This window comes from Acinetobacter sp. 1294596 (assembly GCF_000582925.1).
In the GTDB taxonomy this organism is placed as follows: Bacteria; Pseudomonadota; Gammaproteobacteria; order Pseudomonadales; family Moraxellaceae; genus Acinetobacter; species Acinetobacter radioresistens.
The window spans coordinates 1-41492 of record NZ_JFCC01000026.1; the positions used below are offsets into that span (position 1 = coordinate 1).

The window sequence follows — 41492 nt, forward strand, 5'->3', positions numbered from 1 at the left end:
TTGTATTTTGATACATATTTTTATTATTTAAGTTAAAGCAAAACAGCCACTTATGCTAAGCTAAATATAAATAATAGATGAGGATAACTATATGAAAAATATACCAAATGGAACCCAAGTCATTCATCATCTAAATTATGAAGAACAAGTATTTTATAAAGAAGAGAATGGAAACTTACTATTTTGGAATGAGAGTAAATGGGAAAAAGCCCTGATAGAAAGTATTGAGATGATGATCATTAAAGATTTTGAATTAACTGATCTAAGAAACTAAAAGACTATCCTGAAGGGGACGTTTTAAGATAGATCAATTTATAGCTGTAGCCCTGCCAATACAGGTGATTGAGCAGGGTTTATCATTTCTAATGTACTGAATTTATTTAATTTATCTGAAACTCAAGTTAAGTTAACCTATATTCTAGCTCAGGTAGACTTTTATAAAAGATATTAGTTAAGCTTTTGATTATATACCGATATTCTTCAAGATAAATGCGATAGTTGAATTTTAAAAACTCAACAAATTAAAAAATGGATATTCTTTCTGTAAATAATTAAACTAGTTGGTCCGCTATTTGATCTGTTCTAATTTGGGCTTTAGCTTAAAATATCTCTGACTACTTTTTCTCTCCTGTACTGTAATTTTATTAAGCCTAGCTTGTTCAAGGTATAAGTTGGGGGAGCTAAGCAGGCCATTAATTAAGTGTTATCAGGTTTTAAAGTAGATCTAAAGATGAATAGCTTAGTAAATAAGTTGAAAGTGAGGTTGGAAATTTGAGTCAAAATACCGTAATCAGAGAGCTATTTGATCGGCCAATCGAACAAAAAATTTGGGTCGCGCCAATGGCAGGGGGGACAGATCGACCATTTAGAACCTTATGTAAATACTTTGGTGCAGGCCATGCTGTTAGCGAAATGATGACAGCTGATAAGACACTGAGGATGAGTAAAAAGAGTTTATATCGGGCTAATTTTGATGGTGAATTAGCTCCAATTTCTGCCCAGATAGCAGGATCTGATCCAGAACAACTGGCTGAAGCAGCACGTTATCAGATTGCTAATGGTGCTCAGATTATTGATATTAATATGGGATGTCCGGCAAAAAAAGTTTGTAATAAACTTGCAGGCTCTGCTTTATTACAGGATGAAGAACTGGTTGCGCGTATTTTAGATACCGTAGTTGCCGCAGTTGATGTGCCAGTTACCCTTAAAACTCGTTTGGGGTATTTAAATGGTCAAGAAAATATTCTGCGTGTGGCGAAGCGGGCAGAAGAGGCTGGTATTGCGGCACTGGCTTTACACGGTCGGACTCGTGAAGACATGTATTTAAATCATGCACGTTATGATTTGATTCGTGAAGTTAAAAAAATTATTCATATCCCAGTAATTGCTAATGGCGATATCGATAGTCCTGAAAAAGCCAAATTTGTATTGGAACATACAGGCGCCGATGCGATCATGATTGGGCGTGCAGCACAGGGGCGTCCATGGATATTTCGGGAAATTGCCCATTATTTAAATACTGGAGAATACCTAAAAGCCCCTGATATTGAAGAGGTAAAACATGTATTGCTTGGGCATTTAAATGAGCTCTATGAATTTTATGGTGAGTATTCTGGCTGCCGTATCGCCCGTAAACATATAGCTTGGTATACCAAGGGTTTATATGCCAGCAATGAGTTTCGTCAGAAAATGTATCAAGTAGAAAGTACGTTAGAGCAGGCAAAAGTAGTAGAAGCTTATTTTAACCAGTTATTGGCCCAAGGACGTTTAATGAGTGATGTACAGCAGGAAACTGTTAACCTGCTTGATCCTTAAGCCAAAAAGAAGCTAGGCATGAATATTGTCTTGCTCTAGCGTCCGGTTAAAAACTGTTAATCTGAATTTGAATGAGTGGCCTGATTAATTTCAAGATTTAGCAGGTTAATCAGGTCAACAGCATTTAGCTGTCGAATCTGGGCAGCATTACTGCCGGCCCAGAATGCCCCATACTCATAGTGGCCCTGTTTGGATGCAATTTGATGTAGCTGTTTTGCAATATCATAAACATATGGATAGGCGGGGAGACTTGGCCGCTGAACCAGATCAACTTCGGTATGCCATGCATTAATCAGGCCGCGTGCCGGGCGTCCTGAAATAGTTGAGGTAATTTGAGTAAGAGGCCGGTTAAATAAAGCTTCGCGATAGGCTGCATTGGCATTTGAGCTTGGACATTGCACGAAGGCAGTTCCTAACTGTACAGCTTGAGCACCAAGTGCAAGACATTGCTGTGCCTGGCGGCCGTTCATGATTCCGCCCGCTGCTACGACTGGTAAATCAAGATATTGTAAAATTAAGCGTACCAAGTCAGTCGTTTTAATGGCGCTGTCACGATGCGGGTTAAAACAGCCACGATGTCCACCGGCCTCTACCCCTTGAGCAATAATGACATCAATCCCTGCTTCTGCAATTGCTTTTGCTTCCGCCAGATTGGTTGCAGAAACCATGGTTAAAATCTTTGCTTTTTTAAGTGCTTCAATTTGATGTGGGTGTGGAATACCAAAATGAAAACTGACGGCTGCTGGGCAAGTCTCTAAAACAAGATTGAGATAATCATCTGAGTCCTTAAAGCTTGGATAGATATTTTTTAACTCGTTAGGTGCAGAGGCATCAAATTTTCTAAAGTGCGGTTCTAGATATTCAATCCATTCTTGTGCAGTATCCTGATCCAGTATTTTAGAGCGATGACAAAAAAAATTAAGCTGAAAGGGCTGTCGGGTTAGCTGTTGTGTTTTTAAAATCTGTTCACGTGCCTGTGCAACTGTATTGGCTCCTAGGCCTAATGAGCCCAAAGCTCCGGCATTAGAGACTTCAGCCGCCAGCTCGGGTGTACTTACCCCTGCCATAGGCGCCAAGAAAATAGAGTGTTTCAAGCCAAGTCTTTCGATCAGATTCATATTCTTATTACCTAAATTTTATTTTAAGATTTACGTCAAACGCTCGAGAGATGCAACCAATATCCAATATTTTGTTAATAAATAGCGTAATTTCAGGCATGGCTGATTTCCTGATGCCTTTTTTATATGAAGGCAGAGCAAGCCATAAACTTGAGTTTCTCTATCATTACCAGATCGATTATATTCAAACTGAAATAGCCTAAGTTAAATTGATTTAACGACATGCCTTGTCGCAAAGAAATAAATGCAGGCTTTGCAGACGCAACAGACTAGTATAATTAATGATTATCTCTCTACATGGATGATCAGGTCTATGTCTGAACGTATTCGCGAGAAACTGCAAATTTTGGCTGATGCCGCCAAATATGATGTATCCTGCTCATCAAGTGGCAGTAATCGAAAAAATAAGGATAAAGGACTCGGAAATACCGGTTCCGGGATCTGTCATAGCTATACTGAAGACGGTCGTTGTGTCTCTCTGCTTAAAGTCTTATTTTCAAATATCTGTATTTACGACTGTGCTTACTGTGTTTCAAGGCGTTCAAATGATGTGAAACGTGCTGCCTTTACTGTGCAGGAAGTCGTAGATCTTACTATTAATTTTTATCGTCGTAACTATATTGAAGGCCTGTTTCTAAGTTCAGGGATTTTTAAATCGGCTGACCATACTATGGAACGCATGTTGCAGGTGGTTAAAAAGCTTCGGTTAGAAGAAAATTTTAATGGATATATACACTTAAAGACTATTCCAGGAGCTTCACCTGAACTGATTACAGAAGCTGGACTATATGCTGACCGGATGAGTATTAATCTGGAAATGCCAACAGCAGATGGACTACAAAAGTTTGCACCTGAGAAAAGTCACAGTGAGGTGCAGAAAGATCTGGGAATTGTCCGTGACCGGCTTATCCAGTTTAAGGATGAGCGTAAAATTATTAAAACAGTACCCAAATTTGTTCCGGCAGGTCAAACCACACAAATGGTTGTCGGGGCGCATCATGAAACTGATCAGGACGTGATTTTAATGGCAGACCGCCATTATAAAGAGTTTAAACTGAAGCGTGTCTATTATTCTGGTTATATTCCAATTAACTCTGAAGATCAGGCTTTACCTGCCATTGGATCAGCACCACCATTATTACGTGAAAACCGGTTATACCAGACTGACTGGCTCATGCGCTTTTATGAGTTCGATGCTCATGAACTGGTTGATGACGAACATCCGAACCTTGAACTGGATGTAGACCCAAAATTGGCTTGGGCACTACGTCATCCGGAACAGTTTCCGGTAGATATTAATACGGCTGAATATAGAATGATCTTGCGCGTGCCGGGTATTGGCGTACGTTCTGCAAGAAAGGTCATTCAGGCACGGCGCTTTGGCAGTATTCATATTGATCAGCTTAAACGCATGGGGATTGCTTATAATCGGGCCCAGCACTTTATTCGCTGTGCAGATACACCCAAATTTATCAAAGAAATGTTGCCGAGCCAGATCAGGCAGCAGATTCTGCTGGCCGGCCAGTCCAAATATAATGCACAGCTCTCTCCACAATTAGGACTAGGCTTTTAAGTGGCCCAGTATGTTTTTGATGGCAGTATGACCGGACTGCTAAGCTGTGTTTTCCGGGCTTTTCAATTTAAAGAGTTTGCAGTAAAAATTAGTATACAAGGGCGCTTCCAGTCGGGACTGTTTGATGAGGTGATTCATGTAAGTGCAAATGATGAACATGCACAACGTGTATGGAATGCTTTAAAAATTAAAGTTGAACATACGAGCCTGAAAAATTTTTATTACACTTTTTTATCTGAACAGGAACAGGCATTTCAGCAGCTCTTTGAATTTTGTATATATGTATTTCAGTCTGCTTTACCCGTAGACTACAACTATGGTCATGCTGCGGTATTGGGTCTTTCCCAATGGACCAAGCAGGTAGGGCGTGAGAAGCACCGCATGGAAGCTTTTGTCCGCTTCAAAAAAGCCAAGAATGGTCTTTTCATTGCGCTGGTACGGCCAGACTTTAATGTATTGCCTCTAATTGAACGGCATTTTAAGGACCGTTATCAGGACCAGTCTTGGCTGATTTATGATGAGAAAAGGAATTATGGAATTTATTATGATTTAAAACAGGTCCATCAGGTGCATATGCAGGTAGAACAAGTGGACCAGACATCACATACTGGGTTTAGTCAGAAATTTACAGTGGAACTGGATGATGATGAATTGCTTTATGACCAGCTCTGGAAAGACTATTTTTGTGCTATTAATATTGAAGCTCGACGTAATATAAAACTGCATATACAGTATGTTCCTAAACGTTATTGGCGTTATATGAATGAGAAAATATTGTTCGAAGACTCATTTTTGCAAAAGAGATGAGAAAAATTGCATAATCGAATAAAGTAACGCACAGTATTAAGCTTAGAGTTAATGATGAAATTCTTCCATGTTGTTTTAATTTCTTTATCTCTTGTTTTGCTGGGAGCATGCGCAGAAAAACGGCCTGATGATTTCCATAGTACGCCAGCTGATTATCGGGTAAATAGTGCAGTAGAACTGCAAACCCAAATAGATCATCTTAACCAGGAACTGCAGCAGCAATTCTTAACTTTCAAATCTCAATATTCTGATGCGTTTTCTGATCCCAAGGCTGAGCTGGATGTTCATAATTTGCATACATTAAACGAGCATCTGGTGAGCCGGTTTGCGTTGAAGAATGCAAAAAATGGTTACTGCAACATGATGAACAGCTATTTCGTGAAGATGTTTCAAATTGGACACCAGAATCTCAATCTGGTTGAACATCTTAAACTTGAACATCTACCTGCTCATGAAAATCTGAAAGAAATTTTTGCTCAACCCGAAAATTTCTATCAGTTTATTATTAATCGTTATACCAGCTATCGACAAGTGCAAGAGACCATGAATTATGGCTGTAACCTAAAAGGTGCTCTCGAGCCGTAAATAAAAAACCCATCATATCGATGGGTTTTTTATTTAGCAGCTGGTCAATTTTTCTGGTTGGGGTGCTTCGTCTGGAAAGAAGACAGGACGTAGTTTTACACCAATAGTATTACCTAAGAAGGCAAAGCCCAGCCATAACCATCCATGTAAACTACCTGAAGCAATCCCACTGAAATAAGCACCAATGTTGCAGCCATATGCCAAGCGGGCACCATAGCCCAGTAAGATACCGCCCAGAACTGCAGCCAGCAGTGAACGACGCGGTATGTTGAAGTTAGGAGCAAACTTACCGGCCAGACTCGCAGCCAGCAATGCACCCAGCATGATACCGAAGTTCATCATGGAAGTTACATCAAACCAGAGTGGTTCAGTAAGGGCTTTAGCATTGGCAGGTTGTTGCCAATATGCCCATGAGGCGACATCTATACCACCCAGACTAGCTATTTTGGCAGCCCATACAGCTAAAGCCGAGGTTACTCCCCAAGGCCTGCCAGCCAAGGCCAATGTGGCAAAGTTCAGTAAGGTCAATAAAATCCCGCCCCAAACCAGTGGCCAGGGACCACGTAAAAAGCGTTTCCAGCCAAGCTCGGATGAGGTAGAGCCGATTTCTAATGCACCATGGCGCTTTTTCTCAAAATAAACAGTTGCCAGCGCGATGACTGCAAAGAGAGCAAAGTTTAAAAGTAAAGCAGGTATTACCCCCAAACTTTTAACAACAGAGACAGGCGCCAAGTGCGGCAGGTTAAACCACCAGTCCAGATGCAAGGTTGCCAACAGGGAACCCAGACAGAAAAATATCAGGGTAACCACCATGCGGGCACTACCGCCACCGACCGTATAAAGCGTTCCAGATGCGCAACCACCACCTAGTTGCATGCCTATGCCGAAAATAAAAGCACCAATCACAACCGAAGTGGAAAGTGGAGACACAAAACCGGTTACCGGCTGACCAAACAGCTGGCCAGCTCCTAAAGCAGGAAAAAACAGTAATACAGCCAGTGCCAGCATGATCATTTGCGCACGCAAACCACGACCTCGACGCTCCTTGATAAAAACGCGCCAGCTGGAAGTGAAGCCAAAGGATGCATGGTAGAGTGTCATCCCTAATGCTCCACCAATGAGAAGCAGCAGGGCTTGATTCAAGCCAACAATCTGGTATGCACTCATTGCGCCAATTAACAGCAGCAGCAAAGCGACCCAGACCGTAACTTGAGAACGATTGGATTTTTCAGCAACAAGATTCATGGGAGAAAAATAATACGAAGAGAATGAGTCTATTTTAACTTATTTTGATGCCTTAATTATTATGTAAATCTATAAAATATATAATATATAACTGAGAATAAGTGATAAGTTATAGTAGTTAAACTGATACAAAAGTCTGAACTAAAAACAGAAATTTTAATTATTTCTCTCTGTATGCAAACCTGATGAAATAAATAAACAATACACAAAGTTTAAGTATCAGATCAATGTCAGAAAAGATAAAATATATTAAAGATAAAAAAATGCACTATAGATGTATTAAATAATGAAGGAAAAGAAAATGGATATTATTCCAGCCGAGCACGCAAAACTATGGACTTTAGAAGCGGGTCTGACTATAACGGTAGTACGAGACAAGCTTAATGATCTGATTGAACAGGCAGCCAGACAGGGGAATACTGTTATATTCATGATTTTACCTAAATACATTGCACTTGAAGACATACATGCCCTCTCAGCAGAGCTGCATGAAATAGGTTATCAGGTCAGGTTTGGACTCGAAGAGAGCTATTATTATTTCAATATCCATTGGCATTAAAACTAAAACAGGCTCCTGAAGAGCCTGCCTTTTAAAACAAAGATTTTTAGACCGATGTCATGCCACCTTCATGCTTGACTTCAAGATGTTCAGGCAGATGTGGATTGGTTAATGCAAAGGCTTCTTTTAACTGCATATCAAAGTTATCTGTAAGCATACTGTCAAAACGCTTGGCATTATAACGGATAAGCTGTTCAGCTTCTTCATCAGTAATAAAGCCCTTGCTGACCGCATCTTCTACATGCTCTTCAAAAGTTAAACCGACAAACTGTCCCTTGGATTCAGCTTTTTTAAATCTGTCCCAAAGCGGTTCAATCTGTAGCAGCATTTTAAAGGTAGATTCCAGTCGGCCATTTACATCATCTTCTCGGATATTATAGTAAACATGAGCTTTTAGTTGTTCGCGGAAGGGATTTTCCATCATAATCCACTGAGCCACCTGTTGTTTGAGCTTATCATTTGGTTTGGCTACAGGACGACCAAAGGGAAAGCAGACCATTTTAACCAGCCCGGCTGCTGCAGGCACTGGGAAATTGGCAAATAGTCCATCAAAAGCCTCTTGTATCTGATAAAACGCTTTTTCCAGAGCCAGTTGTGCATGATCCTGTTCAGCTTCAGTCCTATTGCCACGTTCATAATATTTTAAAATAGAAGTCGCAATGAATAGATAGGAGTGGATATCAGCCAGACGGCCAGACAGCATTTCTTTGCGTTTGATATCACCAGCAAGTAAACCCAAAGACATATCGGCAGTTAAGGCAAAGCAGGCACTAAAACGGTTAACCAGCTTATAGTACGGTAGAGTAAAATCATCGGCTGTAAAAGCTGCACGTGAAGAACCCCCTGTAAATGCGTAGGCCAATGCCCGTGCACCCCGGTTTAAGGTATAGCCTAAGTGATGATAAAGCATTTCATTAAACTTGTTTAAGGCACCAGTCTTATCTGGAGATTGCAACAGCTGTAATTCTTCAAACAGATAAGGATGGCAACGCATTGAGCCCTGTCCAAAAATCATTAGGGAGCGGGTTAGAATATTTGCCCCCTCTACAGTAATGGATACAGGAACTGCCTGATACTGTAGAGCCAAAAAGTTGCGGGGTCCAAGTTGAATTGCACGACCACCGACTACGTCCATGCCATGATTGACTACTTTACGCATGGTTTCTGTTGCATAATGTTTTGCCATTGCCGTCATGACAGCTGGCGTGCCACCCTGGTTCAAACCACAGGTGACCATATAACGGAAAGCTTCCAGCATATAGGCATCACTGGCAATATCACTCGTCGCTTCCTGTACACCTTCAAACTTCCCGACTGAAAGTTTAAACTGCTGACGAATACGGGCAAAAGCACCGACAGTCAGGTAACACATTTCGCCTGCTGCGGTAGAGAGGGCAGGCAGAGAAATACCACGGCCAACTCCCAAGCATTCCATCAGCATGCGCCAGCCTTTACCTGCATTTTTGGGTCCGCCGATAATCCAGTCAATTGGGATGAATACATCCTTACCATCGACTGTACCATTCATAAAAGGTGAGCCCGGATAATGGCGCGGTCCAATTTCTATACCGGGATGGCTGGCTGGAATCAGGGCACAGGTAATTCCATATTCATTTTTGTTTTTATCACCAAGCAATCCGTCTGGATCAAACAGCTTAAAAGCCAGACCGACCACAGTTGCAATGGGTGCTAGAGTAATCCAGCGTTTGGAAAAATTCATTTTTAAGCCGAGTACCTGCTCACCGTCATACTCGCCATAGCAAACTACACCGGTATCAGGGATAGCACCGGCATCAGAACCTGCTTCCGGGCTGGTCAGACCAAAACATGGAATTTCAGTACCATTAGCTAACCCTGGTAAATAACGTTCCTTCTGCTCTTCAGTGCCGTAGTGCATTAACAGTTCACCTGGCCCAAGTGAGTTAGGTACCATACAGCTTACTGCCGCCGTCATGGAGCGTGAAGCAATTTTGCTCATAATCCGGCTTTGTGCAAAAGCCGTAAATTCCAGACCACCATAAATTTTAGGTATAATTAGACCTAAAAAGCCTTTCTCTTTAATAAACTGCCAAACGTGTTCTGGCAGGTCTTTATCATGATGATGAATTTGCCATTCATCTAGCATGTCACAAAGTTGTTCGACTTCATGGTCAAGGAAAGATTGTTCTTCTTCAGATAGATGCGGATAAGGATAACGGTCAAACTGATCCCAGTCTGGCGCGCCCATAAACAGTTCTTTTTCCCACCAGCTGGTACCGGCCTCTAATGCTTCGCGTTCGGTTGTGCTAATACTCGGCATTGCATTACTTAACCGGTCAAAAGCCGGACGTGTGATGAGGTTCATACGTAATGAATCAACAAGTAACACTAGGCTAAGTAGAATTAGCGGTATCCCCAAAATTAAAGACCAAGGACTGATCAAAGCTGTAATAATGACAGCTCCGATCATCGTTATGGCACCCGTAACTCTGGATAACCCATAAAAAAATATGGCCCATATGGTAAACAGCTGTAGCAAAATACTCAGAATAAATAACATAAAATCACTCCTCTAAATCATTACATCTGATGTGTAAAAACGACCAGCAGGAATCAACAGTTACGAAGTCATCATTTTTCTGTTTATATCACTTGAGGTTTTTTCAGTGAGTCAGTGCAATTATTTTTAATTAGATTAAAATATTTAACCTGCTGTATTAATCCTTTTAAAGCCATATAAACTCAACCATAAATAGTTAAATTTTTGTCACCAAAAGTATAAAAATACTTCTAAATAAAAGACTATATAATTGATAGAAATGTATTTATTTGATGGTTTGGTACCTATAAAACCTGAAGATATATTTGAAATGAGGTTACATAAAATATGTTAGAGCCATACAGAGACTGACACTTTATGTAATGAATAATTTTTGAACATATTATAGAAATAAATATAGATCAAAAAATAGGAGAACTATTATGTCACGTGGAGATAAGTCAGCTTATACAGAAAAACAGAAACGGCAGGCTCAGCATATTGAAGAAAGTGAAAAAGAGCGCGGGCATTCAGAGGATGAGGCAGAACGGATTGCTTGGGCTACTGTAAATAAACAGGACGGTGGTGGCAAAAAGAAATCGGATTAACAGCCAACAGATTATAAAATTAGTAAAAAGGCCCTCACTAGAGGGCCTTTTTAGAGCTTAAAACAATTAGGCTTCAATCGTTTGAACTGCAATTTTTTTTGCTGGATCTGTTTTACGACGCACTTCAGGAACCGGTTCACCATAATACTGACGATCTGCAAAATAGCTTGAACGTACCATAGGTGCTGACCAGATATTTCTAAAGCCAAGCTTACGGCCATGTTCAGCATAACGCTCAAATTCTTCTGGCGTGACGAATCGGTCAATCGGTGCATGCTGTTTGGAAGGCTGTAGATACTGACCAATAGTGACATAATCTACATCATGCGCACGAAGGTCATCTAGAAGAGCAATTACTTCCTCTTCTTTTTCACCAATACCCACCATTAGCCCACATTTAGTTGGAATATCAGGGCAGTATTCTTTAAACATTTTTAACAGGTTTAAAGAGTGCTGATAATCTGAACCCGGGCGCATTGCCTTATATAAACGTGGCACAGTTTCAATATTATGGTTAAACACATCCGGCGGGCATTCAGTCATAATACGTAGTGCAATATCCAGACGGCCACGAAAATCTGGAACCAGAATTTCAAGTAACGTATTTGGACTAAGCTGACGTGCTTCTTTAATACAGTCAACAAAATGCTGTGCGCCGCCGTCAAGTAAGTCATCACGGTCAACTGAAGTGATAACTGCATATTTTAGACCCAAATTTGCAATTGTTTCTGCCATATGGCGTGGCTCATCTGCATCTAATGCATTTGGACGGCCGTGAGCAACATCACAAAATGGACAGCGTCGGGTACAGATGTCACCCATAATCATAAAGGTTGCTGTACCGCCACCAAAGCATTCTGGCAGGTTCGGGCAGGCAGCCTCTTCACATACAGTATGCAGTTTTTGTGAACGTAAAGTTGTTTTGATACGTTGAACTTCTTCTGGTGCAGTCATCTTCACCCGGATCCAGTCCGGTTTACGAGGCACTTCAACCGTAGGTACAACTTTTACAGGTATTCTAGCGACCTTTTCTGCGCCACGAAGTTTAATACCCTGTTCTGGTTTACGGTTTTCAGACATATTCAACTTTTCCACTGTTTGAGGAGAGATCAGATTGACAGGCTTCTTATTATAACGGACTTAACTTTAAATAGGAAAAAAACGCTATTCATTTAAAAAATGTAGCCATCACATAATATAGGTGGGGGAAATACAGCAAATTCATCAGGATTACGTCATAATATAGGCAAGATAAGAGATAACGTTTTCATGTAAGGAGCTTTGAATGCCACGTAAGAAAGAGGTCGTTAGTGGGAATTTCGTTAAATATGATGCGGTAGTTCTCGGTTCTGGACCTGCGGGTGAAGGCGCGGCAATGAAGCTGGCGAAAGCAGGTAAGCGTGTAGCTATTGTTGATATGCGTGAGCAGCTCGGTGGTAACTGTACGCATGTCGGTACTATTCCAAGCAAAGCTTTACGTCAAACTGTATCGAGTATTATCCGTTATCAGCGTGATCCGATGTTTAAAAAAGTGGGAGACTGGAAACAGTTCACCATGAAACAAGTGCTACGCAATGCACATAAAGTGATTCAGCAACAGGTCGATACCCATTCACGCTTTTATGACCGTAATAAAATTGATATTTATCATGGGCGTGCCTATATACAGGACAAAAATACCGTTTTAATCTTCAGCGATGATGGTATTAAGGAAACGCTGGTATTCAAACAACTGGTGATCGCAACAGGTAGCCGCCCGTATCATCCGGCTGGACTCGATTTTAATCATCCACGTGTATTTGATTCAGATAAAATTCTGGATCTTGATTTTGCTATTCAAAAAATCATTATTTATGGTGCTGGTGTAATTGGTTGTGAATATGCCTCTATTTTTATTGGACTGGATCATAAAGTTGACCTGATCAATACACAGCATAAACTGCTCAGTTATCTGGATGATGAAATTGCCGATGCATTATCTTACCATTTGCGTGAACAAGGCGTACTGATCCGTCATAATGAACAGATTGATTATCTGGAAACTTATGATGATCACGTGGTATTGCACCTGCAGAGTGGCAAGAAAATCAAGGCAGATGCTATTTTATGGTGTAATGGCCGTTCCGGTAACACAGATGGACTTGGTCTGGAAAATGTTGGCCTTACACCAAATAGCCGCGGACAGCTTGCGGTCAATGATCAGTACCAGACTGAAGTTGAAAATATTTATGCTGCGGGCGATGTGGTAGGCTGGCCATCACTGGCTTCAGCAGCATACGACCAAGGGCGTTGTGCTGGTGCCAATATGAGTGGCGAGCTCAATGTAAAACCGGTAAAAGATATTCCAACCGGTATTTATACCATTCCAGAAATTTCTTTCTTCGGCAAAACCGAGCAGGAACTCACCGAAGAGAAAATTCCTTATGAAGTAGGGCAGGCTTCTTTTCGTCATCTGGCACGTGCACAGATTACTGGTGACACTGTCGGTGAACTAAAACTTCTATTTCATCGTGACACTCTGGAACTTTTGGGAGTCCACTGTTTCGGTAATAATGCTTCTGAAATTATTCACATTGGTCAGGCAGTCATGCAAAGTCCAAACAACACTTTAAAGTATTTTATAGAAACAACGTTTAACTACCCGACTATGGCGGAAGCTTATCGTGTAGCTGCATTAAATGGTCTTAACCGTTTATTCTAAAATGTTGTATATAAAAACGCCCATCAACTGATGGGCGTTTTTATAGATTTTTTCATAGATTAGGCCATCTTTAAATGACAGTTCTATGAAAGGTTTATGATGATTTAATAACATTCAATCTTGAAAACTTTTAAGTAAATGCTTGCTGTGAGTCAATGTGCACAGAAAGCCTGATTAAAATATTCAAAAAGCTGTGGTGTATTGCTCCACAAATAAAAAGCCAGAACAAATAGAAGTACAATACTAATAGCAATCATAATATTCAGGCTGTCAAACGATTTAGTCATGAACTACGGCCTCTTCATTAACAAAAAAATGTACAAATACTCCGAGCACACTTAAGACAATTGCGGTTAGCCATACTGCATTGTAATTGCCTGCAATATCATGATTGACGCCACCCAGCCAACCACCGAAAAAAGAACCAATCTGATGGGTGAAAAACACGATACCACTTAGCATGCTCAAGTATTTTACTCCGAACATGTTTGCAACAATACCATTAGTCAGTGGGACTGTAGATAACCACAAGATTCCCATTACCATACCAAAAATATAGACACTAATCGTGGTTAAGGGAAGAGCCAGAAATGCAATAATGGCAATACCGCGAATACCGTATAGCAGCATTAAAAGCTTAGGTTTAGAATAACGATCACCTAACCAGCCGGCACCGTAGGTTCCAATAATATTAAATAATCCAACTAAGGCTAAAAAGATAGTGCCGGTCGTGGCGTCAAAGCCATGATCGATCAAATAACCTGGCAGATGTACGCCCAGAAAGACTACCTGAAAACCACAGACCAGAAAACCAAGAGCCAGCCACCAGAAGGGTCGATGTTTTCTAACAATGTGTAAGACCTGCTTAAAAGTAAGAGCGGGCTTTAAAGCCTCACTGATTACTTTGGGTGACTGGTAATGGGGAGCCTTAAGCATCCATGCCAGCGGAATAATGAAAGCCACTAGAACAGCACAGACCATAAGTGCAGCAGACCAGCCTATACTTTTAAGCAGCAGCAAAGTAGCAGGCAACATAATGAATTGGCCAAATGACCCCGCCGCACTGGCAATTCCCATGGCCATACTGCGTTTTTCTGGAGGAGCGGCCCGACCAACGGCTGAAAGGAGTACAGAAAACGAAGTAGCTGACAAGGCAAAACCTAAAATCAAGCCTACACTTAAATTAAGAAGTAAGCCTGTTGAGCTGAAAGCCATAAGAACTAGGCCAGCGGTGTATAATGCACCTCCAAGGGCCACAACAATTTTACTTCCATATTTATCTGCAAGGGCACCTGTAAAAGGTTGAACTGCTCCCCAGATCAAGTTTTGCATGGCAATCGCTAGACTAAAAACATGATGTCCCCATCCAAACTCATGGCTCATTGGTACAAGATATAAACCAAATGAATGCCGCATCCCTAGTGATAAAGCCAGAATGAAAGCACTGGCAATGAGCATATATATAAGCGGTTTGGAGAATTGTGTGGTTAACATATAACGTCCATGGAATGATCGCACGAGACTATAATATTCGATTCGGACAAGAGAAAGAGTAAAATAAAAAATTGGTATGAATAAATTAAAGTTATAAATATTTTAAAAATAAAATTTTTATAGGAAATAGTCAGGCGCTCAAAATAAAAAGCAGGAAAAATTCCTGCTTTTATCGATATAAATTAATTTAGAAACGGTAGCCTACACCTGCATATGCCAAGATCGGATTTACCTCAATATCGGCTTTAGATTTAATCAGTTCACCCAGTTGAGCATCTCTCACCGTGATGGTTGTATCATTTTTTAAGTGAGCATATGAAACTGAACCTACTGCAAACCACTTATCATTAAAGTCATAAGTAAAGCCTAATGTTGCGACAGGGGCAAAAGCATCACTGGCTTCTACCTCTACTTCTGGGTTAGCACTACTAGGGGTGCCATCTAATGCAGCTCCAGCTTTATCTTGTTTAATATTTGCGATCATGTGTCCGGCAGCAATTAAGTCCTGTTCAGTACGTGGATTAATTTCTAGTTCATTAAAGTAAGCATACATAAGACCTACACCTACATAAGGACGGAACTTATTTACACCTGTTTTGCCAAAATGATACTGAAATTCAAAAGCTGGAGTCCATGCCCGTGCCGATGCAGCTGGTCCATAAGCTCCTAAGTCCGTAATCTCAATATTATTTTTGAGTTGAATACCAGGAAAATCAATACCACCAGGAATTTCTTTAATCAAATCAAGGCTTGGAGTTGCTAATGCTGAGAATGGCGCGTAAATTTTTCCCTTCCCTTGTAAGTCAACTTTGGGTGGTATGCCAGCTTTAATTTCTAAAGAAACATTATCTGTAAAGAAATAATTAGACATAATTCCCAAAGTAGTAACATCATCTGCTTCTAAACCGGTATTGGCATTATTCCATTCTGAAAGTCCATAAATTTCTGCGCTTCCACTCAAAGATGATGACAAATTATCTACGTTTAGCCTATCCAAGATTTTAATAAATGCAGTAGTGAGATTTGGTTCCATTGCTGGGTCAAGATTTCTTGTTACAGAATCTATTGAAATATCACCAACAGCACGTCTTTCCCCTTCAGCTACAGATGTATTGACTTTAAAGGGTTGTGCTTTACCTTGAGGCATAACATGTAAAGCACCGACGGAAACAGAGAAGCGTTTAAAGCCATCTGCTTTCATACCAAACCAGTTGTTTTCAGCAAAAGACAATTGTGGTAAACCAAACAGAACACTCGTTGTGAGTGCTAGGGCAGTATATTTCATATCTAGACAAGCTCCATGTCTTTAAGACATTAATTTTTTTTGTTGGTAGGTGCAGTATCAGAAAATTAGAGTAATTACTCTGTATTTTAAATGCTTGGTTAATGCATGCTTTTGTAGGGAATTGTGGTTTTTAAGTTAAAATTTAATAGAAAAGTGAAATAATTAAAAATTATGTAATATTTATTAACACTAAATTCAATTTTTATTCATATTTAAAAACTATGGAATATTAAGTTAAAATAAAAGGCTACCTAGAAGTAGCCTTTTTAATAAAGTTTAATTAACGTTGAAAGCGAGAAAGATCTTCTTCCGGGCGTGCTGTTAAAACTTCAATGCCTGTTTCAGTTACTAAAATTGTATGTTCATATTGAGCAGAAAGTTTATGATCTTTAGTAACCACTGTCCATTTATCTCCTAGTAGTTTAGTCTGCCATACTCCGGCATTTACCATGGGTTCAATGGTAAAAGTCATACCGGCTTCCAAACGCATGCCAGTACTCTTCTGGCCATAATGCAGGATTTGTGGCTCATCATGAAATACTGTGCCGATACCATGACCGCAATATTCCCGTACTACACTAAAGCGCTCGGACTCTACATATTTTTGAATTGCATAGCCAATATCACCCACATATGACCCTGCCTTAACTGTTTCCATCCCACGATACATTGCTTCCTGAGCAACTTTACACAAGCGATTTGCAAGAATAGAGGTTTCGCCACCTACGATATACATCATGTTGGTATCGCCATGATAACCATCTTTAATAACAGTTACATCGATATTGAGGATATCACCCTTCTTGAGAATTTTAGCTTCTGAGGGAATCCCATGACATACTACGTGGTTTACTGAAGTACAGATTGTATGTTGAAACGCTGCGCGCCCTGGCGCAGCCCCATAACCTAAACAGGCAGGAATGGCCTGTTGCACATTCACTATATAATCATGACAAATCGTGTCTAGTTCTAGTGTGCTGACTCCAGGTTTAATATAGGGCTTAATCATATCAAGTACTTCTGCCGCCAAACGCCCCGCAATACGCATTTTTTCAATCTCTTCAGGGGTTTTGATTAAACGGGCAGGAGCTGAATAAGTACTGTTCATGATCACTAAAAACTTTTGGTAATTTGTAAGTGTCTATGGTATAAATAGCCGCCCGTTTTATCAAATGGTTTTTTGTGATCTCTAGATACATGAAAACCGCTTAAAAACGGAAAAATCCGCACATATGTCGTCACATTGCTCTGGGTGCCCTGCGGGGTGGAGAATGCGGACATATGGAGGCCTAACCCAAACTTTAAGGTAAAGAAAATGGCAGATTACAACGTAAGCATGCGCGACCTTCTTACAGCTGGCGCGCACTTTGGTCACCAAACTCGTTTCTGGAACCCAAAAATGCGTCAATATATCTTTGGCGCGCGTAACAAAATTCATATCATTAACCTTGAGCATACTGTTCCTGCGCTAAATGATGCTTTGAACTTTGCTAACCAGTTAGCAAGCAAAAAGAATAAAGTTTTGTTCGTTGGTACTAAACGTGCTGCTTCTAACATCATCCGTGAACAAGCTCAACGCGCTGGTCAACCATATGTAGATCATCGCTGGTTAGGTGGTATGTTGACGAACTGGAAAACTCTTCGTCAATCAATCAACCGTTTGAAAGATCTTCAAACTCAGTCTCAAGACGGTACTTTTGCTAAGCTGACTAAACGTGAAGCTCTTGAGCGTGCACGTGAGATGGAAAAACTTGAGCGTTCTTTGGGCGGCGTGAAAAACATGGGTGGCTTACCTGACGCATTATTCGTAATCGATGTTGATCACGAAGCAATTGCTATTAAAGAAGCTAAGAACCTGGGTATTCCTGTAATCGGTATCGTAGATACAAACTCTAATCCAGACAACGTAGACTACGTTATTCCGGGTAATGATGACGCGATCCGCGCAGTAACTCTTTATGCTTCTGCTATGGCTGACGCGATTATTGCTGGTAAAGAATACGCTCAATCACAAGCAAATGCACAAGCTAAAGCAGAAGAAGCTCCAGCTTCTGAGGCTTAATGCGTTTGACGCTAGCTTGTCATTTTTGCGACATGTGATGGTGGCAAAGTAAGCGTTAAGTATGCAGGCGGCCCATGAGAATCCTCTGGGCCGTTTCTGTTCTAAAAGAATTTGTTTTCTACCACCGAATTTAGGAGATTAACATGACTGCTGTTACCGCAAGCATGGTTAAAGAATTGCGCGACCGTACTGGCCTTGCAATGATGGAATGTAAAAAAGCTTTAACAGAAGCTGATGGTGATATCGAACTTGCGATTGATAACCTTCGTAAATCTGGTCAAGCAAAAGCAGCTAAAAAAGCGGGTAATATTGCAGCTGATGGCGCGATTACAATTGTTCAGGAAGGCAACAAGGCAATTCTTGTAGAAGTAAACTGTCAGACTGACTTTGTTGCTAAAGATGAAAACTTTGCTGGCTTTTCTGCAAAAGTTGCTGCTGCTGCGCTAGCTGCAAATGAAACTGATGCTGCTAAAATTGCTGAACTCAAGCTTGAAGATGGTGCTACTGTTGAAGAAGCACGCATTGCACTTGTTCAGAAAATTGGTGAAAACATTCAGGTTCGTCGTGCTGCGATTGTTGAAGGTGAAAACCTTGCAGTTTATAAACACGGTCTGAAAATTGGTGTTGTTGTAGCTTACACTGGTGATGCTGATACAGGTAAAGGTATTGCAATGCACGTTGCTGCATTCAATCCAGTTGCTGTAACTGCTGAACAGGTTCCTGCTGAGCTTGTAGCGAAAGAAAAAGAAATCGCTGAAGCAAAAGCAATTGAATCTGGTAAACCAGCCAATATCGTTGAAAAAATGGTATCTGGTTCAGTAGATAAATATCTGAATGAAGTTGTACTTGAGCGTCAAATGTACGTAATTGACAACGACAAGAAAGTTGCTGAAGTACTTAAGGCGACTGGTACAACTGTAGCTCAATTCGTACGTTTCGAAGTGGGTGAAGGTATCGAGAAAAAAGCAGAAATGAGCTTCGCTGAAGAAGTTGCTGCTGCTCAGGCTGCTGCTCAATAATATTGAATCAGCAGGTCGTAAAAAAGCCCTCAGTTTGAGGGCTTTTTTGTATTTATAAAACTCAATATTCTTGAGTGGCTTTATGTTTAGCTTGCTAAAGTAGAGGAATAACCAATTGTAATGCAGTTTTCGAATAATTTAAACGATGATAGGGCTTATTAAGCGCTAGTAAGCGTTCTATGCCGTGTTTTCCACTTAGGTAGGAATTTACCTAAATAAGCATCCATGCACCATACGGGGCCAATCAGGAGAAACTGGAGGTCTTTTAAAAAAGAAGGCTTTTTACCCTCAACTTTATGTCCATAAAACTGGCCAATCCATGCCAGAACAAAAACTCCAATATAAAAGCCTATACCTGCTGGCAAGATATAAATAAGCCAACCCATAACCAAAATTAACGCTGCCATTGCTACAGCTAGCACCAAGTCAAGACGGGCATAGAAAATTATAGTTAAAACTACGAGCAGAGTCGCAAGCAGGGTGCTGAAATGTGCGATGATCCCGATAATTGAAAATAGGATAGTTGGAACACAAATCCAGTGAATCGCTTTATTGGTTTTATTTTGATGGCTTTCAGAATATTCTTCAAACCATTCTTCCACTGTCTTCATTATCCACTCCTTGTGATGATTTTTATTAGTCTTAAAATATAAACAGAATATAAATCAAAAAGACAGAATGCGTCAAAGTTTTCTGACAGGGGAGTATTTAAAGATAAATAAAGCTATTTTTGATACAGACCCATAAAAATTGCTAACCAGGTATTTTAAAAATTGGAAGGAGTTTTAAGCAGAGAAATGGAAGTTAGTAAAGTTTAGAAGAAACTATAAAAACAAAAGCCACTAATTGTGGCTTTTAATCTTCTTATGCAGTAAGACAGATTTAAGAGTTAGGACCATCTACACGTTCAATACTTACTTTCGCCGTACCGGCATTAGTTACACCAATACTTTTGGCAGCGCCATACGACAAGTCAAGTACACGGTTACCATGGAAAGGTCCACGATCATTAACTTTAACAATTACACTTTTACCATTAGAGCGGTTGGTCACGCGAATATAACAGTTTAGTGGCAGGCTGCGATGAGCTGCTGTCATGGCATTCATATCAAATGTTTCACCGCTTGCAGTCTTGCGGCCATGGAATTGACGTCCATACCAAGATGCTACGCCGGTCTGGCTGAACTTACGAACAGTGTTAGACGCTACGGTATTCAATTTTTCAATCACTGAAGGTTCTTCTTCAGGGATTTCAATTTTCGCTGCAATAGTCTGGCGGCGAATTTTATCACCGGTACGCTCAGTGATTGAAAGACTGTTAAGGTTTGAAAAGTGAGAGTTAAAGCCTTGTGCATCACGGTTTAAAACACGGGCTGCAAGGTTTAAATTGTCATTATCATTGCTCAATGACGAAGCCTGTACCATTTCTGCTTGAGACTGCGTTACGGTCAGACCGATAGTTAACGCAAGTATATATTTTAGCGAAGTGGGCATTCATAAACTCCTAAAGATCAGTGCTGCTTTGCTGATAAAACTCCAGTAAACCAGCACATGTATCCAAATGTTCGTTTGTGTTACTGCATTTGACGATGGGGGATAATATTCATGTGTCACCAAAAGTGTCTAGTCTTTAACGAGAAATATTTACAAAAAGGACAAAATCTCACAAATATAGATTAAAAAATAATCAATATTGTAACATTTAATTTAAAAAGTATAATTAATGGCCTTTTATCTATAAATAATTGTTGACTTTTAAAATACTGGGTAAATATTTGGTTTAACGATCGGCTACTTCTATCCCTAATTGCCATACAGCAGTGGCATACATACGGCTCTTATTGTAGGTAGTAATAACCTGAAAATTCGGGTAGGTAATATAGTAAACCGGACCATATGAATCTTGAAGTTGAATGATATTAACCATATCCAGATCATCAATTTTTACCAAAGGATTAAGTGGGCTAATTCCTTTATTTTTCAAAACTCCATAAGGTACAGGCTGGGTAAGATCAGTTGCAATAACACTGTCTGGATTTGAACCGGTGTATCGTGCAGCAAAACCGATAGGCTGGTCGCGTTGCCAACCATGATGAGCTAAGTAGTTAGCAATAGAACCGATAGCGTCTACTGCTGAGTTTCTGAGATCAATATGACCGTTGCCATCGTAATCTATGCCCAGTTTAGTAATATTACTCGGCATGAATTGCGGATAACCAATTGCGCCTGCATATGAACCAATAATACTACTGGTTGGATAGCCTTCTTTATAGGTCCAGGCAATTAAAGCGCCTAATTCATCGCTAAAATATTCAGCGCGGCGTGGATAACCGAAGGCCAATGTAGCTAGTGCATCACGCGTGACGAAGGAACCTTTATTGGCACCATAGCCAGTCTCTACTCCTAAAATACCTAAAATCACCGCCTTAGAGACTCCAAACTGCTGTTCAGCCCGGTTTAAAGCATCTGCATACTGGTTTTTAAAAGTAACTCCGCGGTTAATCGTACCTGCTGACATGAAATTAGTTTTATATTCATACCAAGGTTTACTTTCCCCAGGACGATTCATGATGTTAACAATGTTTGGTAAATTTTTACTGCCCTGCATGGCCCAATCTACCTGCTGTGCAGTCAGACCATAATTTTGCATAGTTTTAGTTTTAAATGCTTCATAATTAGGGTGAGTAATAAAATCATTTGCCTGAGAGAAAGCGACAATACCGGCAGCACTCAAACCTATACTAAATTGCTTGAATTTTTTATAAATATTTAAACTAATCATTGGCTCTTAAATCTCAACTATCGATGCGTATGAATAGACATGACCAAACCAAAAGTGGCCATTAAAGTAATGATGGCGGTACCACCATAACTCATAAAAGGTAGAGGTACGCCAACTACAGGTAAAATACCACTGACCATGCCGGCATTAACAAACACATAAACAAAAAATGACAAACCCAGTGTTCCGGCTACAAGACGTCCATAATTATGAAAACAGTTGAGGCCGATCTGTAATACCCTGAAAATAATCGCAAAATAAAGAGTAATAAGGATGAGAACTCCAATTAAACCAAACTCTTCAGAATAAGCTGCAATAATAAAATCAGTATGGCCTTCAGGTAAAAAATGTAAATGGGACTGGGTACCTTGTAAAAAGCCCTTACCAAAAAATCCACCTGAACCAATTGCTGTTTTAGATTGGATAATATTCCAGCCTGTTCCTAAAGCGTCTGCTTCCGGATTCAGCAAGGTGAGTACACGTTGCCGCTGATAGTCATGCAGAAGAAACTGCCATGCTAGGGGAATAATCATGCACATGAGGCCTATAGCAGCTCCAATGAGCTTCCAGGAGAGGCCACTTAAAAACAGGACAAAGAGACCGCTGGCAAGAATCAGTAATGATGTCCCTAAATCTGGCTGCTCTGCAATGAGTAAAAATGGAACAATAATAAGAACCAGAGAAATAATGACGTTTTTAAAGCTTGGAGGAAGAGGATGGCGTGATAAAAACCAGGCAATCATCATTGGCATACCAATCTTCATAAACTCGCTGGGCTGTACACTGCCAAAACCAGGAATATCAATCCAACGCTGTGCACCCATGCGCACTTCGCCAAATATCATGACTGATAACAGCGCTAGTACACCAAAGATATAAAAATATGGCGAAAATGCCTGATAAACCTTGGGCGGAATCTGGGCAAGTGTAAACATGACGATAAAGCCAATACCGAAGCTCATGGCCTGCTTGCTAACTAGACCAACATCTTGTGCAGAAGCACTATATAGTACAGTTAAGCCTAATAAGGCATTAAGAAATAGAAAAAGGCATAACCACGGATCAATATGCAGCCGCTGCCAGCGAGACGGTTGCATGGCTGTACTCAGCCCATCACGAGGAGCTTGACGCAGGAATTTATATTGAGAGCTTGGAGACATGTAGGTTTGAAAACAGGCTAAATTAATGCATGCCGCATGCTAACACAAAGCTTGCACAAGACAATCGCTATGCAAACTTTGCAATAAAAAAACCTGGCATTAGCCAGGTTTCCGATTCTGATATTTTAATCTCAAGACTATCTGATCAGTCTTAATATAAGCTGATGAGTAAGTTAAATATTAATGGAAGAATAAAGTATCGTGATATTCTGCAAGTACCATTAACTCATCTTTAGTCAGATTTGGGATAAGCTTGTCGATAGCGATATGCACTGCTTTAGTGACCGCTGCCGCTCCGATATCGGCAGCTTTACGTTTAATCATGCCCAGATCAAGTGTTTTGTTGAAATCGCTCATAAAATGACGGATGGTTGCGTCACCGAACTGTTTATAAAGCTCGGCCAGCACTGCACGGTCTACTTTATTGCCCGCCTTAATTTCAGCAAAATTATGCTTAAGGTTAGTGATCAGACTGGCGTCCAGTGGTTCACCTACTCTATATTGGTTATCCGGACCTTTAAACATGCTACGTTCAGAGAATTCAATTGACTGCTGAACTACTTCATTTGGTGCTTTATTTAATAGTTGTTTCAATAAGACAGCCACAGTTGACTTAATATAGCCTGCAAGTTTCTCTGCTGTATCACGCTTGTCACTGGCAGGGAAACGGCGTACCAGTTCAGTTAAAATAGCATCAATAATTTCATCATTGATTTGTAAAGCGATTTTATCCCGAAGAGGATAAAGCGGCTCCTTTGAATTCTTTTTTTCAACTGATGTCTGAAGATTGTTCAGTAAAGACTCAGACGGGGTAAAACCAAAAAATGGCATGATTAAAACCTCGGTATTTTTCGTTTTATTGTCGCGCCAATCGGATCGGGTTTGGCATCCAGGTTAAATCTGATACACGACATGGATTAATATCCAGCCCACCACGTCGTGTATAAGTTGCATACACCATCAACTTTTCCGGCTGTAAATGTTGCCATATATCTGCAAACATTTGCTCCACACATTGTTCATGAAAGCCATTATGTTGACGGTAAGAAATAATATAAGCTAACACACTACGATAACAAGGTTTTTTACCTTGATAACGAATAAAAACCGTTCCCCAATCTGGCTGACCAGTCACTGGACAGTTACTGCGTAACAGATGCGAATATAGCTGGATTTCTCCTTCTTCAGGGTCATCTGCATATTGCAGCAAACCTGCATCCGGATGATTCTTCAACTGCTGGGGTGTCAAATCATCAATACATATACCCTGCGGTTGACTGATTTCAAGAGCATCTACCTGAAAAAGCTCTAGTTTCACTGCTGCACCTGCAGCCTGAGATAAGTCTTTTTCTACAGTCTCTATAAAAATAGCCCGATTTCCAAACCGATGAAAATTCAGACTGTTAAAGTAGAGTTTTAAAGATTTGGATTCAATAAGATGAGGCGAAGAAGCGGGTAAGCTCATACGTCCAATAGCGACTTGTGGTATACCGTGGCTGTTTAACCATGAAATTTCAAAGATATGCCACCAGTCTTTACCTTGCTGAATACCTTCTATATGGGCATAGTCAGCGCGAGACTGCGCGCGTGCAATAGGAAAAAGAATATCAGGTTGATACTGGTTTGGATAACTGGTGTCTTTACCCAATAAAGACTGCTCTACACTCATTCACGCATTCCTGAACCACGAGACAATAAATAGTATGCAATGCCATAAAACACTGCGCAGAATAATGTAACTACCACAAGAGAAACTGAAACGTTTACATCACTATGGCCTAAAATTCCGAAACGGAAAGCATTCACCATATATACGATCGGATTGATCAGAGAGAGGTTCTGCCAAAATGGGCTTAATGAACTGATCGCGTAGAACACTCCCCCTAAGTAGGTAAGTGGTGTTAATACAAATGTTGGGATAATTGAAATATCATCGAAAGATTTAGCATAAACAGCATTGATAAAACCGCCCAGAGAGAAGAGCAGGGAGGTAACAATCACGGTAAATATGGTCACAAACCAGTTAGTGATATGCAGATCAGTAAAAAACAGACTCATCGCTGTCACTATAATACCAACCAGTACACCGCGACATACTCCGCCAATCACATAACCCCATAAAATCAAATGCAGAGGCATTGGGCTCATAATGAGTTCTTCAATACTTTTTTGGAACTTGGCACTAAAAAAACTACTGGATACATTAGCATAACTATTAGTAATTACCGCCATCATAATCAGGCCGGGGACAATAAACTGCATATAGCTTACGCCGCCCATCTCTCCAATACGTGAACCGACCAGATTGCCAAAGATTACAAAATAAAGGCTCATGGTGATCGCAGGTGGAAGCAAGGTCTGGGGCCAGATCCGCATGAAACGACGGATTTCTTTGCGAACTAAAGTTCCAAGTGCAGTTTGTAATTGACCTAGATTCATGTTGTCGCTCCATCCAGATTTTTTTCGACCATTTTTACGAAAAGCTCTTCGAGACGATTCGACTTGTTGCGCATACTGCGTACCTGAATATTCTGTGCCTGCATGAGCTGAAACAGATCATTTAAAGAATGGGCTTTATCCATTGTTACTTCTAAAGTCATTGGATCAATCAGATTAAAATTAACGCCAATAATATTCAGATGCAAAGGATCAATAGGTTCAGCCAGATCAAAAATGAAGGATTCCTCATTTAATTGATTAAGAAAATCCTTCATAGTGGTATCTTCTTTAATTACGCCACGATCAATAATCGCGATCCGGCGACAGAGCATCTCGGCTTCTTCCAGATAATGGGTTGTCAGAATAATTGAGGTACCCTTGGCATTCATTTCTGTCAGGAAATCCCACATTGAACGGCGCAGTTCGATATCGACCCCAGCAGTGGGCTCATCCAGAATAAGTAACTTTGGTTCATGCATCATGGCTCGTGCAATCATAAGACGGCGTTTCATACCACCAGAAAGCATACGGGCCTGAACATGACGCTTGTCCCAAAGGCCAAGCTTTTCCAGATATTGTTCTGCCCGTTGTTCTGCCAGCTTTTTAGGAATACCGTAATAGCCAGCTTGAGTGACCAGAATATCAAAGGTTTTTTCAAAATGACCGAAGTTGAACTCTTGTGGCACGACTCCTAGGCATTGTTTGGCCTCAGAAGGATGGATGTCTAAATTGTAGCCAAAGATTTCTACAGTTCCGGAGGTTTTTTTAGCCAGTGAGCTGATGATACTGATCGTTGTAGACTTGCCTGCACCATTGGGCCCTAAAAGTGCATAGAACTCTCCTTCCGGTACAGTCAGATTAATTCCTTTGAGAGCTTGAAAACCATTTCGATAGGTTTTGGACAAATCCCTTAGCGTCAATGCATCAGTCATGAATTTCTCGCATGGTGAATAGAAAAGATATTCTGAGCGATCTGCTTCAATAAACAAAGTACATTAATGGTAATCGGCAAGCTAGAGATTAAAATTTGCTTAAAGCGTAAGCATCAGTGGTGTTTATCTGCATTTATGTACTTTACCTTGCTCATTTTTTTGTTATGATGTGCATCGCGCGTTCGTAGCTCAGTTGGATAGAGTACAGGTTTCCGAAGCCTGGGGTCGTGGGTTCGATTCCCGCCGAGCGCACCAAATTCTATGTTCAAACCTGTCAAAAGTCGTATAAACCTATTGTTTATAATAGACATCTAATAATAAACCTGTATAAAGTTGTATAAACCTTTTTAAAGTTGTAACGCATTAATGCATTACAGGATGCGTTACAACTAAGTTTGTACTCACAGGTGTAACGCAAAAAAATGCCAAAACAAGTAATTTCGCTTACAGATAGCAAAATCAAAGCATTTCTCCGTGATATAAAAAGTAATAATCCCAATGGGTTACAGAAGGATATTCGGCTAAGTGACGGTGCAGGTCTGAATCTTCTAATTCGAAAAAACGGTACTGTCATGTGGCGTTTTGATTACACCCGCCCAGTTTCCAAAAAAAGAAATACGATGACTGTCGGAAATTATCCAGCAATGTCACTGTCCAAAGCACGTGAATATCGGGATCAGTTCAGGGCGTTACTGACTGAAGGAAAAGATCCTCAGGTAGAAAAGCAGGGTGTTGAGGAAAAAGAAAGATTAAAACAGCAGGCAACTTTTAAATCTGTTGCTGAGCTATATAAAAGTAAACAACGTCTGGCCGAAGCTACTGTAAAGAGAAATGACGGTATATTTGAAAAACTTTATCGAGATATTGGCAATATGCCTATTTCAGATATTACTCCACGGGATCTAGCCAAAGTAATTGAGAAAGATGAGAACAAGGGGCATATTGAATCTGCAATGCGGATCAGATCTAAAGCCTCTCAGGTTTTTCGCTTTGCAGTAAAAATGGGTCTGTGTGAGCGTGATGTTGCTCAAGATCTGGCAGGCACCATTACCCAGAGAGAGAAAAATCACTATTCAGCATTAACAGATCCATTTGATTTTGCGCGCTTACTTTTTGATATAGATCATTATGAATCACAACTGGTCCACGTAAAGCTTGCATTGCAACTGGCACCATTAGTATTTGTCCGCATTGGCGAACTACGCAATGCCAAGTGGTCTGATATTAATTTTGAGACGGCTACCTGGTCTTATACTCCGTCAAAAACATCTGCGAAAACTGGACTGGACCATATTGTTCCTTTATCTACACAGGCTATAGCAATTCTAAAAGAAGCTCTTAATTTTACGAATAATTCAGACTTTGTTTTTCCTTCACGCTCTGATAAGCATCGGCCGATTTCTGACATGTCTATTAATATGGCATTGCGCCGTATGGGATATGGTAAAGAGGATATGACTGGCCACGGCTTTAGAGCAATTGCACGTACCTTATTGGATGAAGTTCTGGAATTTCCACTGGATATTATTGAACAGCAGCTTGCGCACCAAGTACGTGACATGCACGGTAGGGCATATAACCGGACTAAGCACTTAGATAAAAGACGTGTGATGATGCAAAGATGGTCAGATTATTGCGATGAACTTAAAGCTCAATTTATTGCATCAAGAGACAAAAAGTTTACGGAAATAAAGCCCTCATGATGCGAGGGCTTGTTTCTTATTAAAGAATGTATAAATAGTGGACTTCCACCAGCGTTTATAGCCACTTTTACTTACCCAATCCGGCTCGGGAAAGCTCCCATCTTCAACCATTTTAATAATAGAAGCCCTGGTTATTCCAGTCATCTTTGCTACTTCACTTGTTTTTAAAAGACGATCTTCATCAGCATGAAAAGCCCTTTTAATCTCTTGCATTTCATTAAAAATGGCTTCGAGTAAGTTATTTTCAGATTCAGTTCGCATTATGACACCTCCTTTACCTTAGCTTGATTTAACTTCTCCATGTGGCCTCCTTAAATTTTGCATTAGTCAGCAGTGCTTCAATTTCAAACAGGCCTACATTTGTAAAGATATGATCCATCTTGCAGCCAAAGACAGTCAGTGTGCGGGTAATAGATGAGTATGTGTATTTCATAGTGATACCGCCGTATATCTATTATGGAATTTGCCACCCCATAGGGCGGCATGGCCCTTATTCACTGATCTCTGCATAGCGACGGTCATAAGCCTCATTGATCCGCGCCGTATCATCGTCTGGAAGGCTATTGATTGCCGGATCACTCATGATGTCATTCAGACGGTCTATATTTTGGGCAGCATCAATATGGGCTATATAGGAATCCACCAGACTTACCGCATCAGCGAAAATATCCTGCTGTGACAGCACTTCTTTGCGCTGTGCGTAGAGACTCAACAGCTCGTTATAATCTTCCACCGTCATTTTGGCCTTATGGTTTTTAATACTCTGAGCTGTTTCAGTCTCTAGCTGATGCACATCCTGAGTATCTGCAATCATTCGTTCCAGTCCTGCCCGGGTAGAAGTGCTCTTGATCTTGTCTACTGGTGCCTGTCCTTGCTGATAAACACCTTCCTCATCAAGACGCTGTTTGACGTAAGCCAATAAGTAATTTCTATCGACCTCAGTTAATTTGGTTTCCTTCTCGATCTGACTTTTTAAACCATTAATAGAGCTGGCCTGAACGGTACTGGTGAGTGTCTTCATATAGCTCTTTTTAATTTCAGCAGACTTGTTTACATCGACCTGAGCAGTTTCTGATGTTTTATTTTGCTGGATCAAGTTCTCTGCTTCTTGCTGTAGCCGTTTAAGATCTTCCACAGTCAACTCCGCATCTACAACTTCATTCTCTGTAGAATTCTGGACATTTTCAGTTTCAATGACTTTTGGCTGTTTACGTGCACGTGGTTTCTTTTCTTCCTGAACTGGCTGTTGCTTGGCTTGCTGCTCTACAGGTGCTTCTTTAACGACATTAGCCTTAAGGTCAGAGGTAGTCACCGGTGAGGTCTGCTGTACTGGTTCTGGCGTCACATCAATAATGGCGTCCTGTTCTTCTTCCTGAGTCCGGATACCCATTAACACTTCTGGTGCGTAGATCCGGCCAAAGAATGATGCAGCACGATAACGCAGCATCTGTTCAGGCATGGTTTGCCATTTAGAACCGTTCTTTTGATACCAGCCTTCTTTCACTGCCATTTCCATTGAGATTTCAGCAGATTCAAGGCGCTCACCTGTAGCTGTTTCAATGGCCCATGCTTTACAGGTGATATTGCGTAGCTTGACAGTATGGACTTTTTCTTCTGGCAGACTCTTGCGGGCGCGCTCATTCCACTTCCATTCCTTGGTGGTGTAGGTCACTTCCACTTCACCACGGTCTTCCATTTCAAAGCGCAGCGGTGAGTACTTGCCAGAGGTATTAATTGCCCCGATCACGAATTGTGATGACCAGGCTGGACGACCCTCGACAATATAAAGGTTCTGCATAATCATCAGCGGATCGGCACCCATGCGGTTTGCCATATTCAGGGCAATCACACAGTTTGCCAGACCATTCGGGTTAGGTTCACTACGGTACAGCCAGTTTCCATTCTGGTCTTTACCGTCTTTGATCTTTAGTGTATCGCGGTAAACTTCCGGTACCATGGTTGAGGCGGCAAGCATTTTGGCAATACGTTGTGCCAGTTCAAAACCTTCCAGTGAAGTCAGACTGACTTCAACGGGTCTAGGTGCTGCTACAGCAGTCTGACGTGAGGTACGGATCTGTTCAGCAGTCATTACTTGAGAAGTCATTGTTTTAATCCTTATAAAAATTATTTTCGAAATTTGCAGGTGTGATAAACAGGGCAGTATTTGTCGTGACACATCATTGATTTTGAGTTGCCGTAAAATACGCCGTGCTTAATGAGTTTTGCTGCGTGGTGCAGTAGTCCAGGTTCTTCTTCAGTACCTAGAAGCACCTCTGCAGGTGAGTCGATTTCACCGATACCGACGTGCTGACCTTTATCTGTTTTTCCGGTAGTCAGGCCGTAGATACGGGCAGGGGCCAGCACCGGTTCTTGCAGTGCATGACTGGCCAATACGGTATAAATCCCCATTTGTGGTGTATGGCCTACGGTTTTGACTGTACCGTCTGAAGCCACAGCATTCTTGCCAGATTTAAGGTCACCAATACCCAGTTCACCCTCATTATTTTCATAGATGCGGTCAATGGTGCCTGTAAGCTCAATGCCCAGATCAGCAAGGATGAGAGATTCACAGCGCACTTCCACACCTATAAATTTTTGGGTTGGCGCAATATGAGTGATGTACTTTTGCATTAATGAATGACCAATTGCCTCAGCAGCATTCTGGTCCAGGTCAGACCAATCCACTTCTTCATTCGGCTGCCAGATCTGGTGATGCAGAATCTCCTCGCATTCTTCCAGGGTGACGTCTTCTCCGATCAGGTTCAGATAGTCCCACTGGGTTACTGCTTCATGAACTGCTGTACCTAAGCGTGTGCGTGCACCGGCTGGAGTGCGTTTGTTTAAAAGATTTTTGGCTTCCCAGCGTGCCGGACAGTCAAACAGGTCGGACAGGGAGCTGGCCCGGATTGGAATAATTTTTTCTGGATTTACGGCTGCATTCATTAGCGAGCCTCCACAACCTGAACCAGTTGAGGCTCTTGAGAGAACTTCGCGTTATAGGCATGGGCTTGGACTGTCTGAGTTTCAGCTTCATTTGCACAGCTACGCAGCATACACACCAGTGCAAAGACTGAACTGGCAATGAATAAAATGGCGCAGATGTTAGAGAAGACCGAACCGGGCTTGCTTTGCATTTCTTCAGCCGTTGGTTCTTGAAAAAGAATCTGGGTGGTTTGACTCTTTGGGTGATGTTGTTTCATAATTCACTTACTCACAGGTTAGGTGTGGGTCTGGCTCCAGGTAGTTCAAGCTACGCTGGAGCTTTTTGTTGTCTTAATAGCTTTAATTTAGTATTTACTAAATAATTAGTCAATAGTATTTACTAATTTTATTTAGTATAAAATTAGTATTTGCTGAATTTCATACTTTAATAGACAAAAGAAAACCCACCGCTGGGGTGGGTTTCTTTAAAGTATAAATCTTATTTTTTATGTTCAGTAATACTGATAGGCTGATCTTTTACGAATTCTACAATGCCCTCACCAGCTTTAAAGTGTATTGATACGCCTTGATTATTTGCTAAGCGCACTCCACTTCCTGAGACAGCGCGTTGAAGACGATACACTTTACCAGAATTATCGGTCATTACCGCTGTTTCAAAGTTATCTGAAGACTTTAGAAAGATTAACAAACCATTCGGTCCAGTAAACTCAATAATCTGAGCATTAGATGAAACATCATTTTTAACTTTTTCTTGCAAAACTTCAGTATTTGGATTTGAAGTACAGCCAGTCATTGTCAGACCTATTAAAGCTGCACCTAATAACGTATTTTTCATTTTCTTGACCTTCTTATACAGGATGATAGGGAGGTATTTATATTAATTGTTATAATATAACATTTAAATAGTATATTACATATCAATGACATAAAAAAAGAAAACCCACACGGGGTGGGTTGTTTGGAGTTTTTTAATTGATTGGTATTACAAAAAAAGTAAAGTTAAGGGCAATTGATAAGAATTCATCAATTACACATGACTCAAACATGTATTTTTCCAACCGATCTAAGAGTCACTCGGGTAGCGGCTTTCTTATTTAGTAATATCTGATGTAGTGAGAGCAGGTCTTTGTAATACATTTAATAGTTTATTTGCATCAGGAGCAATAATCGATCCACTTGTTACTTTAGTATTTAGATATTTAGGAAACTTATCCATTAAGTAAACTTCATATAACCATTTTCGGAAGATGCCTAATGCATCAGCTGGATATATCCAAGCCTCATATTCACCACCTGAAGACTGTCTAAAGGTATCTGGATAAACATGTGGGAATTTACATCTTGGGCCATACTTGTCATCAAATTTGTTTTGAGTCCAATATCGTGACCATATTTGCCCAACACTGATATCTGGCACTGTAGTGTCATCTATCTTGCAACCTCCGCGTATCATGTTAAGAATTACAGTCTAGAGCTCCTTAAAAATTGAAAAATAGTTTATAGGAATATTGTCATTTAATAATAATCTTTCATGAAAAGCCTGCCATGAGCCATCAACTTTTCGGTTTGGATCATAGTTGCATTTTGTATAAACATAAATTTTGAATGAAGAAATAGCTAATACTCGATAGTTTATTCTCGCTATTTCCTTATTTGGTAGATCTGCATCAATAGCATAGTATTCAAGTAAAGCCATACAAACTGCATCGGGTATGGCAAGAAAATCACGATGACCATTAGAAGCGTTAATGTAAAGATTTTTGTTGGAGTAGTTTTGAGCCCTAAGTAGATTTTGCTATATCCTTGCGAAATACTTTACCCCCCACAACCCCCACGTCCAATCTAAGCCGCATATAGCGGCCTCTAAACTTCTTCCTGTCCTGATATTTCTATTCTTGAAATAAGATCAATAGGTAATGCAAAACTCTCACCCGTAATGGTTTTAAAATTAATCCAGATGGCGCTAGATTCATTTTCGAAATTGATGCTGACCAACTTTACAAGATTAAAAGGCTTGGCATTGTTGGGTAAAACAATATTGTAGAGATGGTTTTCACGTACGTAAGAGATAAGTATTTGGTGAATAGCCATCTGCTCACCACTGCTTAATTCTCTGTACTTGCACAATTCGGGTAGGTTATATTTTTTATTCACTTATTATTATCCTATGTTAAATAGGCCGCATATAGCGGTCTTAATTCTTAGCTCTTTCTCACTCTAGGTTTTGCGTGATAGACATATCTTACGCAATCGACCACTTGCCCCACAAAGTGGCACTCTTCATCAAACTCAATAATATTTGGCTTAAAATCTGGATTCAATGCTTGAAGGTATCTTTTGCCGTTTGTCTCAATAACCAGTTTTTTAAACGTAGCATCTTCACCACGACGCACCACAATAATATCTCCTGATTGCATATCTCCATAATAGGCATCAGGGTTTACAACAATGTAGTCGCCTTCAATAAAATCAGGAAAATTACTTATTCCTTGCACTTGAAGAAAAAAGCAATTTGAGCACTCATCTTCTGGTAATGGCAGCCATTGAGAGACTTCACTCATATCGACAGCGGCCACGTTAGTAAAACTACCTACTTGTACCCAAGATAAGACGGGAGCCATGCGCGCTCTAACTCGAGGCACATTAGCAAAGCTCTCTTCACCGAATATATTTTTGGTTGGTTCCTGATCTAGTAATCCAGACTCCCAGCCGACTTTCTTTTCCAGATTACGTGCTGCACGCTCGCCAAAACTCCCATGACCTTTTACAAGCTGAGATATGTGGCTAGGGTTCAAATCGTAATGCTCACAGAAAGCAGCATCTGAAGAAAACCCTTCTGATTTATTTTTGGCATCTATTGCCCGGCGTAAATTAGCGCGTCTTAAAGAAACAATATCCATACCAGTATTTCATCTATTTTTTAGTAAAAAGTAAATTCGTAAACACTAAATCTATATTGACTTATTTAGTAATAAAAATTAGTATTTACTAAATATTACTAATGGGAGATCTAGAAATGTCTTCTGCCAATACAACTGAATTAAAAGCCTTCTTAGCCAACCTTTCTTTAGATGATCGAAAAGACTTCGCAAAACGCTGCCAAACCTCACTGGGGTACTTAAACCAGATCATGTATGGCAACAGTAAATGCAGCGCCTCTCTCGCAATCAAAATCGATAAAGAGAGTGATGGTGCAGTTAGTTGTGACCTGCTTTGTCCAGAGGCAGATTTTAATTACGTCCGTAACCAAGCATTAATCGCTTAAAACAATTATCAACAACTTAATATCTTTAATAAACGTGAATAAAAACAAGGATTCACATATGGAATTTAGTAAAGAAGCACAAGCTGCTCTGTATAAGATGATTCGTCATACACCAGGTATTGATGCAAAACAGATTGCTGAAGTATTAGGTGACTCTCATAAAACCGTTCTGAATTACGGCAATCCAAATATGGACTATTTGCCGAGCCTTAAAAAATTTGAAGCTTTATTAGACTTCACCAAAAACCCGGCAGTACTTCAGGTTTGGGCGCACAGCTTGAACCTGGCCTTAGTTCCGGCGGGCTGTGATGGAGATAAGCATCGGGAGCTTTCTATTTTTGAAGCCATGATGCAGCACAACATTTGTAGCGGCCAGGTTAATCAGAAGGTATATGAAGCTTATGAAGATGGAGTAGTGACACCTGATGAATATCAGGAGATTCACGAAATTGCTCAAAGAATGATTGATTTCATCACTGCTGTTGATCAAGCAGCTTTCAAGCAGATGCAGAAATATACCACCAACCTTAAAAGTGAAAAAGCCTGACGTTCGAGGTCAGGCTTTTTCTGTTCAAACAGGCTGGAATGAACATAGATAAAGTTATCAAACCAATTTTTTAGATACAAGTTAATTTTTATTAATTCAAAAAAACCGCCCGAGTGAGCGCAAGGGCGGTAGTAATTCAGTTTAGTTAGGAAGTCTAAATGAATCAATTAAATGTAGCAGAACAAGTTGTTGATAGCAAATACGTTTTTATAGAACAAAAAGGAATTTTCATTACAGGTGACGTAGTGGTGTTTGCAAGCCGCATTGCGATGGAAGGGCTACAAACCGTCAAAGCCCAACAGAGCAGCCATTACTACCGGCTGGAAGGTGAGCAGATTGTGCATGAGCAGGATATACGCCCGGCCACACTCGCTGAACTCAAAGCCAAATGCCGCTTGGCTGAACCGGTAGCACTGTTTGTTACGGAGGCTCCATGAACCATCAGTTTGATGCACTGCCTGAATATAAGCAGCTCCAGCAGATGCAGTCCTTCTACGAGCCGGCGCTACGCATATTAAACGAGCTGATCGAGCGCAACAAAGCCAACCTGCGTAAACGCGGCTATAACGAGGCCAATGCTGCACTGGCCCGGGACGAGTTCAAGGCGCAGATGTCCCGCCGTTTCAGAATCACGATGTACCTGTCGGCCCAGATCGAAAGCAGTCTGATGAGTGCCGGCAAAGTTAAATATTTCGGTGGATATATCCAGCCTGCTGATGCGGCTGGCCACCCTGAGGAAAAGGTGAAGCCATGAGCTTAGATGCAACCAACTGGGCCTGGAGAGTCGGACTGACCGAGAAGAAAGGTGGTAGTCGCATACCGCTGAAACGGCTCATCCTGCTCTCGCTGGCAGACCGTGCCGGTGAAGACCATTGCTGTTACCCTAGCATGCAGCGTCTTGAAAAAGACACCGGACTTGAACGCAAGACTGTACTCAAGATTATTGCCGAGCTGCTAGAAGACCGGCTGATTGTCGATACCGGTGAGCGCAAGGGCAGCACCAGACGGGTAAAAGTCTACCGGTTAAATGGAGTCAATGGACGCGAAACCATGCCAAAAACGGCACCATTACAGGAAAAAAATTTATCTGAAATAGTACCGGAAACGGAACAGTCCCAAAAACGGAATCATTCCGTTAACGGCATATTGAATAGTGCCAATAACGGGACTTTGAATAGTGCCGTTAACGGGACACAGAATCTCCCAATGAATCTTTCAGAAGAATCTAAAAATAAAAAAGACTGGCTTTGCTTTAAAAAACTTCGTGAAGAAATTTTTCTGGCCGATGACAGCATCAATTTTGACACCCTCATGAACTCGAAGTGGTCTGAGCGGGAAAAGCGGGCCTTTGAAACCTACAACGTGGGCAAGAACATGAGCTGTGATCTGATGATCTATCACTTTGCTGACTGGCTGATTAACGCCTACCGAACCAAGTATTCAAATCCGCAGCAAGCTGCATCTGTTAAACCGGCAGGCACGGGAAGTCAGTCGAATCGGCTTTCTGAAAAACAGATCCACACCTTCGCCCAGAAGCTCTCACAGCATCCCGAATTCTCAGGGCGTTTTAGCGAACCGGGTGAGTCATACGAAAAACTGGCCGCACGCATCGCCGTGAAACTGGCTGATCCGGTACAGGCAAAGAAATGGGAGCCTTACCTGAAACAGGTGGGATTCAATGGTTCACTGGCAGTAGGCGCGTAATGACCAGTATGTCTCTGGCTGAATACCACAAGCTCTATGGCACTAAAAAACGTGCCAAAGCCAAGCGGCAGAGCAAGGTGAAAGGGGAGAAGGTTGTAAGTGAGGGAGAGGCAAAGCTGGCCAGCGATCTTAAAGCACTCAGAATCAGTTTTGAACAGGAATATAAATTTCACCCAAAACGGCAATGGAAAGCTGATTTTCATATGACGGGAACAAAGATTTTAGTCGAGATTGAGGGCGGGATCTGGACAGGTGGCAGGCACACACGGGGCAAAGGGTTTATTCACGATATGGAAAAATACAACGCGGCCACAGTGCTGGGTTATCAGGTATTACGGTTTAGTACAGAGCAAGTGAAAAGTGGTTTGGCGGTTCGGCAGATTGAAAGGTTATTAGGGGGCTTTAAGTGATGAATGCAGCAGTAACAATTATGCAAACAACGGATTGGACACGTTTTAGTACTGAGGACTGGTTCCGTCAATTTGGTGCCTGGATGAATGGCAATACTGAAGTCAAGCGTCTGGTCTACAAATCATTGCCCACGCGTAAGTTGAACCAGAAACAACGTGAGCAGCTCATTGCAAAATATATGAATGATGAAAGTTTTAGAGAACCAGTTGTACGCCGTGGAGTGACCTGTCAAATAACCGACAATGAGGCAAGAGCATTTCAACGGATTATTTTAGATATACGGCAGATTGAGAGTGAACCGTTACAAGAGTGGATGGGGGTGATAGGGGAGGTTTATATTGAAAATAGAAGACTGAGGGAAGTTGCTACCTTGTTTGATACCTCTACTATCCAAATTCGCCAAGATATGAAATGTGCTTTGGCATTTATTGAAGGTCGGTATCCGAACTTGAAATCTAATTTACTTCGAAAATGAATATTTATTCAAAATACGAAAACCAAGAAGTAATAGATCGCATTACATGAACCGATTTTGAAAATGCTCGCATTTGCGGGCTTTTTTACTTTTGGAGACTTGATAAAGGTATGGTAAGTTTGAGAAAATTTTAGAAATTAAAGAAATGGTTTTCGGTTAAAATTTTACGTATTCTTTATGTGCATTTTAAAGAAAGCTACTGTTAAATATTAACTTTGTTTGAATGAGCATAATTTAAATTATAACAATAAACAAAAAATATAATGTCTATCTTTAGCCTGCTTAAAAGACCGTAAGCAGGCTTTTTTATTAATTTAGAAAACAGTTGATTGTGTACACAGGTTATGGCATATTTGTGATAACTTGGCGAATTTGTATTTAATCGCTACTAAATAAAGCTCGCATTTGCGGGCTTTTCTTATAAGTTTTTAAAATTTTAATCGACAATGACTTAAACTTTATATATCACATTTACCAATTTTTATTATTCTCTGTTAGCGGATAACGGTGGAATATAGACTGAAAAAAACTTATTAGATAAATTCCTTGTTTCTTAAGAGAAAAATAGAAAATCCTTTACACAAATCTTAAATAATTATTAAGTATTTTTTCTTTTAATTAATCCAAAATAAACCTCCATTTGAAAAGCTGCAATTTTAGAGAAAAAGAATGCCTAGAAACAATTACTTACCAGCTCTAGAACAGGTCTATGATTTCTTGCAAGAGCGTCCTGGTTTTAAGAATGAGAGTGGATTCGCGAAAGCCGTAGAGTATTTTCGAACCTTACATGAAGAGACTCCTGAAGAATTCAGAGTTCAGGTGCCTAATTTTGTTATAGGTAAATTTGGTACTAAAGAGATAATCAATTTAGGAGAAATGCCAAATTATACGGACAAGAATAAGTTCGTTAATTGGGTAAATATTCAAATTAATACCTAACGTTTGATCATTGTTAAAGCCCATCATTTGATGGGCTTTTCTATTTTTAAAAAAACTTAACATATGGGTATTACAAAAGATACTTTAAGCAATTTTAAGTGGGCTAAATTAGAAATAAGTTTTTTTTAAAAAAATAAACGAATATTTTTTATCAAGACTTGCTTCTAATCAATAAAGTCTAAGAGAGGTTCTTATGTCAGCTCGGTCAACCTATTACATCGGTGGTGTGTATAACGGCCAGGTGGTAGAGCCATCGCATTTAGGCTCGGAAGAGATCCTCAAATTTATTGAAGAGTTTACGGCGCAGGATAAAGAGACCCTGCTGTATAAAAGAGTTCAAATCAATAAGGATGGTACCATTAAATCTTTTTACTTGCTGGAAGGCGCAGAACCGGCCGATTATAAAGAATTAATCTTAAATATCTGGTTAAATGTACCAGTAGATGTGTATGGTATCTAAAATCAATGCAAATGGATTAGACATTGAAAACTATTATCAAAAATTATCAGCGCCTTGCTCAAGAAACCTATGTGAAGGTATATAGAGAATACGGGTTTAGTACTAATGGTTTAAAGGACTTAAATCTTTTACTCACCGAATTGAAATTTAAAACTAAAAGTAAAGAAATTAAGATTCCTCTTACTCGAAGCTATTTAAAAACGTTAAAACCTATAGAAAGATGGGGTATAGAAGCACGGATAGATTTCAGTGTAATACCTGATCGGGAGCTTACCCAAAGTTTTATTAATTGGTATGTAAACCTGATTGAAACTATATTTACACAAAAAGAAAAAACCTTTCCTCTAGCGGATGAAAAAGAGGAAGGCTATCAAGATATTGTGAACTACTTTAAAAGAAAGAACTCTTCAGTAAAAGCTAGATCTGATAACTTTTATAAAAAAGTGCATAAGAGAACACAACAGCTAAAAGCAGATTGATGATTCACTATTTACTAAGTACCCACCGTGAAGTTCCAAAATATGAAAAAATTTATTGCTTCAGGATTTTTACTGACGGTTCTCTGTGCATGTTCAAATTATCAGTCAGATATTGATCACGTATCTGAACAAAAAACAGATAAACAAGCAGAAGATACACTCCATGAGTGTTTGCCACTTCGGGCCAAAGAGCTTGTAGGGAGAACTGATTTAAGTGATCGGGAAATCAAAAAGATGACCAATTCAGAGATACTTCGCTATGCAAGAGTAGGTGAGGCTGTTACAGAAGATTATCGACCAAACCGGATTACAGTTATTAAGGCTTCAAATACCTACAAGATCATTGACGCTTCATGTGGTTAGAAAGAAAGGGGGCGAATTACTGTTTATCTGTATTGATCTTGATTAAAATGAGTTCTATTTGCATTGATTACAAATCAGTCTTTATCACTAGTATCTTTAACTAATTGTTTGAACTAATATTGCGCTTAAATTTCGGGGATATATCTTCTTTGAGTCTTAAATCATTCTTTGGTTTAACTCAATTGCGTTATCTATTGCATTGTCAACAAAGCTGACTTGGTTAAATGAAAATTTTATCTTTAGGGACCTTACATCACAAACTAAACACTGATCCTAGCCAAAATAATGGACAGCACGTCCCTCTAAAGATAACGTAACTTTAATCTTTGGAGATTCAAGAAATGGCTAAACGTTTTAGTCCCGAATTTAAACAGCAAGCGATTGATTATGCACTTTCAAACTCCCACGAACCTATAGCTGCAATCGCCCAGAAATTAGGTGTGGGTTATTCAACTTTAGACAAATGGATTCATGAAGCCAATCCAGTGGGTTCAAGCAAACGTCAACTTTCACCAGAACAACAGCGGATCTTAGAATTAGAGAAAGAAGTCAAACAGCTCAGGGAAGCCAATGACATCTTAAAAAAAGCGCATGTGTACTTTCTAACAGATCATGCCAAGAAAAGTACACGGTAATTCAAGATCTAGATATGAATGAAGTCACCGTATCTTCTGCCTGTAAATACCTAGGTGTCAGCACTTCAGGCTATTATGCCTGGCGAAAACGTAAAGCCAATACGGCACAGAAATATAATGACTTAAAAGCCGTATATTGGCAGCATCATGCACGATTGGGTGCACCTTCATTAGTACATGACATGCATGATTTAGGTTACAACATTAGCGAACGTACTATTGGAAGGATGCTAAAAAAACTTGGTTTACGTAGCAGGATTGCACGTAAATACAAGCATACGACTGATTCAAACCATCGTTTGCCTACAGCGCCTAACTTGTTGGATCGTCAATTTACGGTCAATCAACCCAATAAGATCTGGACAACAGACATTACCTATATCCGCACTAAAGAAGGTTGGTTGTATTTATGTGTGATGCTAGATTTATTTAGCCGTCGTATCGTGGGGTGGCAAACCAGCCATCGAATAGACCGCCAGTTGGTGTGTGATACGTTTAACTATGCAATGGCTCGTCAGGGTTATCCAACTGGTGTTATGGTTCATTCAGACCAAGGTTCACAGTACTGTAGTCGTGATTTTAGAGCGCTGTTACTGACAAATGATTGTACTCAGAGTATGTCTAGACGTGGAAACTGTTGGGATAATGCAGTGACTGAAAGCTTCTTTCATACATTAAAAGGTCATGTGGTACATGGCAGTGTGTTTTCGACTCGAAAAGAAGCGAATGCTGTCTTGTTTGACTATATTGAAATTTATTACAATCGGGTCAGAAGACATTCTGCAAACGGCTGGTTAAGTCCAGAAGCCTTTGAACAGAAATATATTAAAAGTTTAGAGGGGCTGGTTGTCCACGATACTGTCTAG

49 protein-coding genes and 1 tRNA gene are annotated in these 41492 nt (G+C 40.4%); 24 read left to right on the plus strand and 26 right to left on the minus strand.

The window, feature by feature from the left end:
• Positions 1 to 91 precede the first annotated feature (91 nt).
• Complete coding sequence (locus J502_RS10020; protein ID WP_005019410.1) at positions 92 to 274, plus strand: hypothetical protein; 183 nt, start codon at positions 92 to 94, stop codon at positions 272 to 274.
• 539 nt (positions 275 to 813) lie between these two features.
• Entirely contained in the window at positions 814 to 1815 is a 1002-nt protein-coding gene (gene dusB / locus J502_RS10025; protein WP_034672851.1) for a tRNA dihydrouridine synthase DusB, read from the plus strand.
• Positions 1816 to 1871: 56 nt separating this feature from the next.
• Here dusB and J502_RS10030 read toward each other — a convergent pair whose 3' ends face one another.
• Positions 1872 to 2933: an NAD(P)H-dependent flavin oxidoreductase gene (locus tag J502_RS10030; RefSeq protein WP_005019413.1), complete on the minus strand. Its 1062-nt coding sequence runs from the start codon at positions 2931 to 2933 to the stop codon at positions 1872 to 1874.
• Positions 2934 to 3246: 313 nt separating this feature from the next.
• On the opposite strand from J502_RS10030, the gene J502_RS10035 reads away from it, so the two are divergent.
• The 3 genes from J502_RS10035 to J502_RS10045 are packed head-to-tail and all read left to right on the plus strand — an operon-like array spanning position 3247 to position 5898.
• Positions 3247 to 4506: a putative DNA modification/repair radical SAM protein gene (locus J502_RS10035; RefSeq protein ID WP_005019414.1), complete on the plus strand. Its 1260-nt coding sequence runs from the start codon at positions 3247 to 3249 to the stop codon at positions 4504 to 4506.
• Positions 4507 to 5313: a TIGR03915 family putative DNA repair protein gene (locus J502_RS10040; protein WP_005019416.1), complete on the plus strand. Its 807-nt coding sequence runs from the start codon at positions 4507 to 4509 to the stop codon at positions 5311 to 5313.
• A gap of 54 nt (positions 5314 to 5367) precedes the next feature.
• Complete coding sequence (locus tag J502_RS10045) at positions 5368 to 5898, plus strand: hypothetical protein (protein WP_005019418.1); 531 nt, start codon at positions 5368 to 5370, stop codon at positions 5896 to 5898.
• Between the two features lie 33 nt (positions 5899 to 5931).
• Here J502_RS10045 and J502_RS10050 read toward each other — a convergent pair whose 3' ends face one another.
• Positions 5932 to 7143 (minus strand): YeeE/YedE family protein, encoded by a 1212-nt coding sequence (locus J502_RS10050; RefSeq protein ID WP_034672849.1) that lies wholly within the window; start codon positions 7141 to 7143, stop codon positions 5932 to 5934.
• A 301-nt stretch (positions 7144 to 7444) separates the two neighbouring features.
• On the opposite strand from J502_RS10050, the gene J502_RS10055 reads away from it, so the two are divergent.
• Positions 7445 to 7702 (plus strand): hypothetical protein, encoded by a 258-nt coding sequence (locus J502_RS10055; protein WP_005019420.1) that lies wholly within the window; start codon positions 7445 to 7447, stop codon positions 7700 to 7702.
• Between the two features lie 46 nt (positions 7703 to 7748).
• Here the strand turns inward: J502_RS10055 and J502_RS10060 are convergent, their stop codons facing one another.
• Positions 7749 to 10241 carry an acyl-CoA dehydrogenase gene (locus J502_RS10060; RefSeq protein ID WP_034683967.1) on the minus strand — a complete coding sequence of 831 codons (2493 nt, stop codon included), beginning with the start codon at positions 10239 to 10241 and terminating at the stop codon, positions 7749 to 7751.
• Positions 10242 to 10663: 422 nt separating this feature from the next.
• Between J502_RS10060 and J502_RS16970 the strand changes: the two genes are divergently transcribed.
• Positions 10664 to 10828: a hypothetical protein gene (locus J502_RS16970; RefSeq protein WP_005019422.1), complete on the plus strand. Its 165-nt coding sequence runs from the start codon at positions 10664 to 10666 to the stop codon at positions 10826 to 10828.
• Positions 10829 to 10894: 66 nt separating this feature from the next.
• Here J502_RS16970 and lipA read toward each other — a convergent pair whose 3' ends face one another.
• Positions 10895 to 11908, minus strand: a complete 1014-nt coding sequence (lipA, locus tag J502_RS10070; protein WP_005019423.1) for a lipoyl synthase — start codon at positions 11906 to 11908, stop codon at positions 10895 to 10897.
• A gap of 205 nt (positions 11909 to 12113) precedes the next feature.
• Between lipA and sthA the strand changes: the two genes are divergently transcribed.
• Positions 12114 to 13529: a Si-specific NAD(P)(+) transhydrogenase gene (gene sthA / locus J502_RS10075; protein ID WP_005019425.1), complete on the plus strand. Its 1416-nt coding sequence runs from the start codon at positions 12114 to 12116 to the stop codon at positions 13527 to 13529.
• Positions 13530 to 13681: 152 nt separating this feature from the next.
• On the opposite strand, the gene J502_RS17205 is transcribed toward sthA, so the two are convergent.
• The 4 genes from J502_RS17205 to map form a co-directional block, all read right to left on the minus strand.
• The gene (locus J502_RS17205) at positions 13682 to 13816 is read right to left on the minus strand and encodes a hypothetical protein (protein ID WP_005019426.1); all 135 of its coding nucleotides are present in this window, start codon (positions 13814 to 13816) and stop codon (positions 13682 to 13684) included.
• Entirely contained in the window at positions 13809 to 15023 is a 1215-nt protein-coding gene (locus tag J502_RS10085; protein WP_034683970.1) for an MFS transporter, read from the minus strand. The genes J502_RS17205 and J502_RS10085 overlap by 8 nt, the downstream gene beginning before the upstream one ends.
• Before the next feature lie 187 nt (positions 15024 to 15210).
• Positions 15211 to 16308, minus strand: a complete 1098-nt coding sequence (locus J502_RS10090; RefSeq protein ID WP_005019428.1) for an OmpW/AlkL family protein — start codon at positions 16306 to 16308, stop codon at positions 15211 to 15213.
• A 280-nt stretch (positions 16309 to 16588) separates the two neighbouring features.
• Entirely contained in the window at positions 16589 to 17416 is an 828-nt protein-coding gene (map, locus tag J502_RS10095; RefSeq protein WP_005019430.1) for a type I methionyl aminopeptidase, read from the minus strand.
• A 207-nt stretch (positions 17417 to 17623) separates the two neighbouring features.
• Here map and rpsB point away from each other — a divergent pair, with 207 nt between their 5' ends.
• Positions 17624 to 18370: a 30S ribosomal protein S2 gene (gene rpsB, locus J502_RS10100; protein ID WP_005019432.1), complete on the plus strand. Its 747-nt coding sequence runs from the start codon at positions 17624 to 17626 to the stop codon at positions 18368 to 18370.
• A 143-nt stretch (positions 18371 to 18513) separates the two neighbouring features.
• Positions 18514 to 19389, plus strand: coding sequence for a translation elongation factor Ts (tsf, locus tag J502_RS10105; protein ID WP_005406818.1), 876 nt, complete (start codon positions 18514 to 18516; stop codon positions 19387 to 19389).
• Between the two features lie 158 nt (positions 19390 to 19547).
• Here the strand turns inward: tsf and J502_RS10110 are convergent, their stop codons facing one another.
• The 8 genes from J502_RS10110 to J502_RS10145 all read right to left on the minus strand — a co-directional run bounded on the left by J502_RS10110 (position 19548) and on the right by J502_RS10145 (position 26702).
• Positions 19548 to 20000, minus strand: a complete 453-nt coding sequence (locus J502_RS10110) for an Mpo1 family 2-hydroxy fatty acid dioxygenase (RefSeq protein WP_005019436.1) — start codon at positions 19998 to 20000, stop codon at positions 19548 to 19550.
• 271 nt (positions 20001 to 20271) lie between these two features.
• A complete protein-coding gene (locus J502_RS10115; RefSeq protein ID WP_005019438.1) occupies positions 20272 to 20883 on the minus strand; it encodes a septal ring lytic transglycosylase RlpA family protein in 612 nt (203 codons plus the stop codon).
• A gap of 286 nt (positions 20884 to 21169) precedes the next feature.
• On the minus strand, positions 21170 to 22171 hold the full coding sequence (mltB, locus tag J502_RS10120) for a lytic murein transglycosylase B (RefSeq protein ID WP_005406537.1): 1002 nt from the start codon (positions 22169 to 22171) through the stop codon (positions 21170 to 21172).
• Between the two features lie 17 nt (positions 22172 to 22188).
• Positions 22189 to 23331 (minus strand): rod shape-determining protein RodA, encoded by a 1143-nt coding sequence (gene rodA / locus J502_RS10125; RefSeq protein ID WP_005019443.1) that lies wholly within the window; start codon positions 23329 to 23331, stop codon positions 22189 to 22191.
• A 180-nt stretch (positions 23332 to 23511) separates the two neighbouring features.
• Complete coding sequence (locus J502_RS10130) at positions 23512 to 24162, minus strand: hypothetical protein (protein ID WP_005406688.1); 651 nt, start codon at positions 24160 to 24162, stop codon at positions 23512 to 23514.
• A gap of 25 nt (positions 24163 to 24187) precedes the next feature.
• Positions 24188 to 25000, minus strand: coding sequence for an NADPH-dependent 7-cyano-7-deazaguanine reductase QueF (gene queF / locus J502_RS10135; protein WP_005406779.1), 813 nt, complete (start codon positions 24998 to 25000; stop codon positions 24188 to 24190).
• Positions 24997 to 25770, minus strand: a complete 774-nt coding sequence (locus J502_RS10140; RefSeq protein ID WP_005019450.1) for an ABC transporter permease — start codon at positions 25768 to 25770, stop codon at positions 24997 to 24999. Before J502_RS10140 ends, queF begins: the two co-directional genes overlap by 4 nt.
• Entirely contained in the window at positions 25767 to 26702 is a 936-nt protein-coding gene (locus J502_RS10145; RefSeq protein WP_005406571.1) for an ABC transporter ATP-binding protein, read from the minus strand. Before J502_RS10145 ends, J502_RS10140 begins: the two co-directional genes overlap by 4 nt.
• Before the next feature lie 178 nt (positions 26703 to 26880).
• Between J502_RS10145 and J502_RS10150 the strand changes: the two genes are divergently transcribed.
• Both J502_RS10150 and J502_RS10155 read left to right on the plus strand, forming a co-directional pair.
• A tRNA-Arg gene (locus J502_RS10150) sits at positions 26881 to 26957 on the plus strand.
• Between the two features lie 167 nt (positions 26958 to 27124).
• Complete coding sequence (locus tag J502_RS10155) at positions 27125 to 28405, plus strand: tyrosine-type recombinase/integrase (protein ID WP_034683973.1); 1281 nt, start codon at positions 27125 to 27127, stop codon at positions 28403 to 28405.
• Here J502_RS10155 and J502_RS10160 read toward each other — a convergent pair.
• The 10 genes from J502_RS10160 to J502_RS10200 all read right to left on the minus strand — a co-directional run bounded on the left by J502_RS10160 (position 28400) and on the right by J502_RS10200 (position 34248).
• Entirely contained in the window at positions 28400 to 28666 is a 267-nt protein-coding gene (locus J502_RS10160; RefSeq protein WP_249301559.1) for a helix-turn-helix transcriptional regulator, read from the minus strand. The genes J502_RS10155 and J502_RS10160 overlap by 6 nt on opposite strands.
• A gap of 28 nt (positions 28667 to 28694) precedes the next feature.
• A complete protein-coding gene (locus tag J502_RS16975; RefSeq protein ID WP_005404974.1) occupies positions 28695 to 28838 on the minus strand; it encodes a hypothetical protein in 144 nt (47 codons plus the stop codon).
• Between the two features lie 57 nt (positions 28839 to 28895).
• Positions 28896 to 30509 (minus strand): recombinase RecT, encoded by a 1614-nt coding sequence (locus J502_RS10165; protein WP_034683977.1) that lies wholly within the window; start codon positions 30507 to 30509, stop codon positions 28896 to 28898.
• 20 nt (positions 30510 to 30529) lie between these two features.
• Positions 30530 to 31348: a RecB family exonuclease gene (locus J502_RS10170; RefSeq protein ID WP_005019458.1), complete on the minus strand. Its 819-nt coding sequence runs from the start codon at positions 31346 to 31348 to the stop codon at positions 30530 to 30532.
• Complete coding sequence (locus tag J502_RS10175; RefSeq protein ID WP_034683979.1) at positions 31348 to 31605, minus strand: hypothetical protein; 258 nt, start codon at positions 31603 to 31605, stop codon at positions 31348 to 31350. The genes J502_RS10170 and J502_RS10175 overlap by 1 nt, the downstream gene beginning before the upstream one ends.
• 221 nt (positions 31606 to 31826) lie before the next feature.
• Positions 31827 to 32183 carry a hypothetical protein gene (locus J502_RS10180; protein WP_005019460.1) on the minus strand — a complete coding sequence of 119 codons (357 nt, stop codon included), beginning with the start codon at positions 32181 to 32183 and terminating at the stop codon, positions 31827 to 31829.
• Between the two features lie 255 nt (positions 32184 to 32438).
• The gene (locus J502_RS10185) at positions 32439 to 32801 is read right to left on the minus strand and encodes a BstA C-terminal domain-containing protein (protein ID WP_005019461.1); all 363 of its coding nucleotides are present in this window, start codon (positions 32799 to 32801) and stop codon (positions 32439 to 32441) included.
• A gap of 15 nt (positions 32802 to 32816) precedes the next feature.
• Positions 32817 to 33044 (minus strand): hypothetical protein, encoded by a 228-nt coding sequence (locus J502_RS10190; RefSeq protein WP_034683981.1) that lies wholly within the window; start codon positions 33042 to 33044, stop codon positions 32817 to 32819.
• Positions 33045 to 33211: 167 nt separating this feature from the next.
• A complete protein-coding gene (locus J502_RS10195; protein ID WP_005019462.1) occupies positions 33212 to 33502 on the minus strand; it encodes a hypothetical protein in 291 nt (96 codons plus the stop codon).
• 47 nt (positions 33503 to 33549) lie between these two features.
• Positions 33550 to 34248 carry a LexA family protein gene (locus tag J502_RS10200; protein WP_005019463.1) on the minus strand — a complete coding sequence of 233 codons (699 nt, stop codon included), beginning with the start codon at positions 34246 to 34248 and terminating at the stop codon, positions 33550 to 33552.
• 116 nt (positions 34249 to 34364) lie between these two features.
• On the opposite strand from J502_RS10200, the gene J502_RS10205 reads away from it, so the two are divergent.
• The 12 genes from J502_RS10205 to J502_RS10265 all read left to right on the plus strand — a co-directional run bounded on the left by J502_RS10205 (position 34365) and on the right by J502_RS10265 (position 41492).
• Positions 34365 to 34613 carry a hypothetical protein gene (locus J502_RS10205; protein WP_005019464.1) on the plus strand — a complete coding sequence of 83 codons (249 nt, stop codon included), beginning with the start codon at positions 34365 to 34367 and terminating at the stop codon, positions 34611 to 34613.
• A gap of 58 nt (positions 34614 to 34671) precedes the next feature.
• A complete protein-coding gene (locus tag J502_RS10210; RefSeq protein WP_005019465.1) occupies positions 34672 to 35160 on the plus strand; it encodes a phage regulatory CII family protein in 489 nt (162 codons plus the stop codon).
• A 158-nt stretch (positions 35161 to 35318) separates the two neighbouring features.
• Complete coding sequence (locus tag J502_RS10215; protein WP_005019466.1) at positions 35319 to 35597, plus strand: hypothetical protein; 279 nt, start codon at positions 35319 to 35321, stop codon at positions 35595 to 35597.
• Positions 35594 to 35914, plus strand: a complete 321-nt coding sequence (locus J502_RS10220) for a hypothetical protein (protein ID WP_034683983.1) — start codon at positions 35594 to 35596, stop codon at positions 35912 to 35914. The genes J502_RS10215 and J502_RS10220 overlap by 4 nt, the downstream gene beginning before the upstream one ends.
• The gene (locus tag J502_RS10225; protein WP_034683984.1) at positions 35911 to 36864 is read left to right on the plus strand and encodes a helix-turn-helix domain-containing protein; all 954 of its coding nucleotides are present in this window, start codon (positions 35911 to 35913) and stop codon (positions 36862 to 36864) included. Before J502_RS10220 ends, J502_RS10225 begins: the two co-directional genes overlap by 4 nt.
• Positions 36864 to 37274, plus strand: coding sequence for a DUF559 domain-containing protein (locus tag J502_RS10230; RefSeq protein WP_034683986.1), 411 nt, complete (start codon positions 36864 to 36866; stop codon positions 37272 to 37274). Before J502_RS10225 ends, J502_RS10230 begins: the two co-directional genes overlap by 1 nt.
• Positions 37274 to 37750: a hypothetical protein gene (locus J502_RS10235; protein WP_034683988.1), complete on the plus strand. Its 477-nt coding sequence runs from the start codon at positions 37274 to 37276 to the stop codon at positions 37748 to 37750. The genes J502_RS10230 and J502_RS10235 overlap by 1 nt, the downstream gene beginning before the upstream one ends.
• Before the next feature lie 669 nt (positions 37751 to 38419).
• Entirely contained in the window at positions 38420 to 38689 is a 270-nt protein-coding gene (locus J502_RS10240) for a hypothetical protein (RefSeq protein ID WP_005019475.1), read from the plus strand.
• A gap of 193 nt (positions 38690 to 38882) precedes the next feature.
• Positions 38883 to 39149, plus strand: a complete 267-nt coding sequence (locus J502_RS10245) for a hypothetical protein (RefSeq protein ID WP_005019476.1) — start codon at positions 38883 to 38885, stop codon at positions 39147 to 39149.
• A gap of 23 nt (positions 39150 to 39172) precedes the next feature.
• On the plus strand, positions 39173 to 39628 hold the full coding sequence (locus J502_RS10250) for a hypothetical protein (RefSeq protein WP_005019479.1): 456 nt from the start codon (positions 39173 to 39175) through the stop codon (positions 39626 to 39628).
• 27 nt (positions 39629 to 39655) lie between these two features.
• A complete protein-coding gene (locus J502_RS10255) occupies positions 39656 to 39991 on the plus strand; it encodes an I78 family peptidase inhibitor (protein ID WP_005404434.1) in 336 nt (111 codons plus the stop codon).
• Between the two features lie 341 nt (positions 39992 to 40332).
• Positions 40333 to 41492, plus strand: a protein-coding gene (locus J502_RS10265; RefSeq protein WP_155757376.1) for an IS3 family transposase whose coding sequence is annotated in 2 segments (ribosomal slippage) — positions 40333 to 40567 and positions 40567 to 41492 — 1161 coding nt in all. Because the reading frame shifts where the segments join, the coding sequence is not laid out codon by codon here.

What these genes read in the sequence shown, in the direction of transcription:
- J502_RS10020 (WP_005019410.1), top strand. Translation starts at nt 92, where the DNA reads ATGAAAAATATACCAAATGGAACCCAAGTCATTCATCATCTAAATTAT.
- J502_RS10030 (WP_005019413.1), bottom strand. Translation starts at nt 2,933, where the DNA reads ATGAATCTGATCGAAAGACTTGGCTTGAAACACTCTATTTTCTTGGCG.
- J502_RS10035 (WP_005019414.1), top strand. Translation starts at nt 3,247, where the DNA reads ATGTCTGAACGTATTCGCGAGAAACTGCAAATTTTGGCTGATGCCGCC.
- J502_RS10045 (WP_005019418.1), top strand. Translation starts at nt 5,368, where the DNA reads ATGAAATTCTTCCATGTTGTTTTAATTTCTTTATCTCTTGTTTTGCTG.
- J502_RS10050 (WP_034672849.1), bottom strand. Translation starts at nt 7,143, where the DNA reads ATGAATCTTGTTGCTGAAAAATCCAATCGTTCTCAAGTTACGGTCTGG.
- J502_RS10055 (WP_005019420.1), top strand. Translation starts at nt 7,445, where the DNA reads ATGGATATTATTCCAGCCGAGCACGCAAAACTATGGACTTTAGAAGCG.
- J502_RS10060 (WP_034683967.1), bottom strand. Translation starts at nt 10,241, where the DNA reads ATGTTATTTATTCTGAGTATTTTGCTACAGCTGTTTACCATATGGGCC.
- J502_RS16970 (WP_005019422.1), top strand. Translation starts at nt 10,664, where the DNA reads ATGTCACGTGGAGATAAGTCAGCTTATACAGAAAAACAGAAACGGCAG.
- lipA (WP_005019423.1), bottom strand. Translation starts at nt 11,908, where the DNA reads ATGTCTGAAAACCGTAAACCAGAACAGGGTATTAAACTTCGTGGCGCA.
- sthA (WP_005019425.1), top strand. Translation starts at nt 12,114, where the DNA reads ATGCCACGTAAGAAAGAGGTCGTTAGTGGGAATTTCGTTAAATATGAT.
- J502_RS17205 (WP_005019426.1), bottom strand. Translation starts at nt 13,816, where the DNA reads ATGACTAAATCGTTTGACAGCCTGAATATTATGATTGCTATTAGTATT.
- J502_RS10085 (WP_034683970.1), bottom strand. Translation starts at nt 15,023, where the DNA reads ATGTTAACCACACAATTCTCCAAACCGCTTATATATATGCTCATTGCC.
- J502_RS10090 (WP_005019428.1), bottom strand. Translation starts at nt 16,308, where the DNA reads ATGAAATATACTGCCCTAGCACTCACAACGAGTGTTCTGTTTGGTTTA.
- map (WP_005019430.1), bottom strand. Translation starts at nt 17,416, where the DNA reads ATGAACAGTACTTATTCAGCTCCTGCCCGTTTAATCAAAACCCCTGAA.
- rpsB (WP_005019432.1), top strand. Translation starts at nt 17,624, where the DNA reads ATGGCAGATTACAACGTAAGCATGCGCGACCTTCTTACAGCTGGCGCG.
- tsf (WP_005406818.1), top strand. Translation starts at nt 18,514, where the DNA reads ATGACTGCTGTTACCGCAAGCATGGTTAAAGAATTGCGCGACCGTACT.
- J502_RS10110 (WP_005019436.1), bottom strand. Translation starts at nt 20,000, where the DNA reads ATGAAGACAGTGGAAGAATGGTTTGAAGAATATTCTGAAAGCCATCAA.
- J502_RS10115 (WP_005019438.1), bottom strand. Translation starts at nt 20,883, where the DNA reads ATGCCCACTTCGCTAAAATATATACTTGCGTTAACTATCGGTCTGACC.
- mltB (WP_005406537.1), bottom strand. Translation starts at nt 22,171, where the DNA reads ATGATTAGTTTAAATATTTATAAAAAATTCAAGCAATTTAGTATAGGT.
- rodA (WP_005019443.1), bottom strand. Translation starts at nt 23,331, where the DNA reads ATGTCTCCAAGCTCTCAATATAAATTCCTGCGTCAAGCTCCTCGTGAT.
- J502_RS10130 (WP_005406688.1), bottom strand. Translation starts at nt 24,162, where the DNA reads ATGCCATTTTTTGGTTTTACCCCGTCTGAGTCTTTACTGAACAATCTT.
- queF (WP_005406779.1), bottom strand. Translation starts at nt 25,000, where the DNA reads ATGAGTGTAGAGCAGTCTTTATTGGGTAAAGACACCAGTTATCCAAAC.
- J502_RS10140 (WP_005019450.1), bottom strand. Translation starts at nt 25,770, where the DNA reads ATGAATCTAGGTCAATTACAAACTGCACTTGGAACTTTAGTTCGCAAA.
- J502_RS10145 (WP_005406571.1), bottom strand. Translation starts at nt 26,702, where the DNA reads ATGACTGATGCATTGACGCTAAGGGATTTGTCCAAAACCTATCGAAAT.
- J502_RS10155 (WP_034683973.1), top strand. Translation starts at nt 27,125, where the DNA reads ATGCCAAAACAAGTAATTTCGCTTACAGATAGCAAAATCAAAGCATTT.
- J502_RS10160 (WP_249301559.1), bottom strand. Translation starts at nt 28,666, where the DNA reads ATGCGAACTGAATCTGAAAATAACTTACTCGAAGCCATTTTTAATGAA.
- J502_RS16975 (WP_005404974.1), bottom strand. Translation starts at nt 28,838, where the DNA reads ATGAAATACACATACTCATCTATTACCCGCACACTGACTGTCTTTGGC.
- J502_RS10165 (WP_034683977.1), bottom strand. Translation starts at nt 30,509, where the DNA reads ATGACTTCTCAAGTAATGACTGCTGAACAGATCCGTACCTCACGTCAG.
- J502_RS10170 (WP_005019458.1), bottom strand. Translation starts at nt 31,348, where the DNA reads ATGAATGCAGCCGTAAATCCAGAAAAAATTATTCCAATCCGGGCCAGC.
- J502_RS10175 (WP_034683979.1), bottom strand. Translation starts at nt 31,605, where the DNA reads ATGAAACAACATCACCCAAAGAGTCAAACCACCCAGATTCTTTTTCAA.
- J502_RS10180 (WP_005019460.1), bottom strand. Translation starts at nt 32,183, where the DNA reads ATGAAAAATACGTTATTAGGTGCAGCTTTAATAGGTCTGACAATGACT.
- J502_RS10185 (WP_005019461.1), bottom strand. Translation starts at nt 32,801, where the DNA reads ATGATACGCGGAGGTTGCAAGATAGATGACACTACAGTGCCAGATATC.
- J502_RS10190 (WP_034683981.1), bottom strand. Translation starts at nt 33,044, where the DNA reads ATGGCTTTACTTGAATACTATGCTATTGATGCAGATCTACCAAATAAG.
- J502_RS10200 (WP_005019463.1), bottom strand. Translation starts at nt 34,248, where the DNA reads ATGGATATTGTTTCTTTAAGACGCGCTAATTTACGCCGGGCAATAGAT.
- J502_RS10205 (WP_005019464.1), top strand. Translation starts at nt 34,365, where the DNA reads ATGTCTTCTGCCAATACAACTGAATTAAAAGCCTTCTTAGCCAACCTT.
- J502_RS10210 (WP_005019465.1), top strand. Translation starts at nt 34,672, where the DNA reads ATGGAATTTAGTAAAGAAGCACAAGCTGCTCTGTATAAGATGATTCGT.
- J502_RS10215 (WP_005019466.1), top strand. Translation starts at nt 35,319, where the DNA reads ATGAATCAATTAAATGTAGCAGAACAAGTTGTTGATAGCAAATACGTT.
- J502_RS10220 (WP_034683983.1), top strand. Translation starts at nt 35,594, where the DNA reads ATGAACCATCAGTTTGATGCACTGCCTGAATATAAGCAGCTCCAGCAG.
- J502_RS10225 (WP_034683984.1), top strand. Translation starts at nt 35,911, where the DNA reads ATGAGCTTAGATGCAACCAACTGGGCCTGGAGAGTCGGACTGACCGAG.
- J502_RS10230 (WP_034683986.1), top strand. Translation starts at nt 36,864, where the DNA reads ATGACCAGTATGTCTCTGGCTGAATACCACAAGCTCTATGGCACTAAA.
- J502_RS10235 (WP_034683988.1), top strand. Translation starts at nt 37,274, where the DNA reads ATGAATGCAGCAGTAACAATTATGCAAACAACGGATTGGACACGTTTT.
- J502_RS10240 (WP_005019475.1), top strand. Translation starts at nt 38,420, where the DNA reads ATGCCTAGAAACAATTACTTACCAGCTCTAGAACAGGTCTATGATTTC.
- J502_RS10245 (WP_005019476.1), top strand. Translation starts at nt 38,883, where the DNA reads ATGTCAGCTCGGTCAACCTATTACATCGGTGGTGTGTATAACGGCCAG.